Origin of the sequence: Pseudocolwellia antarctica, from assembly GCF_049933045.1 — a bacterium.
Lineage (GTDB): Bacteria > Pseudomonadota > Gammaproteobacteria > Enterobacterales > Alteromonadaceae > Pseudocolwellia.
This window is the reverse complement of sequence record NZ_CP187926.1, coordinates 173,015-230,685: the sequence shown is the minus strand read 5'-3', so window position 1 is coordinate 230,685 and position 57,671 is coordinate 173,015. Positions and strand designations below refer to the sequence as shown.

The window sequence follows — 57,671 nt, the reverse complement described above, 5'->3', positions numbered from 1 at the left end:
CTCGAAAACCTTCATAAGGTTTTAACTCTGCCCATTTATCGCCTTCTTCTACACGAATTGTTTTAGTAATTCGGATAAAACGTTTAGCTACTTTTGAAGTTTCGATACCTACTGATTGGATCAAATATACGAATGGAAGCGCACTCCCATCCATAATTGGTACTTCAGCTGAATCTACATCAATAATCAGATTATCGATACCAAGTGAAGCAATGGCAGCAAGAATATGTTCGACGGTGGAAATCTTCACATTATCTTTATTGACTAAACACGTACATAAAGTTGTTTCGCCCACAGCTTCAGGCGACGCTTTAATGTCTACAATAGGGTTTAAATCTACACGACGGAATATAATTCCCGTATTAGCAGGTGCAGGACGGAGAGTTAACCGCACCTTTTCGCCTTTGTGTAACCCTACACCAACAGCTGAAACACTGTCTTTTAGAGTACGTTGTTTTATCATAAATAGCCTTTAACCATTTGCTTGTAAATTTTTAATATAAAAAGATAACGAATCGCTAAATTTAGCGGTCGCGTAGTATATCAAAATCACTCGATATAATCAAAATCTGCTGTTTTATAATGCATTCAGTTAATTATTTAGTCTGCTTGTTTACGTAAGAAAGCAGGGATATCTAAATAGTTATCTAAATCAGTAGCAGCAACCTTTTGTATTTGTGCATTGCTTTCTGGCATTGCAACACTCGCTGAGTTCAAATCAATTTGTGGGCTTGGTACATAATCACCACCAACAACTTGTTGTTCAACTTGTGGAGCAGGATTAACAAGCGTGATATCAGGCTTACGTTCTGCGCCAATACCTGTAGCAACTACAGTTACACGAAGTTCATCTGTCATTTCAGGGTCAATAACCGCACCAACAACAACTGTTGCATTTTCAGATGCAAATGCTTTAACAGCGTTACCCACTGTTTCGAACTCATCTATGCTGATATCCATGCCTGCTGTGATGTTAACTAAAATACCACGAGCACCAGCTAAATCTACGTCTTCTAAAAGCGGGCTTGAAATTGCAGCTTCTGCAGCTTCTTCAGCACGATCTGGACCTGATGCAGTACCAGACCCCATCATTGCCGTTCCCATTTCAGACATTACCGTTCTAACATCGGCGAAATCCACGTTTATGAGTCCTGGACGTGTAATAAGTTCCGCAATACCTTGAACTGCGCCAAGTAAAACATTGTTTGCTGCTTTAAAAGCGTCAAGTAAACTTGTCCCTGGACCTAATACTTTCAATAATTTTTCATTTGGAATAGTAATCAATGAATCAACATTTTTAGTTAAAAACTCGATACCTTGATCTGCGTAATTCATACGCTTTTTACCTTCAAACGGGAAAGGTTTAGTTACTACAGCAACGGTTAAAATTCCCATTTCTTTAGCAATTTCTGCAACAACAGGAGCTGCACCAGTACCTGTACCACCGCCCATACCAGCAGCGATAAAGATCATGTCAGCACCTTTTAAGGTTTCTTTGATAGTTTCTCTATCTTCTTCAGCACTTCTACGACCTATTTCAGGATTCGCACCAGCACCTAAGCCTTTAGTAACATCGCCACCTAACTGTAAAGTTACGTTAGCCGATGAATTACGAAGTGCTTGTGAATCTGTGTTTGCTGTTATAAATTCTACACCTTCAATAGTTTGGCATACCATATGCTCAACAGCGTTGCCGCCACCGCCACCAACACCTATTACTTTTATAACCGCTTCTGAGTTGTGATCTTCCATTAATTCAAACATTTTTTATTCTCCGATTTATATAATGTTTTGTTCCACCAAAACGATATTTTATTTAGATTTATTAAATACATAAAGCTAAATTTTGTTTTATTACAATTTTCTTACACTTTATTTACATTTCACACTGTTTTTCTAAAACTCACCTTTAAACCAAGCGACAAGTCGAGCTCCTAATTTACTTAAAGATCTAACACCATCACTTGTTTTAATTTCACTACTTTGTTGCTCGCTTGCTTTCATCCCATAATGTAATAAGCCAACAACTGTTGCATAAGTTGGATCATTAACATATTGATGTAAGCCAGATACGTCTTGAGGTGTAGCCACTCTTACTGGCATTTGAAACACTTCTTCTGCAAACTCAACAACACCTTCCATTTTGGAAGTTCCGCCCGTTAATACATAACCAGCAGCAATTTGATCTTCTAATCCTGCTTCTCGAACTTCTTCTTGAATCAGTTCAAATAGCTCTTGATACCTAGGTTCTACTACTTCAGCCAATGTATGTCTTGACATCGAACGCGCAGCTCTACCACCCACACTAGGTACTTCAATATTCTCTTCCATGCTAACCATTTGTCTTAAAGCACAAGCGTATTGCACTTTAATGTCTTCAGCATGGCTTAATGGTGTTCTAAATATTTTTGCAATATCACTTGTTACTTGATTACCCGCTACTGGAATTACCGCTGTATGACGTAAAGCACCACCAGTAAAGATTGCTATATCGATAGTGCCTGCACCGATATCCACTACGCATATGCCTAGCTCTTTTTCATCTTCGGTAAGTACTGAATAACTTGATGCCAATGCAGAGAAAATAAGTTGGTCTGCTTTTAAATCACAACGTTCAACACACTTAACTATGTTTTTAGCCATGTCGTTGGCGCAGGTCACAATATGAACTTTTGCTTCCATTCTTACGCCAGACATACCAATAGGGCTTTTTATACCGTCTTGGCAATCAATACTGTATTCTTGTGGCAATACATGCAGCATTCTTCGTTCTGCTGAAATAGGTACAGAACGCGCTGTATGAATTACGTTATCAACATCTTCTTGAATCACTTCGTTATCAGTGATTGGTACCATACCTTGCTCATTCTGACAGCTGATATGCTTACCAGATATACCCAAGTAAACGGAGGTAATGTTGCAGTCAGCCATTAATTCAGCTTCATTAACTGCACGCTGAATAGATTGAATTACAAGGTTTAAATCGTTAACGCCACCTTTGTCCATACCACGAGCAGGTTGATTACCAACACCTATAATGCTTAACTTTTTGTCAGGTGTTATTTCACCCACAGCCACAGATATTTTTGAAGTACCTATGTCTAGTCCTACTACTAAATTTCGATCAATTATTTTAGACATCTAAAGTTAAACTCTTTCATTCGTATCAATGGATTTAAACCCAACTGCAAAGCCGGTGTCGTATCTAAGATCTACATAATTAATTTGTACATCTTCTTTTAATTCAATATGTGGGTAAGCATCCATAAAACGTTGTATGCGCTCTACCCTATTTTCTCTACCTAAATTCAACATCACGCCATTTTTCAATGTTAGTTGCCATGCGTATCGCTCGGTTAGTACAAGTTCTGAGATATTAAAACCACCAAAATCAAGTAACTCATTTAAGTTAGTGTAGTTTTTAAGTGCTATATCTTCGGTACCTTCAGGTCCAAAAAACTCAGGTAAACCTGTCGTTAAGTTATCTGTACCTGTTTGAAAAACATCACCATATACATTGATGTAAGCATCTCCATTCCACTGAGCAATCGGAGATTGATCTACAACATAGATTTTTAATTCATTCGGCCACTGTTTTCTTACCGATACTGAATAAACCCAAGGTAATGTTTTCACCATTTTTTGTACGTTATTCACATCAACTTTAAAAAAATTACCAAAGTTAATATGTTCAATCGCTGCTTCAATATCATTTTTAGTGGTGTAAGCCATTTCACCACTGATCACTAAAGATGTTACAGGTGCTGATTCATCTTCAGATAACTTGTCATTTAAGAACATGCCAAATGCAGCTATTGAGCCGATAACTACAGCAAAAAATATAACACCCGCCCAAAAGCTCAGGTTTATTTTTAATTTAGTTTCTGTAGTCGTTGTTGCCATATGCTTGTTTTATCTTTTAATCAATTATCAATGGCTACATGCCATATATTCAGCCTTAAAGGCTTATCTCTAATACTTTAGATACAAGCTCATTAAAACTTAAGCCATATTCTTTTGCTGCTTTTGGTACTAAAGATGTTTCTGTCATTCCTGGTACGGTATTAACTTCTAATACTTGCCAGCCATTCACTTCACTACGCATAACATCAACACGACCCCAACCTTTTGCACCTGTAGCTTTAAACGCACTTAATGCTATCGCTTGAAGTTGCTGTTCATTCTCTGCAGGTAAACCACACGGACAATGATATTGGGTTGTTGTAGATTGATATTTAGCTTGGTAATCGTAGAACTCATTTGGCGTTTCCATGTGTATAGCTGGAAGCGCTTCGTTACCTAAAATAGCTACGGTATATTCTGGACCTGTGATCCAAGCTTCTACTAATACATCTTCGTCATATTCAAACGCACTTGTTAAGGCATCATGTAACTGTTCAGCATTACTCGCCATAGCCATACCTATGCTTGAACCTTCGTTAGCAGGTTTAACCATAACTTTATGACCAAGCTCACTCATCATTTTTGTAGCATCTGCTGCTTCATAAGTACTTTTAACGGCTATACAAAATGGAGCTGTTGGAATATTTACTGCTTGAAATACTTGCTTGCTTCTAATTTTATCCATTGAAAGCGCTGAGCCTAAAACATCAGAGCCTGTGTAAGGAATATTCATATATTCCAAAGCGCCTTGTAGGCAACCGTCTTCGCCGCCACGGCCATGTAATGCGATAAATACTCTGTCGATATTCTTACTGGTAAGCTCGCTTAAGCAAAAACCTTTAGTATCGATTAATTCAGCATTGAAACCTGAAGATACAAGTGCATTAAAAATCGCATGACCTGATCGTAACGACACTTCTCTTTCTGCTGAATTACCACCGTATAACACGGCAATTTTTTGTTCTTTTAACGCTTTACTCATTTGTTAGATGCTCCTAACAAAACACTTGAAGCTAAACTTTTAGCTACAGCACCAATGTTACCTGCGCCTTGCGTAATAACCATGTCGCCATCTTGCAGTTGACTTTGTAATAATTCGTCTAATTTACTTACATCGCTTACATAAATAGGTTCAACTTGGCCACGTTGTCTAATACTTCTTGCTAAGCTTTTACTGTCTGCACTTGGAACGGGAGCTTCACCTGCTGCGTAAACATCAAGTAAATACAAACAGTCAACTTCTGATAACACTTCAACAAAATCTTCGTATAAATCACGAGTTCTAGAATATCTATGTGGTTGAAACACCATAACTAAACGTTTTTCAGGCCAGCCATTACGCATAGCTTTAATAGTTACTTGTACTTCTCTAGGATGATGTCCGTAGTCATCGACTAAGACCATCTCGCCTTTATCTGTTTTTAACTCAGCAAGTTGTTCAAAACGTCTACCAATGCCAGCAAATTTTTCCAATGCTGATTTAATCGCAGCATCTTCAACATTTTCATCTGTTGCCACAGCAATACTTGCTAATGCATTTAATACATTGTGTTCGCCAGGTAGATTAACGCTTAGCTGCATTAATTCTTTACCTTCACGTTTCACGCTAAAGTAGCTTTTTCCATTGATTTGCTTAAAGTCAGTTGCTTGTACATCTGCATCTTCTGAAAAACCATAAGTGATCACTTGGCGACCAATTCTTGGTAAAAGCTCACGAACAACTGGATTGTCAATACACACAACAGCAAGACCATAAAAAGGTAAGTTATGAAGAAACTCAATGTAGGTGTCTTTAAGTTTTTCAAAGTCACCTTGATAAGTTTCCATATGATCTTCATCAATATTGGTGATCACAGCAACCATAGGCTGCAAATGTAAAAATGAAGCATCACTTTCATCAGCTTCAGCAATTAAATAACGACTGCTTCCTAATTGTGCATTAGTACCTGCACTATTTAACAAACCACCGATAACAAATGTAGGGTCAAGCTTAGCTTCACCAAATACACTTGCAATTAAACTTGTTGTTGTGGTTTTTCCATGAGTACCCGCAATAGCAATACCATGTCTAAAACGCATAAGCTCAGCTAACATTTCAGCACGACGTACAACAGGAATACGTAAAGCTAATGCATGCTCAATCTCTGGATTAGTTGCATCAATAGCCGTTGAAACCACGATAACGCTAGCGTCTTTAATATTGTCTTTGTGATGACCTATAACAATTTTTGCGCCTAAATTAGTTAAACGCTTAACCACTTGGTTTTCACCAATATCAGAACCTGTTATTTCATAGCCTTCATTAAGTAATACTTCTGCTATGCCACCCATACCAGCGCCGCCGATACCAACAAAATGAATACGTTTCACTCGTCTCATTTCAGGTGTTCTCATACCGACAGTATTTGAAGGTTGGTTTGATTGATTATTTGTCATTTTCTTACTCATTTTTTCGCCAACTCTATACAGATCCCAGCTACGTTTCCTGTAGCATCAGCATGTGCCGCATCGTGTGCAGCTTTTGCCATTTTTTGTACTACGGTATCTGATATAAAAAGTGTATTTAACATTTGTGCTAATGTTGTTCCGTTGAATTCAGCTTGTGGGATCAGCTTTGCTGCTCCACGTTCCACGAGATACATAGCATTTTTAGTTTGATGATCATCAACAGCATGAGGTAATGGAACAAATACCGCAGGTTTAGCAGCCATCGCTAATTCAGAAACAGTAAGTGCGCCTGCTCGACAAATAACGACATCAGCCCATTTATATGCTTCTGCCATATCATCAATAAATTCGGTAACTTTTACTTTCTCTTCAGGTAAGCCATATTCTTGATAGCTTTCTAAAACAGCTTCTTGATTGCCCTTACCTGTTTGATGCCATACATCAATACTTTGAAGCTTTATTTGCTTCATCGCTTGCGGTACAGTCACATTCAATATTTGCGCACCTAAGCTACCGCCAACAACCAATACTTTTTTACTGCTTGCAGGTTGTTCTGGTACTACATTTTCAATCGCAATAATGTCGCTTCTTAACGGGTTACCAATCACCTGATGTTCAATGCTTGCATCAAAAGCACCAGGAAAAGCACTTAATACGCGCGTCGCTATTTTTGATAAAAATCTATTACTCATTCCAGCTACAGCATTTTGCTCATGCAAGACTAATGGTTTTCCCATAATCCAAGCAGCAACGCCACCTGGTGCACTTGCATAACCGCCCATGCCCAACACAACGTCTGGCTGAACTTTACGAATAACTTGAGCTGACTGATAAACAGATAACATCAATTTAAAAGGGGTTTTTAACCACTCTTTCCAATTTTTATTTCGTAGGCCCGCAATGTTAATAAAAGATATATCGTAGCCGTGTGCTGGAACTATGGTCGCTTCCATGCGTTTAGCTGTGCCTAACCAATGGACATTCCACCCAACTGATTTTAATTTGTCTGCAACCGCAATACCTGGGAATATATGTCCACCAGTACCACCCGCCATCACGAGAATGGTTGGTTTTTTACTGTTACTTTGTTCTGTAGTGCTTGCTTCTGTGCTATTTTGCTCAGCATTAGTGTTTTCGTTATTTAAAATCTTACTATCACTCATTTCTTTCGACCTCCATTACTGGTTGCTTGAATACTCTGCAACCTAATTTCATGGTCGATTCTTAATAATACAACTAGTGCAATGGTCATAATAATCATTGAACTACCGCCATAACTGATCAGCGGCATAGTTAAACCTTTTGTAGGAACGATCCCTGCGCTTGCTCCAACATTAACGGCAGCTTGAAAGCTAAACCAAATGCCAATAGCGTAAGCAAAAAAACCTTCAAAATACTTTTCTTTATTGACTGCATTTCTACCTAATAGCAATGCTTTGACAACCAAGGTCATGCTAAGTAATAAAATTGCCGCAATACCAACAAATCCAAACTCTTCAGCTAAAACAGCCATTACAAAATCTGTGTGTGCTTCAGGTAAATATTCAAGCTTTTGAATACTATTACCTAAACCTTCACCAAATATTTCACCTCGGCCATATGCCATCAGCGATTGAGTTAGCTGATAACCAGATCCAAATGGGTCTTTCCATGGGTCTAAAAAACCAGTAACTCGCGCCCATCGATAAGGAGAAAGATAAGCCAGAGCTGATATGGAGACTAATCCCATTAACGCAATAGAGATGAACTGCCATAATTTAGCGCCTGCTAAAAATAACAAACCAAAAGTCGTTACAAACATTACAATCACTGTTCCTAAATCTGGTTGGAACAACAACAAAGTAGCAAGTAAACCAAAAACAACTAATGGCTTAATAAAGCCTTTAACGTTTTCCATCACTTCGTTACGTCGACGTACTAAATAAGCCGATAAATAACAAAAGAAAAACAGTTTTGCAGGCTCAGCAGCCTGTATGGTAATTGGACCTAGCATTATCCAACGTTGTGAACCGTTTACTGTGCGACCGATAATCAGTACAGCAACCAGTAAAACAATGCCAAAAATAAGTAAATTAGTACTGTGTTTATGCCATATAGCTAAAGGGATCTGCATAACAATTCCCGCAACAACAAGACTTAAACCGATATATATAGAATGACGAATAATGAAATGGAATGGATTTCCAAACATGCGTTCAGCAACGGGCATCGACGAACTTGCTACCATCACTAAACCGATCATATACATAGCAAAAGCTAAAATAATATAAGTACGATCAAAGGTTTCAACGTTTGAAGACTTAACAGTTAACCACTGTGGAAGCGCAGGAAACTTAAGGTTATCAGTGAAGGTAGTCATTAACTTACCTCCTGTACTGAATGAATCGCTTTAACAAAAGCTTGTCCGCGCTCTATAAAATTCTTAAACATATCAATACTTGCACAAGCTGGAGACAATAAAACCATATCGCCTTGCTTAACTGAAGCACTCGCTAATTTAACGGCTTCTTCTATTGATGAAACTTTAATACTGTTTTCAGCTAATTCAGCAATTTTATCGCCGTCTTTTCCTAACGTATAAAGTACGTTGACATGTTGAGCCATAACGTCTTTTAATGGCGTAAAGTTAGCGCCTTTGCCTTCACCGCCAGCAATTAATATAAGCTTTTGGTTTTTACCTACGACAGCAGATAAACCTTTTATAGCCGCTAAGGTTGCGCCCACATTAGTAGCCTTAGAGTCGTTTATCCATTGAATACCATCTTGGCTTTCAATACGCTCACAACGATGTTCTAAACCTTTAAACCCTGATAGCGCTTCCACCATTAATGGTAACGACCAACCTGCATTTACCCCTAAAGCTAAAGCAGCTAAATAATTCAATGCGTTATGCATTCCCGCTAAAGGTAATGTATTTAATGTAATGAGTTTTTCGTCGCCATACATAAGGTATGCAATGTCATTAAATACTTCGATACCAAAGTGCCCTGTTTCAGGTTTATCAGTACCGAAAGAAATTTGTTCTTTTACTGCATCATTAGGTACTTGAGTAGCAAGATCATCACGATTTACAACAACCACACGACTTTGTGGGTAAATAGCTTGTTTAATTGCAGTATAATTCTCTAGTGTTTTATGACGATCCAAATGGTCATCACTCACATTAAGAATACTGCCAGCCATCGCTTGCATACTTGTTAAGGTCTCAAGCTGAAAACTAGAAAGCTCTAATACAAGACAATCAATCTCTTGTTCATTGTCAGAACCATGAACAGCTAAAAGATCTAAAACAGGTACGCCAATATTACCGCCAAGCTGAGTTTTATAACCTAGCTTGTTACCTAAGTAATGTAGTAAAGACACAACAGTCGATTTACCATTCGAGCCTGTAACAGCCAAAATAGGTGTTTTACTTAATTGACAATAAAGCTCTACATCGCCGATAACTTCACAATCAGAATTTATACTGCTTTGAATAACTTCTTCATTTAGATCAACACCTGGACTAAAAATTAACACTTCAGCATTTTTAATCAGCTCAGCGTTCCATTGTCCCGTGTGTAAAGTCACTTCAGGGAAGTCTTTATTAAAAGCACTTAAATCTGTTGGCTTTTCTCGGCTATCGTTAACAGCACAGGTAATATTATTATTTTGCAAAAAGCGCACGCAAGAAAGTCCTGTTAGGCCAGCGCCCAACACGACAATATTCTTGTTTTTGTAATGTGCTAATTTTTGCATTTAACTAATTTTACCTTTGAGTTATTTATTTCTTATCTCAATCTTTCTAACGTAGTTTTAATGTCGCTAAACCAATTAATACTAAAACCACTGATATGATCCAAAACCTAACGATTACTCTTGGCTCTGGCCAACCTTTTAATTCGTAATGATGATGAATGGGCGCCATTCTGAAAATGCGTTGCCCACGTAATTTATATGAGCCTACTTGTAAAATAACTGACACGGTTTCTACAACAAAAACACCGCCCATAATAAATAACACAAGCTCTTGTCTAACCAGTACCGCAATAACACCTAACGCAGCGCCTAAAGCTAAAGAACCTACATCGCCCATAAATACTTGAGCTGGGTAAGTGTTAAACCATAAGAACCCTAAACCTGCACCAACAATTGCCGTACATACCACCACTAACTCACTGGTTAATGGGATATGAGAAATATTTAAGTACTCGGAGAAGTTTGCATTACCCGTAACGTAAGCAAATAAACCTAAAGCGCCAGCAACCATAACGGTTGGAACAATCGCTAAACCGTCTAAACCATCGGTTAAGTTAACAGCGTTACTCGTACCTACAATCACGAAGTACGTCATTACAATGTAGAAAATACCTAATTGAGGTAATACATCTTTAATAAACGGAATAACTAAGGATGTTTCTTCAGGCGTTTGAGCAAATTGATATAAGAAAATAGCTGTTGCTAAACCTACAACCGTTTGCCAAAAGTACTTCCAACGAGCGATTAAGCCGTTTGAATCTTTTCTAATGACTTTGCGGTAATCATCAACAAAACCAATGATACCGAAGCTCACCACTACAAATAAAACAACTTGTACGTAAGTGTTTGATAAGTCAGCCCATAACAAAACACTAAATACAATTGAGGCTAAAATTAATATGCCGCCCATTGTTGGTGTGCCTGATTTAGATAAATGACTTTGAGGTCCATCGTCACGTACTGTTTGACCTATTTGCATATCTTGTAAATATTTGATCAATTTAGGACCAAAATATAAAGAAACAATTAAGGCTGTTAAGGTGCTAACAATGGCTCTAAAAGTTAAATATGAAAAAACATTAAAGGCACTAAAATATTGTGTTAAGTATTCTGCTAACCAAAGTAACATTATGCTATTACCTCTTTAGAAGATTGATATTGGGTAATAATTTCTTTTACAACGTGTTCCATATGAGCGCTTCTTGAACCTTTAATTAATATTGATATTTGTTGTTCTTCATTTTTTAATAACGGGTGAAGAGCTTCGATTAGCGCTTCTTTCGAACTAAAATGACAGCTTGTTTCTTTTGATTGATTAAAAGCATCAGCAGTTACCTGACTTAAAACACCTACCGTTAGTAAATGTTCAATTTTACAATCACGAGCATATTCACCCACTTCTTGGTGATAACTTCTCGCCTCAGCACCTAACTCACCCATGTCACCTAAAATTAAAATGCGCTTTCCTGGGTAACTCGCCAGTAAATCAGTTGCTGCTTTTATAGATTCCACATTAGCGTTGTAGGTATCATCAATCAGTCTAATACTTTCAGTTATCTGATGAATATTTGAACGCCCTTGCACTGGCTGCATTTCAGCTAAACCTAAACGTATATCATCTAAACTTACGCCAAACTCTATCGCGATAAGTGCAGCTGCAACGGCGTTACATACATTATGTTTACCAGGTACAGTTAACTCGATAAAGGTATTACCGATATGAGTATTTAAGGTAAAACTTGCGCAACCTCTATCGTCTAAAACAACATTGGCGCTGTAACAATCAGACTCGCTTACACAAGAAAAACGACGTACGGTTTTGTTTTCTAAACGCCATTGCCATTTATCTGCAAACTTGCAATCTTGATTGTATAAAGCAACACCATTTTCAGATAAGCCTTCAAATATCTCGCCTTTTGCACGTGCAACACCACATAAACTACCAAAACCTTCTAAATGAGCAGCAGCAATGTTATTAATTACGGCAACATCAGGTTGAGTTAATTCAGTTGTATAAGCAATTTCGCCAATATGATTTGCTCCTAGCTCCACTACTGCATAATCGTGATTATGTTCGAGCCTTAATAGCGTTAATGGCACACCAATATCGTTATTGAAATTACCTTTAGTAGCTAAAACATTGCCCACACGAGATAGAATAGCTGAAGTCATTTCTTTAACTGTTGTCTTGCCACTACTTCCAGTTATAGCAACAGCTTTAGGAGCTACAGTTTTCTTAACAAAGGCAGCAATTTGACCTAATGCTTTGTGAGTATCTTTTACAATAATCTGTGCTAATTGAGAATCAACTTGATGATCAACAATAAGCGCTGAACAACCTGACTTTTCAGCCTGTTCAATAAATTTGTGGCCATCAAAATTAGGGCCTTTAAAGGCTAAAAACAAATCGCCTTTATTTATCGCACGTGTATCGGTAGTAATATTATCGATAGATAAATCAGCACCCACTAATTGCCCATCAACGGCGCTAGCAATACTTGAAAGTGCTAATAAAATCATAGCATTGCCTTTTTAGCATAAATTGATTGAACAAATTCACGCTCGTTGTAGGCAAGTTTTTCATTACCTATTACGATGTAATTTTCGTGCCCTTTACCCGCAAACAAAATCATATCGCTTGCTGTAGCTGTGTTTATTGTATTTTCTACAGCTTCACTGCGCGTTAAGATAACCTTAGCTTTTTCAGGAAACTTAAAGCCTTGTAGTATTTCATCAGCAATATCCGTTGGAGATTCATTACGAGGGTTATCGTTAGTAATAACCACATGATCTGCATATTGCTCAGCAACCGCTCCCATTAAAGAACGTTTACCGTTGTCGCGATCACCGCCGCAACCAAACACTACATATAAATCACCTTGGCAATGTAATCGACATGCTTTAAGTGCACTTTCTAGCGCATCAGGAGTATGAGCATAATCAATAACTGAAGCAGGTAAGTTAGCTGATGAAATCACTTCCATTCGACCAATAATAGGTTTTAATTCTTTAATGGCTTTGGATATTTTTTCTAAGCTGTAACCTTGGCTTAATAACACAGCAATAGACGCTAAAAGGTTACTTACATTAAAGTCGCCCATTAAGACGCAAGTAATTTTTATATGACCTGCATACGTTTCTAAACTAAATTCAACACCTTGCGCTGTATGCTTAATGTTGTTTGCGTATACAAAACACTTATGTTCTTTTACTGCTTCTTTTAAACCATAAACAAAAATAGTTGAATCTGTTGTCCAGCTTTTTAACCAAGCTTGAGCACAAGTATCGTCACCATTTAGTACAGCAATTTGTGCTGTATCTTTGGTGAAAATTTGTTCTTTAGCTGACGCGTAATTTTCCATCGTTTTATGGTAATCAAGATGGTCTCTGCTTAAGTTTGTAAACACAGCAACATCAAGAATTGATGGTGAAACACGATTTTGATCTAATGCATGCGACGATATTTCCATAGCTACGTGGCTAATATTGTCATTAACAAAGTCATTCAATAATTTATTAAGTTCTGTAGGACCTGGCGTTGTATTTACTAATGGCGTTAAAGCATCTAATTTACCTGCGCCAACGGTGCCAATAACAGCACACGATTTACCACAACCTTCAAATAATTGAGCAATAATTTGGCTCGTTGTAGTTTTACCATTTGTGCCAGTAATACCTACCGTGGTTAGCTTATTGTGTGCTTGTAAATAATATAAACTTGCCAGTCTTGATAAATGTTTATGCAGCTCAAAGAAGTGAACAAGTGTTACCGTTCTTTGAGACTTTTTAGTCTCTGAATCTGTCGCTGTTTGTTGAGCTTTTTCAACTTTTCTTAGCTCAATTTTTCCATGCAGACTTATGTCATCACATTGAATTAAAATAAGCTCAGCGCCAGACTTTATAGCTTGATCAATATAATCGCGACCGTCACTTAGATGACCTAAAGTCGCAGCAAAAATATCGCCCGCTTTAACTTGTCTGCTGTCGTTTACTAGATCACGTTCTTCTTGCTCTGACAATTCTATATTCAACGGAATGTTAAAAGCGTTTAATGCTAGATGTATTGAAAAGCGAGGTGTATTAGACATTGTCTTTATCCTCTACTTTTTTAACAGGCTTAGCTTTAACATGGCTAACTTTTACTGCGTTAGCGCCTTCTAATTTATCAGGTGCGATATTTAACAAATGCAATGCACCTTTCATAACGCGAGAAAATACAGGAGCTGCAACTTCACCACCGTGATACATATCACCGCTTGGTTCGTTAATCACAACAACAACTGACAATTCAGGATTAGTTATAGGTGCTATACCTGCAAATAAACCGACATAATCGTTTCCGTAACTACCTGCCATCGCTTTAAATGCTGTACCTGTTTTACCGCCTACGCGATAACCATCAACAATAGCGGCTTCAACATGCTCGTTAACAACTTGCTCAAGCATGTTTACAACTTCTTGCGTATGTTCTTCAGAAAAAATACGCTCTGACTTATTAAACTGATTATTTTCAGGTGTTGCTTTTAAAATAGTTAAGGTACGTTTAACACCGCCATTAGCTATCGTAGAATAAAAACGCGCCATTTGAAGTGGCGTAGCTGCTACACCCATACCATAAGATAAAGTCGCTAGCTCGATTTGAGACCAACGTTGACGATCATGCATGATGCCTGAGCTTTCGCCCATTAAGCCGGTGCCTGTATCTTCACCAAAACCAGCTTCAAAAAACTTATCTAGGTAATATTCTTTTGGTAACGACAAGGCTAATTTGGTTGTTCCCATATTTGATGAGTTAACCAAAATATCTGTAAGGCTTTGCTTACCATAATTGCGCGGGTCACTTACACGGCGTCCGCCTAATCTCATATAACCAGGCGAGGTATTGATAATGGTATCTTTATCAACTGAGCCGAATTCTAAAGCACTGATCACCGTTAATGGCTTCATGGTAGAGCCTGGCTCGTAAAAGTCAGTAATTGCTCTATTGCGAAAGCGATGAATCGCTGTATTTCGTCTATTATTTGGGTTGTACGACGGACTATTTACCATAGCCAAAATTTCACCTGTGTGAACGTTAGTTACCACAACTGAACCTGATGTCGCTTTAAAGGCTTTTACTGCACCTTTTAATTCTTTATAAGCAAGTGCTTGAATACGTTGATCAATACTTAATTGAACATTTTTTGGTGGTGTTGCATCTTCCACTTTCAAAATTTCAATTTTACGTCCTTTCGCATCTTTTCTGTATTGGCGTGTTCCATCAGTACCTGTAAGTAACTGGTCGTAAACACGTTCAACACCTTCAATACCTTTATCATCAACATTGGTAAAACCAACAATATGAGCACTGATCTCGCCAGCAGGATAAAAGCGTTTTGATTCTTTTCTTAAATGAATACCTGGGATTTTTAACTGACGAACATAATTCGCCATAGCTGGAGATACTTGACGTTCGATATAAACAAAACGTTTAGTAGGATGGCGTAATACACGGCTGGTTAGTGTATTAACGTCTTGATCTAAAACATCAGCTAATGCTTGCCAATGCTCTTTCATGTCTAATGCTTTATTCTGCATAACTATTTTCGGGTCTGCCCAAATAGTTTCTACAGGAACACTTACCGCTAACTCGTCACCATTACGATCAACAATAGAGCCACGCTGTACCGTTTTAGCTGCTGTGCGAAGTGAGCGCATGTCGCCTTGCTCTTTCAACATATCAGGTTCGATAATTTGAATGTAAGCACTGCGAGCCACTAAACCTGAATAAACGAACAAGATCACACCTAGCACAACGTAAAAACGCCATGCTACAGTGGTAGGCTTGTATTTTTCATTTCGTTTAGTCATTTTTTTGCTCATGGCAAAGTAATAATCACTTCTGATTTAGCGTCTGGACGCTTCATGTTTAATTGTTTAGCTGCTTTACTTTCTATCGCGCTATGCTCAGCTAAGCTGTTTTGTTCTAATAATAAGTTACGATATTCAATATCTAACTCGTCACGCTCAACTAATAAGTTCTCAAAAGAACTGGTGGTTTGACGATGCATATGAGTGAAATAAATCACATAAAATGCTGAAACCAGAACCGACATAAGTAAAATAAGTACTAAAATATTACGCTTTAGGTCTTTCCATATTTCAAATGCTAGAACGATCTTTTTAGATGCCATAATCTATTGCATCTCGTTTATCGTGTAAGTCTCTGAGCGATACGCAATACAGAGCTTCTTGCTCTGTTATTCACTTCTAATTCATCTTTACTTGGCTTCAATCTTCTACCCACTAACGATAACTTTTTACCTTTTTGTAACTCAGCTTCGCTAATAGGTAATCCACGTGGTACTTGCTTACCTTGCGAATGTTTCTTCATAAACTGTTTAACAAGTCTATCTTCTAAAGAATGAAAGCTAATAACCACTAAACGTCCGTCTTCTGCTAATACAGATAATGAAGACGCTAGTACTTTTTCAATTTGTTCAAGTTCGCTATTAATATAAATACGAATAGCTTGAAAACTACGTGTTGCTGGATGCTTTTTAATTTCTCTTTGCGGTGCCACCGTTTTAATTAACTTGGCAAGCTCAGAGGTACGGGTAAAAGGTGTTTCTTCACGAGCATCAACAATCGCATTCGCAATTTTCCATGCGTGCTTTTCTTCACCAAAAGTTCTTAGCACCCAAGTAATATCTTCAACATCAGCTACGGCAATCCATTCTGCTGCTGTTTGACCTTTACTGGTGTCCATTCTCATATCTAATGGACCATCTTTCATAAAACTAAAGCCACGGTCTGCATCATCTAATTGAGGTGATGAAACACCTAAATCTAATAAAATACCGTCGACTTTTTCTAATAAGTTGTGTTTGTTAGCAATAGCTTCTAATTCTGCAAAGCCGTTATGTTCAATAAGAAAACGAGGATCATCAGCAAACTTTTCAGCAGCGGCAATAGCCGTTAAATCACGATCAATCGCAATTAATCGTCCTGAGTCTGAAAGTTGAGAAAGGATAAGGCTAGAGTGTCCGCCACGACCAAAGGTGCAGTCGATATAAACACCGTCTGGGTTGATAGCTAGTCCGTCTACTGCTTCATTGAGCAATACTGAAATGTGTGAATTATCTATTTGCATTTTTTTATTAAATAACCGTATCGTTAATTGTTATATCTACCGAATGACTCGATTGATACTATAAAGACAAATCGAGTAATCTTTCTGTAAGCTGGATATCGCTGGCTTGCATTTCACTAATATCTTGTTGCATTTGTGTTTGCCAAGCTTGTTCGCTCCAAATTTCAAATTTTTTCAACTGGCCAACTAAAATAATATTTTTTTCTAAACTTGCGTGTTGTCTTAATGGCCCATTGATAAGTAATCTTCCACTTTTATCAATTTCACAATCAGAGGCATTACCTAATAATTTTTGTTGAGCAAGACGTTCTTGAGGATTCATGCTCGACAATTCACACAACTTTAATTCTATTTCTTCCCATTCGTGGATCGGGTAAAGCAATAAACAAGGATGTTGAATATCAACTGTGCACACCATTTTTCCTTGGCAATCAGCAAATAGCTCCTCGCGATACTTCGTAGGTACCGTGATTCTATTCTTGCTATCTAATGTGATTGAGCTGGTGCCTCTAAACATAACCCTGTCTTTTTGTTGGGTGGATCAGTTTTGATCCACTTTTTCCCACTTTTATCCACATTGGACAGTTTAGATAGGAAAGCAAGGTTCTGTCAAGCAAAGAATCATGAAATTGATCTCGCTAGATCTCAATAAAATAAAGGCTTTAGGGGAAGTTTATGAAAATGTGGGCTTTTGTGGATTTACAGCCCTTATTTTTACTGGATATTAAATTTTTTGTTACTATTTTATACAATATTTGAGAGACTGAATTAAAAATGAGGGATAAATTCCCATTTATAACTTTAATATATTTTATGCAATTCCCACGTTAATAACGGCCTAAACCGCATCTCGTTGAAATGTTAAATAATGGTGGGATTTTATACAAATAGATAGCTTCTGACCTAATTCGAAGACTTGTTCATGATGAAAACTGAGTCTGTTGATGTTCAATTCTTCTGAATTTTCGATACTATTTACAATGTAATGATAACCTTGTTCAGTGATCCCTATGTGATTAACGACAACATTAGGTTTATTATCAAAAACAACGTCAACATCTTTAGGTTTAATCAGCATAACTTGTTTGTTCTTACTTTCGGCAAGCGTGCTTTCATCAGAACGACTATCACTACTTTCATTAGTACTTTGTATATGATTGCTGAGCTGAGTCGTTGAATCTAATTCGATAATACCTAAAGCTGTTTCAATCAGGTTTTCTGTTTTTTTGAACGGTAACCAACTCCCCAGCTGAAGAAAGTCTGCAACTTGCCAACTATTAGGATGCTGACTCACGTATATTGGCGAGCCTATTTGTAATAACTGACCTTCATACATCACCGCTATTTTATCCGCAAATGTAAAAACTTCGTCTTTATTGTGAGTAACAAAGATAGCCGTCATGTTTAACGATTTGAGTAATTGACGAATCTCTATCATCAATTCATTACGTAAACGTGCATCAATATTAGAAAAGGGTTCATCAAGTAATAATACTTGTGGCTGAGGCGCTAAAGCACGAGCAATAGCAACACGCTGCTGTTGACCTCCTGATAATTGATGAGGATAGCGCTGACCAAGATCTTTTAATTCTAATAAACTCAGTAATTCGTTAATTCTTGCTGATCTACTGGCTTTGTCTAGCTTATCAATTCCAAAGCCAACATTTTTCTCAACCGTTAGATGGGGAAATAAGGCATAGTCTTGAAATATCATCCCGATGTTACGTTGCTCTGGCGGTAATAAATTTTGTTTCGTGATTAACGCTGAATCACCAATAGAAATACTACCATCTTCTTGCTCAATAAATCCTGCTAAGGTGTTTAGTAATGTCGTTTTACCACAGCCACTTGGACCGACTAAACCTAATATATCACCTGCTTCAAGGGCAAAGCTGATATCCGACAAAATAGTTTTTTGTTGTAGTTTCACCTGTAATTGATGAATTTCTATAATGTGGGTCACGCCTTATCCTCGTTTTTATTTAACCAAATAATGGGAATTAATCCAAATGCTACAATCAAAATAGCGCCAATTGCACCTTGCTCAAGTCGTTCGTCTGAAATGAGTTGATATATTTGCGTGCTTAAGGTGTCGAAATTAAATGGACGCAATAGTAACACGGCAGGCAATTCTTTCATGGCTTCAACAAAAACTAACAACCAAGCAATAAAGATTGATGATTTAAGCAGAGGGATATGTACCGTTAAAATACCTTTTAAGCGCCCCACTCCTAAACTTGGCGGAGCTAAATCAATAGACGCAGATATTTGTTCTACGCCACCTGAAATGGTGCCATTAGCAATGGCTGAAAACCGAACAACAAAGGCAAATACAATCGCAAAAATAGTGCCTGATAAAATAAGCCCTGGTTCTTCCAATCCCATATATGCAGCTAGGTCATTTATATAATTATCTAACGGGCCAAATGTCGCTAACATTGCCATTGCTAATACAGTGCCAGGGATAGCATAACCAAAGCCAGATGCATTAACAGGCAATGTTTTCAGTTTGTCTTTATGTAAGCGTTTATAAAGGACTAAAACAAGCGCAATACATGTCGCAATAGTGGCAGTATAAACAGCTAATTCAATACTATTAAATCCTGTTGAAATCAGTTCATCTATTTGTTCAAAGCTCGCATATTCTAATGCCATGATGACCAGCAGTGCTAAAGGCAATAAAAAACCTAATACAGCTAAACCCCAACAAAATAAACTGGCGAGTATTTGCTGTGGCGCCGTTAATAAAATTTCATGGCTAGAAGTTATCGGGCGATTAGATTGATGCCTTTTGTTCATTCGCACTTTTTGTTCAAATAACACCACTAAAAACACCATCAGCATAAGTAAGCTGGCTAAAGCATTAGCAGTTGATAAGTCGCCATAACCTAACCAAGTATCGTATACCGCAGTAGTTAAGGTATTTACAGCAAAGTATTGCACGGTAGCAAAGTCAGCTAAGGTTTCCATAAGCACTAAACTGATCGCGATAGCAATTGCAGGTCGAGCTAAAGGCAGCCCTATTTTATAGAAACTTTGAAAAGTAGTTAAACCTAATAATCGGCTGGCTCGATGAAGATTTTGATCTTGTTGCTCAAACGCTGTCCGAGTCAACATATAAACATAAGGAAATAACACCAAAGAAATAACAACGCCAGCACCGAGCAAAGTTCTTATATCAAAAAACCAATAATCACTAGGCGAACTCCAATTAAATGTCGTTCTGAGAAAACGTTGCACAGGCCCAGCGTAATCAAACAAATCTGTATACAAATAAGCAACTAAATAGGCAGGCATAGCTAATGGCAACATGAGTAACCATCTAAGAGTATTTTTGGCTTTGATATTAGTTTGAGTAATTAATGCCGCACAAGTCACACCAAAAAGGCTTGATAGAATGCCAACAATTAAAGCTAAATATAAGGTGTTTACAATGTAGGTGGGTAATACGGTGCCCCATAAATGGGAGAATAATTCGGTCGTGGCACTTAAGCCACTTCCTAACATAATAAAAATAGGTAGTATTAATACACTTGCGATAACCCAGCTAATAATGCGCCAAGCTTTACTGCGGTTACCTGATATCAAGATACTACACTGCCATTTTTATTATGAATTGATGAGTTTACACAGATCAATTCATAAATCGAACTGGCATCAGGCTTAAAGTTTATCAGATTAATGCTAATAAAATCATCAACATTAATCTGTGTTTATTATTTATTCAAAAAAACTTAGCAGCCAATAATGAAGTGTTATAAATCAAATTGTACTTTATCTAACAACATTAACGCTGTTTTTCTGTGTTGAGCTAGCGCTTCTAATGGAAGTTTATCTGTTGAGAATTTGCCCCAAGATGCAACAAGTTCAGATACTTTAACGCCTTCTCTTACTGGATATTCTAAATTCGTTTCTGCATAAAGCTCTTGTGCTGGTACTGAAACTAAAAATTCCATTAAAGCTTTAGCATTATCACTATTAGGAGCATGTTTTGCCATTCCCATTCCTGAAACATTAACATGTGCGCCACGGTTACTTTGATTAGGAAAGTTAATATTTACACTTTCAGCCCAAACCTTCTGTTTCTCGTCTTGTAACATGTTACCAAAATAATAACTATTACCTAAAGACACATCACATAAACCTTGATTAATCGCTTGTACTTGGCTGCGATCATTACCTTGAGGTTTACGTGCTAAGTTACTTTTAACACCTTCTAACCAAGTAAGAGTTTCCGCTTCACCATGCTCAGCAATCATTGAAGCGATCAAAGCAACGTTATATATATGCTTGCCACTGCGCGTACAAATACGTCCTTTCCATTCTGGTTTAGCTAAATCTTCGTAATTAAAATCAATATCACCTAAACGCTTAGCAGAATATATATTTCTTACACGAGTTGTTAAAGCAAACCACTGATTATCTGCTGAACGATATTGTGTAGGGATAGCTTGTTCGATATTAGTTGAGGTTACTGTTTGTAATAACTCACTGTTATGTAAATCAACAAGGCGACTAATATCATTAGTTAATAAAATATCGGCAGGGCTATGTTTACCTTCACGCTTTAAACGTTCAACCATGCCATTTTTAGCAAAAACAACATTAACTTTAACACCTGTTTTGTCAGTAAACTTTTTAAATAAAGGCTCAACTAAAAATGGTTGTCTATATGAATATACGTTAACTTCTTCTTTTGCATTTGCAGCAAAACAAGCCATAAATACCATTACACTAACTATTTTTTTTAACATTAATTTACCTAAATTATTTATAGTAACTAAATTGAAACTAAGTGAAGATTAAAATTGATTATACCTTACCCATTAAAATTTACGAATAATTCTCATTTGTGATTTGTAATATATCTGTAACCAAATATATGCGGGTTATTATTAAAAATAATAGTTCAGCGCTAATAATTAATTACGTTTCTTTAGATTTTTTTGCTACTAACTCAGCTTGGTATTCTTCAAATAAGGCAATAGCTTCAGATGACAAACAAGTATTTGAAATATAGTTGTTTCCGAACTCATGACTAATAACCCAACCTAAATCAGTTTTTTTAAAGGCTGAGATATTTTGCCAAAGCACCATGTTCTTTATGTAAAAAGAATTTGTTGCTATACCTTTATCATCAACAATAAGCGTAACATCACCTTTTGCAGACTTTCCTAAAAGCTGACGCATTACCCACCACGGTTGGCGATAATAAATACTAATAGCCTCTAAAATACCTAAAGCAAAAACAAACCAAGCGGCGTAAGGATTCACATCACTAAACAACACAAGAAGAATACCAAATACGCTTAAAATAATGGCTTTAAAATAGGCTTTTATCGATTGGTCATTTACAACAGATTGGCTGTAGCACTCATTAAAATGATCTTTGTCTAATGTAAATGTATGAGAATATGAGAATGGTGTGGTCATGGCTCGTTTAATAATAGAGTTATATTAACCATTATTTTATCGTTAAGTGCTATCAGATGATAGGAATAATCAGGAATTTAAAACAAGTGAGAGATTAGATAATAAAATGAAATATAGAAGCAAATCCTTTGCTCATATTTTTAAGATGGTATAAGTGGTGTAATTACTGAACTTTACTAACGGGTGTTGTACTAGTTGCAATATGTTTATTGAGCAACTTTTATTCTTTCCTCAAATACATTCTGCTCACTATAATTGTCGAACTTAACTTTAGTAATTCCAAGTTTTTCACATAGCGCCATAAAAGTTAAATAATCTTCTTCTTTTAAGTCTTTCTGATCACGAGTCATTACCCCATCAAGATAAGCATTGTCATTATTAATACATAAGTTTGCTGTGGCACTGTAAGGTTCGCCGTACGTATCAACTCTAATAGCCTTAATACTTTTTATCTCGAAGATCCAATTATTTAATTCAATATAACGTGTAAGGTCAGGTTGCATTACAAGGTTTCTCTGTAGTTTGTGTTAGTGCTTTGTATACTTTGAAGCTGATAAACTTATAGGTAATTTGCTATTGAAATAAGCTCAACAGCTTCAAACGTATGGAATAAAAAAAAGCCGGCTGAAAAGTAGAAATATAGCCGGCATAAATGGATTAATAGTAAATCCAAAGGAATACTCAGATAGCATAAAATTTGAATGCTTTTACCTATCAAGTAAGGGTCAACTTTTACAAAAAAGTCATTCAGAACTGAGTTATCAATTAACTCAGTTTTAAACTAAAAAGCATTAAATTCATCTAAACTAAGATCAGCATCTTCATTTAAATCTAAATTCTTAAACACCATTTTAAGCGCTTCGTTATCGCTAGTTGATAACTCAACTTCACTTAAAGCACCATTTTTGTTGGTATCAAACTTTGTTAAAAGCTTAGCAAAAGATTTTTGCTGTACAGTAGAACCTTCTACCTCGACAATATCTTGAACGTCTGCAAAAACGATAGTGTCTTGTAGGTCGGTTTCCATAGGAGAAATTACATTCGCATTTACAATGAATGTTGCGATTGTTGCAAGGGCAACGGCTAATGTAATTTTAACTAAGCTTATGTTGTTCATTTTCTTTCCTGTTTTTAAAATTTAAACGTATTTTTAGTCCGTTAAATTATGATTTTGCTGAAATGCTAATTATCAAAGGAGTCGGATAAATAACATTCAGCAATGCTAAATTAAGTGCTATAAATTGCTGAATTCATTCGCACTAATATGTAAATCTTCATTCACATCCAGATTTTTAAAAGCCATTTTAAGGGCTTCGTTATCACTGGTTTCTAATTCTTTTTCACTTAAAGCACCATTTTGATCTGCATCGAAATCTGATAAAAGTTGTGAAAAGTCTTTCTCTTGTAATGAAATAACTGACTCTACTGGTTCAATTACTTGCAATTCTTTTACTTCAGTTATGCTAGCTTCAGTAGTAGTTATTGCTTCACTCACTTTTGAAGTGATGTCATTTGCATTTACAACAAAAGTAGCAACAGTTGCTAATGCTACGCCAAGAGTCATTTTCACTAAGTTTGAGTTATTCATGATAATTCCTTAATTGTTAATGATTAAAATTAAATGATTGAATACTAATACGATTTTTTTTCATCAAAAGCGCTAAACTCTTCAGCACTAATGCTTGCATCTTTATTTGAATCTAAACTTTTAAACACGGTTCTAAGTGCTACGTTATCGCTTGTAGCTAACTCTGCTTCACTTAAAAAACCATTTTTATCAATATCAAACACCGTTAAAAGTTGTGTGAAATCGAATTGTTTTAAAGAAAAAGAGCTCGTTACTTCACCAGTATCTTCAACTGCAGTAATAGTTGGAGTAACTTCATTCGCATATACTGTGGAGCCAGTTACAGCAACGAGTATTAAGCTTAAAGTTATTTTAGCTAAACTTACGTTTTTCATAATGAGCCCTTCTTTATTCAAATAATTAAACAGTGTTACTACTAAAAATATATATGTGCTAATTAAGGGGGATAACCTACTTAGCAACATTCCATCTACAAGCAAAAGGAGAAAGAAATATAAAACATATCAAATAACACTGTAACCAACCTAGGTATAGCACAAGGCGTGCCACATCATAACCAACTGTTTTAAAAGGAATTTAAAACAAAAGCACATTAACTTTGTCTCTAGATGGAGACACATAAATAATTTAACAATATTTAAATGGTATAAGTAACAAACAATAAAAAACTAAATCCTTTAAAAACAATAAATTAAGTACGTAAAAAAGGAAAATAAATAGTGTATCCAAATAGAGACACTATTGCGTTTACCCTGTATTTCACTTAAAAAGGAGGGATTACTCTACTTATAAAGCAGGCTGTTACTACGGTGGGCAATTCATCTCTCTCAAACCTTTACAAGATCTACCAAATAACAGGCTTAGACACCCTTTCGATTAAGAAGCTAACACTATTAGGTTTTTCGCTTGTAGCCTTACCTCTTGTTCTTGCATTGTTATACAGTGCAGCCCAAATAAATAAATTATCTAATCAAAGTGAAGATGCTATTTTTAATGCTGCTGAGTTTACTGAAACCAGTAAACAGCTAAGTGAGTTGCTTGTAAAAATGGAAAGATACGCTAGCCAATCAATTGTTCTTAAGAACAAAGAGCTAACGAATAATTATTTTATTGAAGAAGAACGATTACTGACAATAACCAACCAACATTTAATTGATCATCCTGATAAAAACCTGAAAGAGCTTAGCAACCAGTTTCTGAATGAAATAATGTTTATCAATCAATTACTCTCGCCTGAAAATGATCAAACCTTGTATTTAACTCAACTGCAAGACCAGTTTAAGTTATTGGCTAAAACGTATAATCGTATTAACCAGCGTAGTAACGAAGTTATATACAACCAAGCAAAAGAAGTAAAAACGTCAGCAAACTTACTCAGACAAACTATGCTAAACAGCTTGTTAATCATCCCGATTACCATTTTAATTGCTGTGTTTTTTATCATCATAATTACCAAACCTTTAAAGAAGTTGATTGCGGAAATACAACAACTTGAGCAAGGAAATTTTGAACATCAAATAGCCTTGAAAAGCTCACCAGAAATAAATGAAATTGTTGATGCGCTAGAAGTAATGAGAACTAGGCTGCATGCTTTAGAATTACAGAAATCTAGCTTTATTAGACATATATCTCATGAATTAAAAACACCACTTGCAGCTATCAGGGAAGGAACGGAATTACTGTATGATAATAGCGTAGGTGCTTTGAATCCTGATCAACAGGAAATCAGTGATATTATTAGAACCAGCGTAACCCGTTTACAACGTTTAATTGAAGACCTTTTAGACTTTAACATTGTATTAGATTCTACCAGTTTACAAGACTCTGAAAAACTTCACGTGACGCCATTAATTGGCAGTGTAATTAACGAAAGAAAGTTAGATATAAAACGTAAACACATAGATTTACACACAACTTTCGAAAATATCACCATATACAGTAACGCTAAACAACTTGCCGTTATTTTAGATAACTTACTGTCGAATGCGATAAAATATTCACCCGAAAATAGTAGGATTTCTCTTAGCACGTCATTAGTAGCTGAGCAGTTGAAAATAACAATAACGGATGAAGGTATGGGGCTAAACGAAGAAGTGATGAATAAAGTTTTCGATGCTTTTTATCAGGGTCCAGCTCCACAAGGAAACGAGATAAAAGGTAGCGGTTTAGGCTTAACCATAGTTAAAGAATTATTAATGCGTATTAATGGAAACATTAGCGTTACCAGTAAAACACAAGAACCAAGTGGTACTACATTTACCTTAATATTACCTCGAGCATTTTTAGTAGGAACACCATAATGAATCTCTTTTCAAAAACAAAATCAATTGTAAAATCACTTGCCGCAGTAGGCTTGATGATAAGCATTAGCGCTTGTCAATTAACTCCAGTAAAAGAAACAATTCGCATCCCAACTTATGGTGATTATTATCTTTGGCTAAAAAGTTTAGATAACAATCAATTATTACAAGAAATAGCCCAACAAAACATAAACAAAAAAACACAGAGCCCAGATGCAGACATTTATTTAATACTGCTACACAGTCTCCCCAAATCACCAATATACAATCCTTATACGGCTAAATCGTTATTAAACGAGCTGCAACTTCAATATATTGAGTCGCGTTATAACCCAACTAATTTAGCTTTAATTACTCTGTTAAGAGATTTACTTAATGAACAATTATTGATGATTCAAAAGTACGACAACATTAATGTAGATTTTAGAAACTCTCAAAAGCTCCTTATTGATCAAAAAGAAACCTCAGTTCAACAAGAGCAAAAGCTTAAGCAGAGCGGTAAAACAGTTAAAGAATTAGAACAACAAGTAAAATTACTTAAAGAACAAATCAATCAACTTCATCGTATTGAAGAAAATATTAGCGAGCATGGGAATTAGTTTATGAATCAATCAACCACAACTGCCCCTGTTAATGGAAAAATACTCATCGTTGATGATGATCCTCATCTACTGCGCTTACTCGGTATTCGTCTTTCTGCGGCTAACTATAAAGTTGAGTCGGCTGAAAACGCTAAAGTTGCCTTAGGTAAATTAAAAACTTTTCATCCTCACTTAGTGATCAGTGATTTACGTATGGAAGGTATGGATGGAATGGCATTATTTGAACAAGTTCGTCAACAGCACCCTAGCATGCCCGTTATCATTTTAACGGCACATGGCACGATTCCAGACGCCATAAGTGCAACTAAACAAGGCGTCTTTAGCTTTTTAACTAAGCCATTTGAAAGTAAAGAATTACTTGATACAGTTTCACAAGCAATACGACTTCAACCTATTGATATAGATAACCCAGATCAAGATGAATTATGGCGTAAAAACATTATTAGTCGCAGTACGATAATGAGTTCGTTATTGAATCAAACTCGCCAAGTAGCAAAAAGTGATTTTAGTATTTTGATCCACAGCCAAAGTGGAACAGGTAAAGAATTGCTCGCTAATGCAATACATCAAGCAAGTCATAGGCGCTCTGGAAAATTTACAGCCATTAACTGTGCAGCGATACCTGAACAATTGTTAGAGTCTGAGCTGTTTGGCCATACAAAAGGTGCATTTACTGGCGCAGAAAGAAATCATGTTGGTCTATTTGAGGCGACAAATGGTGGCACATTATTTCTAGATGAAATTGGTGATATGCCAATGAATTTCCAAGTAAAACTATTACGTGCACTGCAAGAAAGAGAGGTTCGCCCTGTCGGCAGCACACAATCAATAAAAGTTGATGTACGTATTATTGCAGCGACTCATAAAAATTTGCAGCAAGCTATTATTGATCAAACGTTCAGAGAAGATCTTTACTACCGACTCAACGTTGTAGAATTAGAGTTACCGCCGTTATCAGAAAGACGAGAAGATATTCCTCTACTTATTCAACACTTCTTAAATAATGTACTCGAAAAAATTGATACGGATATTAAAGGTTTTTCACAAGAAGCTATGGAATTACTTATCAGTGCGCCTTGGCCTGGCAATATCAGACAATTGCAGAATATTGTAGAACAAAGTGTCGCATTATCAACAGAGCCATTAATTAGTGAAACCTTAGTTAAAAATGCACTTCGCGATAAAACCACAATCTTACCCTCGTTTCAGCAAGCGAAAGATAAATTCGAACGTGACTATTTAGCTAAGCTACTACAAATAACTGCAGGTAATGTATCTAAGGCAGCAAAGATAGCGCAACGCAATAGAACCGAGTTTTATAAGTTACTCAATCGCCATCACTTAACCGCTGAGGCTTTTAGGTCTGAAGATTAAATTCAAACCTAAAAGCTAAAAATCTAATGCATAAGTGCAAGATCAGAAGTTAAAAAAGTGCATGTTATAAACAAAAAATCACCCGTAAATTGGGTGATTTTATTTTTCGATAAAAGGAAGGTTACATTAAAACATCAACAAAACTAAAGTAATTATCTTAAGCTTTATAATATTCATTCAAAGTATCAATAAAGTTCGACAGCATAGTTTGTGGTAATAAGTTAATACCTGCTGCACCAGCTCTGCCACCGCCCGTTGGAAACTGAATACACACTTCATCAGCGCCCTGTTTATTGTTTAACGGTGCTCTCACACTTACTGTATATGTTGCTTCTTCATCAGCTTTAACAGCGTTTAACGTAACAACAGCATGAGCTTTATCAGGTGATTGGTTTGCTAAATCATTACCGAATACACCACTGACTCTTCTCGCCCAAGGTGCATCATCTAACTGAACCACTTTGCTGATATGAGTGTCAGCTAATACTTGCGCTGTTAAGGCTTTTTCCATATCGCTTAAATAAGCTTTTTCTAACTGATGAAAGATAGAACCTTGTTCAGCAATCAAATCAAGTGGATCAGCGTAAGCTAATAACGCTTTATAAAGCTCTGCTGGATGAAAATGCAAATCATCAACATCACGACCATAGCCGTTGTAATTAATGTAAATACCTAGGGCTTTAAGTTGGTCTTGCTGTGCTTGAGATAAACCAGCACTTTCAGCTAACGTAATCGCTGATTGAGTCATGTTATCGCCAAAAGCAGCTGCAACAGCCCAATGAACATACGCACCTTTTAAATAGTCATTAACCAATAAGCTAGTGCAAGTATTTGCATCGGTATTAATCAACGTTGTTAAATGTTCAGAACGTGGAATATCGCCAGCACGGTGATGATCAATATAAAAAACAGGCGTTTTATTTTCTAAATGAAGATTCAGTGCATCAATGTTTTTCTCAAGCGAGATATCAAGCACGGTAATCGTGTCTGCAGTTTCAACATCTACTTGCTTAAGTAAGCTTATATCTCTTTTAACACCTGTTATTAAAGTCGATTCTTTAGGCTCAGCAAGTCGTAATTGAACCAGCGCAATAATACCGTCAGCATCACCATTAAACACATCAAAATGCATGTAATTCTTTCCTTTCATTTATTAAGCTTTTTTAAGTAAAGAGCTTACTGAATAAATTGATTATCAATTAGGTGTTGTACTATTTGTTCGGCACATTCTTTAATCGACTTTTCGTCAGTTTTTACATGAATAGCTGGAGCTGTTGGTACATCGTAAGTTGAATCTATACCTGTAAAATCTTTGATTTCGCCAGCACGAGCTTTTTTGTATAAGCCTTTAGGATCGCGTTGCTCACATATGGCTATTGGCGTATCTATGTAAACTTCCATAAATTCACCTTGCTCAAGCATGTCACTTGCCATCGCTCTATCAGTAGCAAAAGGAGAAATGAAAGCGGTAGAAACAATCAAACCTGAATCAACAAATAACTTAGCTACTTGGCTGATACGACGAATATTTTCAATTCTGTCTTCATCACTAAAACCTAAATCACCATTTAAACCATGGCGTACATTATCGCCATCCAATAAGTAACTATGACAGCCACGTTCAAATAATAATGCATCTACCGCATTAGCGACGGTTGATTTACCCGAGCCACTTAATCCTGTGTACCATAATAAACAAGGCTTCTGATTCTTTTGCGCAGAGCGTTGCTCTTTAGTAATATTTTGTTCGTGCCATACGGTATTTTCTGTTTTCATCATTTTTCTCTATTATTTCGGTAGACGGACGGTCAATCTATAATTTTTAGCTTTCCTAAAAAGGAAATACCCAAGGTAACAACGCTAGTACAATCACACTATAAGTGAGTGAAACAGGTAAACCAAACTTCACAAAGTCGGTCAATTTATAATTACCTGCGTTATACACCATAACATTTGTTTGATAGCCATAAGGACTCATAAAACTGCCACTTGCAGCAAATGCTACTGCCATTACAAAAGGTAATGGACTAGCTTCTAATCCCACACTCATACTGTACGCAATAGGAAAAATTAAAGCTGCTGCTGCAGTATTCGTTATAATTTCGGTTAATAGCAAAGTGACTATAAAAATGAGAATAAGTGCGGTGTAGTGACTTTGCCCTTGTAATAAACTTTCTAAACTATTAGCCAACAGATTAACCACTCCGCTACTTTCGAGTGATTTTGCTAAAGTTAACGCACCAAGAACTATCATCCAAATTTCTAAAGGGAAACGACGTTTAATTTCATTTACCGTTAAACAACCTGTAAAAATAAGTAATGAAATATAAAAAATCAAACAGGTGACTAAGGATATAGATGTTAAAGCAGATGCTGCAATAGTCACTAAAAATCCAATGACTGTTAATGAGTCGCGCCAGCCACTCAGCATATTTTCAGGTTGATGACCCGACAATATAAAAAAGTTTTTTGATAAGTTAGTTCGCGAACTAAAGTCGTTACCTACTGCTAAAATCAGAAAATCGCCTGACTGTAAGGTAATTTCACCTAACTTACCCGACAAGGTTGAGCCTTCACGTCGAATCGCCACAACAGCTGCATCAAAGCGCGCTCTAAATCCTGCACTCTTGAGGGTTTTTCCCACAACAGCTGAGTCAGGTTTTATTAAGACTTCCGTTAAATTTTCACGCAATAAACCATCTTGTTCAGCGAATAAGGTTAAACCATCAAATTGTTGTAATGTTAAAACTTTAGAAATATCACCACTGAAAATAAGTTTGTCTTTACCTTGTACCACTTCATCTGGACCTACAGGCGAAAGTAATCTGCCATTGCGAACGAGTTCAACTAAAAACAATGAGTCTAAATTTCTCAGTCCATTTTCTTCAATGCTTTTACCCACAAGCTTTGAGTCAACACCTACAGCTGCTTCAACCAAATATTCATTCGTTGAAAGCTCTTGAAGCTCCATATCAGGCAGTGAATTAATACGTAAAAAAATCACCAATAAGCACACCGATAAAGCACAAACGCCTACTAGAGTGAAATCAAAAAAGCCTAAACCGGTATGACCTTGATCAATCAACATACTATTAACGATCAAGTTAGTGGATGTACCTACTAAGGTTAAGGTACCACCTAAAATAGCAGCGAAAGATAATGGAATTAATAACTTACCAGGATTAACCACTTTATTATTTTTAATGGTAGAAATAAGCGAAGCAACAACCGCCGTATTACTCATTAACGCCGACGAGAACGCCGTACCAATTAATGTTTTTACTGAAGAAGCTAAGGCAGAGCCGCTGATCATAGAGGTAGATAAACGACGTAAAACACTGGTACGCTCAAAAGTAAAAGAGCATAAAACCAGTAAAATAAGGGTAACTAATCCTGGATTAACAGCATTAGTTAAAATATCTTTATAAGAAACAAAAGATACACCTAAACACACAAGCATAGCAGCTGCGAATACGCGTTCAGGTACATGTTGAAACTTAACGAGACCAGCAAAGGTTGCTATAAAAATAGCAACCATAAACCATTGAGATATATCCATTAAGAAGAGCCTTTGCTGTATAAATTAAAGTAATTCATAAAATGTAGCTCTTAAAAAGGGCTAAATAGATCTCAATAAAGAGCTATTTAGCTCTTAAAATATCTCGTGCACCCCAATGTGGGAAGTGTTTGCGAACCAATGTATTAAACTCTATTTCAAACTCTGAATAAGCTTTTTCATCTTTAGCATCAATCGCGTGATTGATCATACCCGCACCTACCGTGATGTTACTTAAACGATCGATAATGATAAATGCGCCAGAAGTTTTGTTGTCGTTGTAAGCATCAAAATGTAATGCTTCTTCCAACTCAAAGTTTACTGAACCAATTTCGTTTAGCGCTAGTTGGTCAACATCAATCTTTTTCATGTTGTTTACATCAATACGATGCTCAACATTAATTGCATGACCTGATGTCATTTTACTACCGTGTTTAATGTAGTAATCTCGACCTGGTTCTAGTTCGTCTTCATGCATCCATACCACTGTGGAATTAATTTCTTTAGAGGTAACAGGCAAGTTATCTTTCTTAACAATTAGCTCACCGCGACTGATATCAATCTCGTTTTCTAAGGTAAGCGTAACTGCCATGCCTTTATCAGCACGATCTATTTCGCCTTCAAAAGTAACAATCGATTTAATCGTACTTTCTTTACCTGAAGGAAGCGTAACAATTGAATCGCCAACACGTATATGACCTGATGCTACCGTACCTGAAAAGCCACGGAAATCTAGGTTAGGACGGTTTACATATTGCACTTGAAATCTGAACTGTGTGAAACTTTCATCACCATCAACTTTGATAGTGTTTAATAGCTTCATCATCGTAGCGCCTGGGTACCAAGGCATGTTGACACTTTCGTCTACTACGTTATCACCATTTAATGCAGAAATAGGTACAAAGCGCACATCTTCAAATGATAAGTCTTCAGCAAATTCACGGTATTCTTTTTTGATTTCTTGATAACGTTCTTGGCTGTAGTCAACCAAATCCATTTTGTTCACAGCAATTAATACATGCTTAATGCCTAACAATGAACAAATGAATGAATGACGACGTGTTTGTACTTGTACACCATGACGCGCATCAATCAATATAATTGCTAAATCACATGTTGAAGCACCTGTTGCCATGTTACGAGTGTATTGCTCGTGACCTGGAGTATCCGCAATAATAAACTTGCGTTTATCTGTAGCAAAGTAACGGTAAGCAACATCAATGGTAATACCTTGTTCACGCTCTGATTGCAGACCGTCAACTAATAAAGCTAAATCAATAGCTTCACCTGTAGTACCTGATTTTTTGCTGTCTTTTTCAATAGCCGCTAATTGATCTTCAAAGATCATTTTTGAATCGTGTAATAGACGACCAATTAAAGTACTTTTACCATCATCAACGCTACCACATGTAAAGAAGCGCACCATTTCTTTGTTTTCATGCTGTTTTAAATAAGCTTCAATATCTGTTTCAAGTAAGCCTGTATCTGGACTCATGATTGTTCCTTTCGAAATTTGTACGATAGCTAATGCTTATCGCCTAATTTACGTTTAATTTTTTACGGTATAACGGGCTTGCTTAATGCTTTTCACCCACTGTACGAATATTTTATTCAATGTTTTTATTTAACAAAAAGACTTAGAAGTAACCTTCCATCTTCTTCTTCTCCATTGACCCAGATGAATCATGGTCAATAACACGCCCTTGGCGTTCAGAAGTTTTTGTTAATAACATTTCTTGAATAATTTCAGGCAAGGTTGTTGCGGTAGACTCAACAGCACCCGTAAGTGGGTAACAACCTAATGTACGAAAACGTACATTTTTCATTTGTATTTCTTCGCCTTCTTCAATCGGCATACGATCATCATCGACCATAATTAACGTGCCATCGCGTTCAACAACAGGACGTTTTTCAGATAGGTATAAAGGTACAATTTTGATGCTTTCTAAATAGATATACTGCCAAATGTCTAATTCAGTCCAGTTAGATAATGGGAAAACACGAATACTTTCACCTTTATTTACTTTACCGTTATAAATGTTCCATAACTCTGGACGTTGGCTTTTTGGATCCCAACGGTGATTTTTATCACGGAAAGAATACACACGTTCTTTAGCACGCGACTTTTCTTCATCACGACGTGCGCCACCAAAAGCAGCATCAAAACCATATTTATCAAGTGCTTGCTTTAAGCCTTGAGTTTTCATGATATCAGTATGTTTAGCACTACCATGAGTAAATGGACCGACGCCTGCATCGATGCCCTCTTGGTTTTTGTGTACTAATAATTCAAAGCCATATTCTTTTGCCATTTCATCACGAAAGGCGATCATTTCTTTGAATTTCCATGTAGTGTCTACATGTAATAATGGAAATGGAATTTTACCTGGCGCAAAAGCTTTGCGAGCAAGGTGTAATAATACAGCTGAATCTTTACCTACGGAATAAAGCATAACAGGGTTATCAAACTCTGCCGCAACTTCGCGCATAATGTGGATTGATTCAGCTTCAAGTTTCTGTAAGTGAGTTAAATTCATCGCTGTGTAATAACTTTTGTCTAATTTAAGTAGTGATATAATGACACAGCTAGGAAAACGCTTCCATATAAGAAACGACTTGTTTAGATGAAATAAGAATAACAAGAAAGGTAATAATTGAAGCCAAAATTATATGAGAGGTATTTGGCTTTGATTTAAGAAACTTTGCTCTAAGTTTAGTTTTATTCTGCTTTTAACTGGGAATTAATTAGGTTTTATAAAATAAAAAAACCTATAACAAAATGCTATAGGTTTTTTTGTAAAACAATAAGAATAAAGGTTAATCATCAATAAAATTGAGTGAATAACTTTATCTTACTAGTAGATAATGCTTTTTAGCCTACTAATTCTTTTATGAAAGCTTTAAAGTCTTCTGCAATTTCAGGATGGCGTAAACCGTATTCTACGTTAGCCTTCATGTAACCTAACTTAGAACCACAATCGTGTGATTTACCCGTCATGTGGAATGCTTCAACTGTTTCAAGTTCCATTAAGCTATCAATAGCATCTGTTAATTGGATTTCATCGCCAGCGCCTGGTGCAGTAGTAGCAAGTAGTTTCCAGATTTTTTCAGAAAGTACATAACGACCAACAACAGCTAAGTTAGACGGAGCATCTTCAACATCAGGTTTTTCAACAACAGCTGTCATTGCTTTAGATTCGCCAGCAACAAGTTCTTGTCCGCCACAATCAACAACACCATAACTACTTACTTGTTCCATAGGTACAGGTTCAACCATGATTTGGCTGTGCCCTACTTCATCATAACGAGTAAGCATTGCTGCTAAGTTTTCAGTTTTTAAGTTTGCTGTCGTTTCATCTAAAATAACGTCAGGTAAAACAACAACAAAAGGTTCGTTACCAATAATTGGTTGAGCCTTTAATACTGCATGACCTAAACCTTTAGCTTCACCTTGTCTTACGTGTAAAATTGTAATGCCTTTAGGACAAATCGCTTGAATTTCTTCTAACAACTGACGTTTAACACGCTTTTCTAAGGTTGTTTCTAACTCAAATGATTTATCAAAATGGTTTTCAATCGCATTTTTTGATGAATGCGTAACTAAAACGATTTCCTTAATACCTGCTGCAATACACTCATTAACAATATATTGAATAAGAGGTTTATCTACAATTGGTAGCATCTCTTTTGGTATTGCTTTAGTAGCGGGTAGCATACGCGTTCCTAGTCCTGCTACTGGTATTACTGCTTTTGTTATTTTATTTGGCATCAAATTCCCTTATGTATTCCGTTTAAGTTTGTGTAAATTTTATTAATAATATTTAATTAAAAGCATGATCAAAGTCTTGCTTCAATCAATACGTCAACCTTATAAGTTGCTAACGTACCAAGTCATGGCTTTTTCAATACCTGACTGAATTTTATATTCAGGATCATAGCCAAGTAAGCTATTAGCTTTACCTATATCGGCTTGAGAATGTCTTACATCGCCTGCTCTAAACTCTCTGTAAACAGGTGATTTATCGTAAGCAATCTCATTCTTACCTAAAGCACTTTTTAAGCTATCGAATAAAATATTTAATGTTGTTCTGTCGCCTACCGCCACATTGTAAACATTGTTTTTAGCTTCGTCGTTTGACGTTGCAGCTAAAATATTAGCTTGTACTGCATTTTCGATAAAACAAAAATCTCGGCTAGTTTCGCCATCACCATTAATAAACACATCTTCATTATTAAACATAGATGATGTCCATTTAGGAATAACTGCTGCGTAAGCGCCTTCTGGATCTTGTCTTTTACCGAACACGTTAAAGTAGCGTAAACCTATAGTATTTAAACCGTATGTTTTAAAAAACACATCAGCATATAATTCATTAACGTATTTAGTTACTGCGTAAGGCGATAAAGGATTACCAATATTTTCTTCTATTTTAGGTAATGCTGGATGATCACCGTAAGTAGAGCTTGAAGCCGCATAGACAAAAGTTTCAACTTTAGCTTCTTTAGCTGCTACTAGCATATTTAAAAAACCAGTAACGTTAGCTGAGTTAGTCATAATAGGATCAACAATAGAACGAGGAACAGAACCTAGTGCAGCTTGATGTAAAATATAGTTAACACCCATTACAGCTTTATGACAGTCATCAACATTTCTGATATCACCTTCAATAAAGGTAAATTTTGCCCATTGTTCTGCTGATACTTGTGACTGAACTTCGTCTAGATTTTTTTGATGACCCGTAGCAAAGTTATCTAACCCAACCACTTCTTGGTTAAGAAGTAATAAGGTTTCAAGTAGGTTCGATCCAATAAAACCTGCACATCCTGTAATTAACCATTTCTTCGAATTATTCTTTAAGTTGCTTTGTACTTCTTGATATCGATTCATTGAGTTTTCCATCTGCCCCGAACTAAATTATTTAATTCATCTACAGAGTATAACATTAATAAGAGAGAGATTTTAAGTAGGAAAGTTATAGCTGAATTAATTTCAGGCTTATTATGCTAATGATAAAAACGTATAGCAAAAGTCTAATAACTTGAAATCATCTTGAAACTAAAAACAAAAAAACCAAATATCTACAATGTAAATATTTGGTTTATTAAAGGCATAGGTTGAACTTTACCTATAAATACAGCTTATAAACGAATATCAGAAAAATCCATATCTAACATATATTTTAAATCATAAATAACATGTTCAGGTTTCATTAAGGCTTTAATTTCACTATTACTTAAAGCTTTAAATTGATGATGAGCAACCGCAAAAATAATCGCATCGTATTTACCTGCTTCTGGCTCAGCAATCAAATCTACATCGTATTCATGTTTAGCATCCGCAGGATTTACCCAAGGGTCATAAACATCAACATTCATTTGATATTCGCTAAGTTCAGATAAAATATCTACAACTTTAGTATTTCGTACATCAGGGCAATTTTCTTTAAACGTTAAGCCCATCACTAATACGTTAGCACCATTAACTTGTAACTTACGTTTGATCATGGTTTTAGTTAGCTGAGAAACCACATATTCAGCCATACCATCATTAATACGACGACCCGCAAGAATAACTTCAGGATTATAACCAATCGCTTGAGCTTTATGCGTTAAGTAGTATGGATCAACTCCAATACAGTGACCACCAACTAAACCAGGACGGAATGGTAAGAAGTTCCACTTAGTACCTGCAGCTTTTAATACTTCTTCAGTATCAATGCCTAATTTGTTAAAAATTACAGCTAATTCATTAATAAGCGCAATGTTTAAATCACGTTGTGTATTTTCAATCACTTTAGCGGCTTCAGCAACTTTAATAGAAGAAGCTTTATAGGTACCTGCTGTAATAATTGAGCCATATAATTGATCAATAAACTCAGCTATCTCTTCAGTAGAGCCAGAAGTCACTTTTAAGATATTAGTAACACGATGTTCTTTATCGCCAGGATTAATTCGCTCAGGGCTGTAGCCAGCAAAGAAGTCTTGATTAAAAACAAAGCTTGAATGCTTTTCTATCTCAGGAATACAAACTTCTTCTGTAGCGCCTGGATAAACTGTTGATTCATATATAACGATATCGTTTTTGGAGAGCACTTTAGCTAACATAGCACTTGCTTTAACCAGCGGCGTTAAATCAGGCTGCTTATGTTTATCTATAGGTGTTGGTACAGTAACAATATAAACATTGCAGCTTTTCAAGTCGTCAACGTTACATGAGTAACTAATATGTGCTGAATCAGCTAACTCTTCTGAAGACACTTCTAGTGTAAAGTCATGCCCTGCTTTTAATTCTGTTATACGTTTCTCATGTATATCAAAACCCACTGTTTGGTATTTTTTGCCAAACTCTACAGCCAAAGGCAAGCCCACATAACCTAAACCAATAATTCCAATTTTTACATCGTTTAATGAATGTGACATATACTTTGTTAACCCGCTTGTTATAACTCTTAATAATTGCCCGTATATTACTATTAAACAATAATCAAAATAAACCTATATCACTGAATTAAACCATATAGATAGGTGTTTAATTAAACATTAGTACTTATAAAACCTAAAAATTGCTGTTAATCCTTCGAATTTGACTTCTAGTTACTATTTTATAACAGATTTTAATGGTACATTTTCGATAACGTTGAAGCTAAAATCTTCAACCTCAACATTTTTTATACAAAGATCAGCTAATAATAAAAGGTAATGTGAATGGAATTATCATCACAAGAAATTAAAGATACAAAGTTTTTCGGACACCCAGTAGGATTAACAACTCTGTTCTTCACAGAGATGTGGGAAAGAATGAGTTACTACGGCATGCGTGCCCTACTTGTTCTTTTTATGACAGCAACCCTGCAAGAAGGTGGATTAGCATTAACGGTTTTATCAGCTTCAGCTATCTATGGTTTATACACAGGTAGTGTTTATTTTATGGGGCTACCTGGTGGCTGGATTGCTGACAGATTAATAGGTGGTCAAAAAGCCATTTGGTATGGTGGTATCATCATCATGCTTGGCCATATTGTTTTAGCTATACCTAACGACAATACATTTTTTATCGGCTTAATATTGGTCATTATAGGTACTGGCTTACTTAAACCTAATATTGGCGCCATGGTAGGTCAATTATATTCACCAAAAGATAGACGCCGCGATGCTGGTTACGCCATTTATTACATGGGTATCAACTTAGGCTCTTTCATTGGTTATATTGTATGTGGTTATCTTGCAACTAATATGGGTTGGCATTGGGCTTTTGGTGCTGCCGCTATAGGTATGGGTGCAGGTTTAATTCAATATAAACTTACTACTCCTAATTTAAATGAAGTAGGCGATGGACCTGTTTCACCTTTATCACCTAAAGGCGCTAAACTATCTTGGATAGCAATAGCAAGCTTCTTAGTACTTGTTGCTGCAGTTACAACCATGGTTTTTCAGGGTGTAATAACGATTGAGCCTGTTGTTTTAGCTCAGTACACAGCGATAGTATTCACACTTATTTTTGTTGTTTATTACGCAGCTATTTATTTTTTAGGTAATTTAACTAAAAGTGAAAGGTTAAGACTAGGAGCATTATTATTAATTTGTATTGCATCAGCATGTTTTTGGTCTGGTTTTGAACAAGCGGGGTCGTCACTAAATTTATTTGCTCGCGATTATACCGACAGAATGATTGGTTCTTTTGAAATTCCTCCTGCATGGTTTCAGTCAACTAACGCTATGTTTATTGTTATTCTTTCACCTTTCTTTGCCGCTTTATGGATGAAGTTAGGTCAAAAGTTAGTTACTCCAGCTTACGGTTTAAAATGTGCTATCGGCTTAATTATCATGGCAACAGGTTTTATTGTTATGTTTTTTGCCGCTCAATATGCAGCATCTGGATTAAAAGTAGCACCTTATTGGTTAGTAGCTACTTATTTCCTACACACAGTAGGTGAATTAATACTTAGCCCAACAGCATTAAGTGCAGTAAGTAAGTTATCGCCTAAGCGTTTTGCAGGTCAAATGATGGGTGTATTTGTATTAACTTATTCTATTGGTAACATCATATCTGGTTTATTAGCAGGTAACTTTGATCCAAATAATCTTGATCAAATTCCAGCGTTATATATGCAAATCAGTGTATTTAGTATTGGTGTTGGTATTGTAGTATTAATACTTGGCTTTAAGACTAGATTTTGGGAATTACTTGCTGAAAGCGAAGAGCAAGAGAAAAAAGAAGTTTCTCAAACAGCTTAAGTTCAAAATCACTTTTGTATAAGTGAATGACTTAAATCCACCTAACAGCAAATTGCTTATTTATTGTTAGGCGGATTAATCTTTATATACTATTTATTACCTTCAACAAAATACATCCAACAGTGAAAATAGGCTTATTGTGGATAACAGAAATCAACTCAGAAAAACCACCAGAGAAAAGCGCTTAGCTCTCAGTAATAATGCACAAACTATGGCAGCTGTTCAGCTATCAGAGCAATTAACCACTCACCCTAAAATACTTTCAGCACAGCATATTGCTATTTACCTAGCCAACGATGGTGAACTGTACACTATACCGTTTATTGAATGGTGTTGGGCTAACAACAAAGACGTTTACTTACCTGTTATTCACCCTTTTAGTAAAGGTCATTTACTCTTTTTAAAATACACACCTGAAACAAAAATGTGTAAAAACCGTTTCGGGATCTCTGAACCTAAATTGAATGTTAACCTTATTCAACACATAGAAAACATTGATATCATTTTTACGCCTCTTGTCGCTTTCGATGAAACTGGCGCACGATTAGGTATGGGCGGAGGCTTTTATGATAGAACACTACAAAGCTGGTTCGAGCAATATCAAAAAAACAAAAATGCGACCCCTTACCCAATAGGTTTAGCGCATAACTGTCAGCTAGTTCAATCTATTCCAACAGAATGTTGGGACATTCCTATCCCAGAGTTAATAACACCAACAAAAAACTATCAATTTTAATTTAATAAATCCCCATCATAATGTTATAAGCCTATCGCTTTTATAATAGTGAATAGTGTATAATTCGCGCACAAAAATTGTCCCACTAGTTACTCATATATAGCGTTTGAAACTTCGCTGAGCCCATTCAGTGTTGATCAAAAATAGTTATATTTGTTCGCACTTATATAAGGCTTAGCATGACACAAGATGAAATGAAAAAATCCGCCGCTATCAAAGCACTAGATTTCATTAAAGATGACACTATTGTTGGAGTAGGTACTGGTTCAACTGTAAACCATTTTATCGATGCGCTAGGCACAATTAAAGATCGCATCATTGGTGCTGTTTCAAGCTCAGAAGATTCAACCAGAAGACTTGAAGCTTTAGGCATTGAAGTATTTGATTTAAATAACGTAGACGGAATTGATGTTTACGTAGATGGTGCAGATGAAATAAATGCTCACATGCACATGATCAAAGGTGGCGGCGCAGCATTAACACGCGAAAAAATAGTTGCCGCTGTAGCCAAAACCTTTGTGTGTATTGCCGATAGTTCTAAACAAGTTAAGCTTTTAGGCGCCTTCCCTCTCCCTGTTGAAGTTATCCCAATGGCAAGAAGCTACGTTGCTAGAGAAATAGTAAAGCTAGGTGGAGATCCTGTTTACCGCACTGGCGTAATTACCGATAACGGCAACGTAATTTTAGACGTACACAACTTTAAAATATTAGATCCTAAAGCACTAGAAAATGATCTGAATGCCTTGGTAGGCGTTGTCACCAATGGATTGTTTGCCAACAGACCTGCAGACACTTTGATCATTGGTACACCTGAAGGTGCAAAAATCATAAATTAACCCTTTAGAGTTTATAAGCTATATGTTAATTTACACACATACTTAGATGGCTAGCCATCTAAAACTTTAAATTTTGTTAGCCACTGGCTAAACCCAATCATTAAGAGAATTTAAATATCATGAGTACTATTTCACTCGCTAAAGAAAAGATTAAAATTTTATTGTTAGAAGGTGTACATGAAAGCGCACTGGAAGAGCTTAAGTCACAAGGCTATAGCAACATCGAATACATAAAAACATCTTTATCGGAAGAAGACTTAATTAAGAAAATTGCTGATGTTCACTTCATTGGTATTCGTTCGCGTACAAACCTTAATGAAAAAGTACTTAGCCATGCTAAAAAACTTGTCGCTATCGGTTGCTTCTGTATTGGCACTAACCAAGTAGATACTAAAGCTGCTCAAAGTTTAGGTATTCCGGTATTTAATGCTCCATTCTCAAATACTCGCTCAGTTGCTGAACTAGTATTAGGTGAAACCTTATTATTACTTCGTGGCATTCCTGAAAAAAGCGCACAAGCACACCGTGGCGAATGGAATAAATCAGCTGCAGGTTCATTTGAAGCACGTGGTAAAAGGTTAGGTATTATTGGTTACGGCCACATTGGTATGCAGTTAGGTGTTTTAGCTGAAACTGTAGGTATGAAAGTTAAGTTTTACGATGTTGAAACTAAGCTGCCATTAGGTAATGCAAGCCAAGCATCATCACTTGAATCATTATTACAAGAGTGTGAAGTTATAAGCTTACACGTTCCTGAAAACCCACAAACTAAGAACATGTTTGGCGCAGAAGAAATCGCTAACATGAAAGATGGTGCAATATTAATTAACGCATCACGCGGTACAGTAGTTGATATAGATGCACTTGCTGATGCATTAGCAAGTAAGAAGCTATCTGGAGCTGCTATCGATGTATTCCCTGTTGAGCCAAAAGGTAATGATGAAGAATTCATGTCTCCATTACGCGCATTCGACAATGTAATTTTAACGCCTCATATTGGCGGTAGTACCAAAGAAGCTCAAGAAAATATTGGTTTAGAAGTAGCAAGTAAATTAGCTAAATATTCAGACAATGGTTCAACTTTATCAGCGGTTAACTTCCCTGAAGTATCATTACCAAGCCATGGTGGTAAAGGTAGAAGCAGACTTTTACATATTCACCAAAACCAACCAGGTATTTTAAATAAAATTAATTTAGCATTTACTAAATTAGATATTAATATTGCCGCTCAGTACTTACAAACTGACGATCAAATTGGTTACGTTGTAATAGATATTGAAACAGAAGATAGTGCTGTTGCTCTTAAAGAGCTTAAGAAAATTGAAGGTACAATGAAAGCTAGAATACTTCACTAAAACCAGTTTAAAAATAAACAGTAAAATCAAAAAAGGTAGACATTATGTCTACCTTTTTTTGTGCTGAATATTGTGTTAAATAACGTGAACTGCATACTGATTACAGGCATTTATAAACTTAAGCTCTAACCTTAAAATCTAACCCTAGAACCTAGCTATTAAATCTAAGCTTCAAAAAATCAAATGCATACAAGCCAACGCCATTAAACCTGCTACAACATCATCAATCATAATACCAAAGCCACCGTGTACATATTTATCTAAATAAGAAATAGGCCAAGGCTTAAAAATATCAAAAATGCGGAATAGTATAAACCCAACTAAAATACTCTGCCAACTAACAGGAACAAGAAACATAGTGATCAAATAACCTGCGATCTCATCCCAAACAATTGCACCATGGTCGTGTACACCAACATCTTCAGCTGTTTTTCCACAAATATAAATGCCCGCAATACACACAACTAAAGTGGCAATGGCATATATTAAAGGAGTAAAAAAAGTGAATAATAAAAATACAGGAATAGCCGCCACAGTACCAAAAGTACCAGGAGCTTTAGGACTTAAACCACTACCAAAACCCAAAGCCAAAAAATGAATAGGATTTGAGAGGGTAAATTTGACCGTTTCTTTTTTTGATTCAGTCATTTTATTCTACAGACTCAGCAAAGTGTTCAAAACCTTGACCATTTAGAATAACCTTTTCGCCATCTAAAACCGTAGTAATAGTTTCTTGGCGATTTAACTGACCAATACACGTGTGAGGAATACCTAAATTAGACAAAGCTGTTTCCATGCCTACTTTATTATCTTCAGATACAGAAAATAGCAATTCGTAATCGTCACCACCACTAACAGCTAATTCAATCGCCTTCTCTCTTCCCAGAGTTTCAAGCATAGCAGCAGAGATAGGAACGTTTTCTAAGATAACTTTAGCGCCCACTTCAGATGCTTTACATATATGCGCTAAATCAGCTAGTAACCCGTCTGAAATATCAATAGCAGAAGTAGCGTAATCTCTTAATGCCTGCCCTGCTAATACTCTAGGTTTAGGGTAATCTAATTGCTGTAAAACTTGCCCTTTAACAGACTCAGCTAAACCAACCTTGCCTTGAATATTTTGTAATGCTAATGCTGCATCACCTAATTCACCGGTCACATAAAGCCAATCACCCGCTTTAGCTGTTGAACGACGAATAAACTTACTTTTAGGTACAATACCTTGGGCAGTAATAGTAATACTCAGTGGGCCTTGGGTAGTATCGCCCCCCACCAATTGAACATTATAGTATTCACATAGCTCAAAAACACCAATGGAAAATTCTGATATCCATTCTTGATCAACATTAGGTAAAGTAAGTGCCAGTGAAATCCAAGTAGGTTCAGCACCTACGGCGGCGAGATCAGATAAGTTAACAGCAACAGCCTTATGACCTATCGCTCGAGGTGATGTATTTTCAGGAAAGTGTACACCCGCAACTAAAGTATCGGTTGTAACGGCAATATGTTGGTTTTCAGCAGGAGCTAATAAAGCACAATCATCACCAATACCTAAAACGACATCTTTACGTTTAGCTGTTTGTTGTGAAAAATAACGGCTAATTAAATCAAATTCTTTCATGGAAATATTCAAATATAATTGTTTAATACATCAGTAAATAAATGTATTAAATAGGTGTAATGCTCAAATACTTTTATAAAAAACTATAGGCAAGAATAGAAAATATAAAGCTAACATAATGTTAGCTTTATAAGATTAAAATCATACAGTGAAGTTCATACTGCAAAGCTTATATATAAGCGATAACAAACAGATAAAGATTAAGCTTCTTTACGAATTAACTTAACCGCTTTATCAAGCACACCATTAACAAATTTATGACTATCATCAGCAGCAAAAGATTTAGCAAGTTCAATCGCTTCGTTGATCACAACTTTGTAAGGTACATCTAGGCACTCTTTCAATTCAAAAATAGCAACTCTGATCACGGCTTTCTCAACGTGATCAATATCTTCAATTGGTCGATCAACATGAGGAGAAATTATTGCGTCTAATTCGCTAACTGATGATGTTACACCACGGAATAATTGTTGAAAAAATGGGATATCAAAACGACGTGCCGCATTATCCACTAAAAAATTAGTTTCAATTTCGTTCACAGCATTTTGACTTAACTGCCAAGAGTAAACAGCTTGAACAGCTAACTCTCTGGCTTTTCTTCTAGGTGATGGCTTCACAGGTATATCCAAATATAAATAAAAATTGACTAACGATTAACATTAAAAATATAAGATAAAACTTATAGTTTCTCTAAAACATTAATCATTTCTAAAGCACTTAATGCAGCTTCTGCACCTTTATTACCGACTTTAAGACCAGCTCTATCAATAGCTTGCTCAATAGTGTCGGTAGTAATAACACCAAAAGCTACAGGTAAGGTATATTCCATAGCAACTTGCGCTAGGCCTTTATTACATTCACCCGCAACAAAATCAAAATGAGGCGTGCCACCACGAATTACCGCTCCAATAGCAATAATAGCGTCAAAGCCACCTTTTTGTGCAACACGTTTAGCGGCAACAGGTAATTCATAGGCACCAGGTACACGAATTACAGTAATATCTTCATCTGCAACATTACCGTGACGCTTAAGTGCATCAACCGCACCTTCTAATAAACTCTCAACAACAAAACTGTTAAAACGAGAAACAACAATGGCAACTTTCTTGCCTTTAGCATCAAAATTAGCTTCGATTACGTTCATGGAAAAATCCTATCGGTAAAAAATTGACGCGATTCTATCAAAAATCAGAAGATTTAGGTACTCGTTTATTATTTAAATGTTCAACAATGGGTAGCAACATAATTCTATAAATTAACCAACCAAGTTGAAAATATAGACAACTAATTGAAACGATACTGATTCAACATGCCGCCACCAAACAAAACTAGTACATCAAATAACCATAAAAATCACGATAATAAAGATAAAAAGAAAGATAAAGCTTCATTTACACTTATTTACTTAAACACAGTTTACAATTTCAAAAGCATTACCTTATAATAGCCAATCTTTTGTGGGCATATGCTCCACAAATCATCTAATAACTGCAAGATTTTCTAATGTTAAACGTTAATTTCCAAAATATAGCGTTTAAGTAAATAGAAAAATAAACATACCAAGGAAAGTACCGCTTCTATGTCTCAAGAATACAACCCCTCTCAAGTAGAAGACGACGAAATTGACCTAGCCGAACTTTGGCGTGCCATTTGGGCAGGTAAGTTTATTATTATAGCCATCACCTTTGTATTCGCTGTAGCCTCAGTATTTTATGCCCTTTCAAAACCCGACGTTTATAAAGCTTCTGTACTACTATCTCCTGTTTCATCGCAGAGCGGAAGTGGTGGGCTTGGCGCACTAGCTGGACAGTTTGGTGGGTTGGCTAGTTTAGCAGGTATCAATTTAGGTGGTGGTGGTGGTGGCGATCAAACATCTATCGCATTAGCTACATTAGAATCACGTTCATTTATAGAGAATTTCATCAAAAAGCATGATCTAATAGTGCCATTAATGGCTTCTAAAAAATGGGACAAAGCAACTAATTCTTTGATATTGAACAATGAGTTATATGACGAAAAACAAAAAAAATGGCTTGACTTATCAAAAACAGCCAATCCTACGCCATGGGATACATACAAGAAATTCTCTAGCCTACTATCCGTGTCACAGGATAAAAAAACATCTTTAATTACTATTAACCTCGAATTTTATTCTCCTTTATTAGCTAAACAATGGTTAGCACTATTAATAAAAGAAATAAATACATTTACTCGGGAACAAGAAAAAGAAGAAACCAAAGCTTCTATAGAATACTTAAAAAATGAATTGAAAAGCATACAAACAAGTAATATGAAAACTGTATTTTATCAACTAATAGAAGAGCAAACAAAAAATATGATGCTCGCACAAGTAAAGAAAGAATACATATTTAAAACAATTGATCCAGTGCAAGTTCCGGATCAAAAAGATAGCCCCAAACGAAGTCTAATAATTTTATTAGGCATTATTTTTGGAGGAATGCTATCAATCTCATTTATCTTGATTCGTTATTTTATAACGCTAAAGCAGTAGTTACCAGTATAATAATGCTTGACTTTTCAATGTTACATACTAACCAATACCTGAATATTGGTAATAACTATCTTAAGTATGGTTAAATTAACATTTATAAAATCCTAACTAAACAAACTAATTGGAACAAAATGAAAACTAAAATTGGTGTTATTACATATCATGCCTCACACAATATTGGCTCAATGCTACAAACATATGCGTTACAATATATACTTACTAACAGATTTAATGCTGATGTCGAGATTATTGATTTTTCTAGTAAAGAGCAACAAAACATGTATTCTATATTTCCTAGAATTGATAATAATAAAATATTAATAAAGAATATTTTAAATTTTATATTTTACCCTCTTATAAAAAGCAGATTTGATGACTTTGAAAAGTTTATTTCAGAACATTTTGTTTTAACTGATAACTCATATGATAGTTGTGATAGTTTATCTGAATTAGATGGTAAATATGATTATGTTATTTGTGGAAGCGATCAGATTTGGAATGTTAACTGTACTGACTTTGATGATGCCTATTTTCTTCCTTTTATTTCTTCTTCAAACTCTAAGAAGATATCATATGCGCCAAGTCTTGGTGGAAAAAATATACTAACAAGCAATATTGATACAAATAAATATAAAGAATATATTAATTCATTTCATAGTTTATCGGTAAGAGAAGTTAATGGTAAAGAGTGGTTAGATAAACTCAGTGGTAAGGATTTTAGTATTGTTGCAGATCCCACTTTATTAGTAGATATTTGTGAATGGGATTCTCTTGCCAGTGAAAAACTTTATAATGAAGATTATATTTTTTTTTATGGTGTTCCTTTCAGTCCAAAAACATATGATATAGTTGTCAAACTATCAAAGAAACTCAATATGCCTGTTATTATGCTAGATGCAAAATCATGGTTATATAAAGGTAATATGTTTAAAGGCATTAAATTATCAAAAAATGGCTCTCCAACTGAATATTTAAGTTTAATAAAACATTCTAAATTAGTAATTACCACTTCGTTTCACGGTTCTATATTTGCTTCCTTATTTAAAAAGAACTTTTGGACTGTAACATACAAAGAAACAAATTTAGATGATGACCGCGTGAAAACGCTTTTAAATCAATTAGGCCTTTCAGAGCGGTTTGTTTACTTAGAAGATCATGAAAAATATAATATTTTAGAGGATATAGACTATACAGATTTTGATGAAAAGTTAAATGAATTTAAAAAGCGTAGTTTAGATTTTCTAAATCACGCAATAAATAAATAATTCATCCGAGTTATGCTCTTTTATTAACTTTGCCATTTAATGAAGTGTTATCTTCAGACTAAATATAAGATATTATCATGCCATTTTTTAGTATTATCATCCCAGCATATAATTCAGAGGAATATTTAGAACGATGTATTAATAGCGTTCTATGCCAAGAATATAATAACTATGAACTCATAATCGTTAATGATGGTTCTACAGATAAAACCAAACAAGTAGCTGAAAAACTTGAAAGCAATAATAGGAACGTAAAATTACTAAACCAAGATAATGCTGGTGTTTCAGTTGCAAGAAATAAGGGATTGCTTTTAGCAACTGGAAAATATGTAATATTTTTAGATAGTGATGACTGGGTTTTACCTGGGTATTTATTATTTTTAAATGATAAATTAAACTTACATTCATATGATGGGGTTGTATTATCGCATTATACCAGTGACGGAAACACATTAGATAAACAGGAAAATCAACTTGTACTACAAGGACTTAATGAAATCAATGGGTATCTTTATGGGCACGCATTTCTTCAACGCTTTATTACAAATAGTCCTTGGGATAAAGTTTTTTTAAGGGAGCTATATATTAAAGAGAAGTTAGAGTTCCCTAAAGGAATGACTGTTGGGGAGGATGCGATCGTAATGTCAACTCTAGGTTTATCAAGTATGAAAGTTGGAGCATACTCTGATGGCTTTTTAGTCTACATGCGAAATACAATGGGAGTGACAAAGTCAAAGGTAAATAGTAAACAGTTAATAGACATAAGTAACTCGGTGAAGTTGATATCGGATAGATATAAAGACGATTATGAACCGGGTTTGATATCATATATGGCATTCAGGCAACTGGTATTTTACATTTTAAACACCCCCCCTAGTAAAGTTCAATTAGTTGAATTCAGTGATCATGTTATAAGATTAAATACTTCATTTTTACCCAATAAAAAATGGAAAATCATACATTTCATACTTAAAAATTCAATAAAATTATCATTATTATCTTTGTTAATAAAAGTAAATGTATTTTTATACGATAAAAAGTCTTAAAAATGCAAATAGCCACCTTTACACTTTTATGTATATTATTTTTATTTACAATTAGTAAACTAAAACACTCATTATTTTACTTGCTACCATTCATATACCTTTCAGTAACTATATATACATTCATAGGTACAGAATTTCTCAGCTACGCAAAAAATGTACCATTTAATTTCTTTGAAGATTTATCAGGAACTGTATATCAGGATATTTATTTATATTATTTGTTAGCCTCCTTTTCATTCATACTAGGGTTACTTACATTTAAGAATGCTGATATTTTGATTTTATTTAGAATAAAAAAGCAAGTAAATTTCAACTCAAAAGTAAAAGGAAAATATGTTATATTTTTGTATGTAGCTACTATTCTATTTCTGCATTTGGGCTATGGTATTGAAAATCTGTATTATAGGGAAGGCTATACTCTTGGTGATAATGGTATTACTGCATTTAGAATACTATATACAATGATATTACCTCTAACTTGCCTTTTAATACCATTAATAAAATCTAATTCTAAACGTTACATATTAATCTTAATCTTATTTATTCTTATCCAAGGGACAAGTAGCCGAAACCTAGTTTTAATACCTGTATGTTATTATATAGGTGCATTTTTACGGGATCAAAAAGTCAGTTTACCCAAAAGTATATTAGCTTTAATTATGATTGTATTATCAGTGAACATAGCAATACAGTATAGAGATAATCAAAGCCAAGGAGTAATACCAAATATAATCTACTTTTATACCTATGGGTTAAATTTTGATGTCACAGAGTATGCAATTAATTATCTAACAAGCTTCTCTATTTACGCTTCTGCGATAACATTACATGAGCATGAATTCAATATCCAGTCATTCTTGGTGTCTATTAACCCTTTACCTTCTCAATATTTAAATATTGAGAATATGGTTGATACACAAAAACTTAATTCATATGCACCATTTCCTGCAATTGGAATGTTAACATTAGGGGGGCCAAGTTTAGTTTTTATTTATTATTACTTATCGGCATTAATCTGGTCTTACTTTGGGCTATTTTTAGCATCTCGATCAAAAATATTGGCTATAGCGACGTTGATGTTATTTATTTTATTTTGTTTTTTAAGCCTACAATATAATTTAAGAAGTGTAACCCGATTACTATACTATTTAATTCTCATTTCTTTTATTTTAAAGTTCATCAGAATTTTGAATTATAACTTTACCCAAAGGTTGATTAAAGCAGGTACTTTAAAAAAATGATGATCTATTTAAAGAATTCATTTTGGATGATGCTAGATAAAGTGTTTATTCTTGGTGGAGGGCTTTTTGTTTATATAATAGTTTCAAACTATCTTGGACCAAGTGAATTTGGAAAAATAGCTTTTGCTGTAGCTATATCATCCTTACCTATAACAATATCACAATGGGGGGCAAATCAAGTAATATATAAAATTGCTGTGATAAAACCTTTGAGGAGTATAAGGTATATTTTTTCAACAGAAAAATTAAGGTTTTTAATATACATTATAGTATGTTGCCCTATTATTTTTTTTTTGGTATACGTCTGAAAAATATACAGATGATATATTTACTTTAACAACGATACTTTTATCACATGTTTTTGTAGGACTAGATATAATTCAATATCATTATAATGGTATTTTGAAGTCTAAAATTAACGCTACATCGAGCATGATATCAAAACTGATCTCTATGATAAACAGACTGTTTTTTGTTTATTTGAAATTAGATGCAAAATGGTTCTTTATACCTTATTTACTAAACAATTTATCATCATATATTTTAAGAAGAAATAAACTTCCTAAAGTCAAATCAAAAATAAGAAAAAATCATACTAAAAGCTTTATAAATACAGGTACTCCATTCTTAATTGTAGGTATATTTACTATTTTTTACACAAAGATAAGTGAAGTTATGCTTGGAAACTTAACAGATTATAGAGAGCTTGCTATATTTAACGTGGCTATAACTCTAGGCTTTGCTTGGACTTTTGTTCCCCATTCACTTGGGCTTACATTTTTAACTAAAGCGTTACAAGCTAAAAAAGAGGAAGAACGCCTATCCAACTATTCTATAATATTATTATTAGTTTGTATTACTTCGCTGCCATTCATATTAATAATTAGTTTTTTTTCACCTTTTATTATTGATGTTCTATTTAATGAGGAATATTCATTAGCGGCAGATTTACTTCCTTTACTTGCTATATCTTCTCTATTAAGTGTATTGAATGTCATCAGTAACAGGATAATAGGTTTTTATGACGGAGGAGGAAAATATCTTTATAAAAAAGTATTTATTTGCAGTTTAGTATCAATTATTTCAAGTTATTTTTTTATTACACACTTTGGAATTATGGGCGCCGCATATTCAGTTGTTACATTAGAGCTGATAAGTTTAACGATTGGAAACTATATTTTCAAAAAAGGGATGATATTCAAACTGCATATAAATATTTTTAATATTAATATGCTTAAACAAGGTTTTAATAAGCTAACTTCAATAACAAAAAAGAGCTAGTTTGAATTATAATAATTCAATAATAGATAAAGAATGTAATGATATTTTTTAAGGATTTTCAATAAGGCTTATATGAAAGTTTTTTTTCTAGTGCAATGCCATAAATTAACCACACCATTAACATACAATATACTGAAACTAAGTAAAATTAAAGATGTTAAAATTTTTATTCATGTAGATAAAAAAAGCGATATTAATCAATTTATTCACTTAGAAGGCCCTAATATCATATTTATAAAAAAAAGAATTGATGTTCACTGGGGAGGACAAGCTCAAATAAATGTTTCTTTAAATTTATTTAAAGAAATTATTCACCTAGATTATGATTATGTTTCATTTATTTCTGGTGATGATCTTTTTTATAGAAGCTTTTCAGATTTCAAATCATTCTTATTAAATAATAATGGGAAAGAATTTATAGGTATTGACTCTTCATCAGAACAGAGTTTTCAGCAACGATTTAAAATGAGATACCCAAGTATTTATTTTGATAGATACTTACCTTTATGGTTAAGAATCTCAAAAAAAGCATACTCGACTTGTTATAAATTTGGTTTTTTTCAGAATAAAACACCTGCGCCATTTACAAGATTTTATAAAGGCTCTAATTGGTTTACATTATCTAAATTATCTATAGATTACATCTTCACAACTATAGAAAAAAATTCAGATATTATGAAGTTTTTTCAGAATTCGTTTTGCTGTGATGAAATTATATTTCAAACTATATTAATGAATAGTGAATTCAAAAACTCAATATATAAAATATTTGATGATGATTATGATGATAATAGGATGTCACTAAGGTATATCGATTGGAAAAGTGGACCAGAATATCCAAAAATACTTCATAAAAAAGAACTTCAAAAAGAATTTCCTTTAGATTCTTTTTTCATAAGAAAAGTAGACAGTCAAATCCCATTAGATTTTATTGTAAACACATTTGATATTGAGTAAGAGATATGAGTCGTAATAAAAAACTGCTTTTTTGGGGGGAACTCCCCCCTGACGTTTACCATGGGATTAGTTTAAGTAATGAACTAATATTATCTACATTATCTGAAGAGTTTGATTTATATAAAGTTAAAGATAATGCTAGCTTTAAGAGCACTCCTCTAAAGCTATTTTCATTATTTATATCTATATTAAAACTAATATACTTTAGCTTCAAAAAGCCAAATATCTATTATTTAAACTTACCAATGTCATACTTGGGTTTACGGAAAACAATATTTTCAATTTACCTCATCAGATTTATATCACCCAAAACGAAAGTGATAACACATTTACATAGAGGCGATTATTTAGAGTTTATAAAAGAAAAAAAACATAAAGAACTTCTTAAAAAAGCATTTAAGCATATTACAGCAATTATAGTACTTTCAGAAATATCATCAACAGAGTTGATTCAGAGTGGGTTGATTCATAAAGATAAAATCATTGTCATCCATAATAGTGTTAAAATCTTAACACCTAAAGAGAGTATTGATGTTTATAGACAAGTTAATGATGATGCTCCTTATCTATATTGCCTCTGTAATTATATCCCATCAAAAAGAATACATTCACTTGTCAGGATTGTTAATAACTCTAACTTTATAAAAGTTAAGTTCAATGGCGCTAAATCAAGTGATGAATATATGGATGAATTATTAAATATAGATCGTAAGACTATTTGTGATTTTGGAGGTGTAATCGAAAATCAAAATAAAGAAAAAAAATTAAATTCAGCTTATGCATTAGTTTTACCATCTTTGAATGAAGGAATGCCTCTAGTAATTCTTGAGAGTTTAGCTCAAGGAACCCCTGTAATTTGTTTTAACGTCGGGTTTATTAGTGATTATTTAGGAATTAACTACCCTGGCTTAGTAAAAGAACTCTCTGATGATGCATTAAAAGAAAAAATAAAATGGTTACAAAACTTAACCTATGATGAATATCATAAGCTACGTAAAACTTCATTCAACATTTTTTGGGAACAATATTCACAGAAGAAATTAAAACGTATCATATTAGATCGATTTGAAAAGATATAAATACAACTGTTTATTATAAAAATTTATTATTTAATAATTCTTATGAGGGCTTATCCATTTCGTTAGACTAGCCCTTAATGTTATAATTTACATATTGATCTAGAAAGACTTAAATTTATGTCTAAGTTTTTAATATAGATTTAGTTCACTGTCCGATAACTTTATAACATAAACACTACTAAAAATTTGAACTTTATGAATTATTAATAAGTGATGAAGTAATCCCTCATACAAACTGGTATTTTAATGAAAGTTAGTATAATTACAGCAACATATAATAGTGCCTCTACTATATTAGACACGATAAAGTCTATAGAGTCTCAATCATATGAGAGCATCGAATATATTATTGTTGATGGTAACTCATCTGATGACACGATTGAATTAATTCAGAAAAATTGTACTAAAGTGAGTACTTTTATTATTGAAAAAGATAAAGGTATCTACGATGCACTCAACAAAGGGTTAGCTGTAGCTACAGGTGATATTGTGGGTTTTTTACATTCTGATGATTTATTTGCATCAGAAAACTCTATTTCCAATTTGGTATCTGCGTTTGAAAATGATTCAGATGCAATATATGCTGATCTCGAATATGTTCAAAAATCAGATACAAATAAAGTGGTTAGGCTATGGAAAAGCGGAGTATTTAATATATCTAAAATCAATAATGGTTGGATGCCTCCACATCCAACATTTTATATGCGAACTTCTTTATACAAGAAATATGGAAGTTTTAATCTTGATTACAAAATTGCGGCCGATTACGACTCATTATTACGGTATTTGTGGGTAAATAAAGTTCAAGTATCTTATTTACCAGAAGTGTTAATTAAAATGAGAGTCGGTGGTGCGAGTAATAGAAGTCTGAAGAATATTTATCAAAAATCGTTAGAAGATATAAAAGCGTTAAAATCAAATAAAGTTCCTGTTTTTAAAGCGTTCATTATTAAAAATATATCTAAAATTCCTCAATTTATTTTTAAGTAAGAAACTTTGAATAAAATTCAAACGCTGTCTTCTTTAAGATTAATTTATTAATAGACTGATTCATGAAATAATAAATCATTAGCGTTTGATTACATTTAAAGTAGAACCATATAAGGTACTAAGATGCATAAAGGAATTATTTTAGCAGGAGGAAGTGGCACTCGCCTTTACCCTCTTACCAAAGTTGTAAGCAAACAGCTTATGCCTGTTTATGATAAACCTATGGTTTACTACCCTCTTGCGACATTAATGCAAGCAGGCATTCAAGATATATTAATTATATCTACGCCTGAAGAAACTCATCGTTTTGAAGATTTATTAGGTGATGGTAGTAACTTCGGAGTTTCTATCTCTTATAAAATCCAGCCTAGTCCGGATGGCTTAGCACAAGCATTTATATTAGCTGAAGAGTTTCTTGACGGTTCTGCTGCTGCACTTGTACTTGGTGATAACATGTTCTACGGTCATGATTTAACTAAATCACTACAAAATGCAAATGCTCAAGAAGTCGGTGGCACTGTTTTTGGTTATCATGTATCTAATCCTCGTTCGTATGGAGTAGTAGAGTTTGATGAAAGTGGCACGGCTATTTCTGTTGAAGAAAAGCCTTTAGAGCCTAAATCAAATTACGCAGTTCCTGGTCTGTATTTTTTTGATAAACGCGTTGTTGAATTTGCTAAAAATGTTAAACCTTCCGCTCGTGGTGAGTTAGAGATTACTGATGTTATTGAGCAGTATTTAAAGGCTGGTGAATTGAAAGTTGAAATTATGGGCCGCGGTACCGCTTGGTTAGATACAGGTACTCATGATGATTTACTCGCTGCTGCTAACTTTATTTCTACTATAGAAAAACGCCAAGGCCTAAAAGTTAACTGCCCTGAAGAAGTTGCCTATAGAAACGGTTGGTTGAGTAAAGAAAAGTTAATCACTATTGCTGAACCACTTCGTAAGAGTGGCTATGGCGAATATTTATTAAAGCTGATTAATGAGCGAGTATTTTAATGAAAGTTGTTGATACGAGTATCCTAGATGTAAAGATTATAGAACCTAAAGTATTTGGTGACGAACGTGGATTTTTTCTTGAAACCTTTCGCGACGATTGGTTTAGAGAAAATGTTGCTGATGTTGTTTTTATACAAGACAATCATAGTAAGTCCTCACAGGGTATCTTGCGTGGTATGCATTACCAACTTGAACAAACTCAAGGCAAGTTAGTACGAGTAACATCGGGTGAGGTTTATGATGTAGCAATTGATATGCGTAAAAGTAGTCCAAGTTTTGGCCAATGGTTTGGTGTGTTGCTTTCTGCTGAAAATAAACGTCAATTATGGGTACCTGCAGGCTTTGCTCATGGCTTCTATGTAACAACTGATTCTGCTGAGTTTGTTTATAAATGTACTGATTATTATTCGCCTCAACATGAAGTTTCAATTAAGTGGGATGATCCTAAGCTAAATATTAATTGGCCTATTTTAGCAAATAGTATACCTTCGCTGTCTGCCAAAGATGAGAACGGGCTGTTATTTGATGATGCACCTACGTTTGATTAATCACCTCTCCCCTTTTAAGAATTTATATAGAGTTAAATATAACTATGAAAAAAACAATTTTTGTAACAGGTGGGGCTGGTTTTATCGGTTCTGCCTTAGTACGCTATTTAATAAACGAAACCGAACATAATGTTATTAATTTTGACAAGTTAACCTATGCTGGAAATTTAGAATCGTTAGCCTCAGTAGATTCAAGTGATCGTTACACTTTTGTTCAAGGTGATATTTGTGATCGTAAAATATTAGATGATGTATTTAAAAAACATCAACCTGATTATATTATGCATCTTGCTGCTGAAAGCCATGTTGATCGTTCTATTGATGGTCCTGGTGAATTTATTCACACAAATATCACAGGTACTTACGAACTATTAGAAGCGGCAAGAAACTACTTTTTATCGTTAGATACAGATAAACAATCAATATTCAGATTTCATCATATTTCTACCGATGAAGTATATGGCGATTTAGGTGAAACAGGATTATTTACAGAAGAAACCCCTTATGAACCAAGTTCACCTTATTCTGCATCTAAAGCCGCATCAGATCATTTAGTACGCGCTTGGTATAGAACCTATGGGTTGCCTGTTGTTGTAACTAATTGTTCGAATAACTATGGTCCTTACCATTTTCCTGAAAAGTTAATACCTCTTATTATTTTAAACGCTCTTGAAGGCAAGTCTTTACCTGTTTATGGTGATGGTAAACAAGTAAGAGATTGGTTGTATGTTGAAGATCATGCGCGCGCTCTTTATAAAGTAGTTTCTGAAGGTACTATTGGTGAAACCTATAATATTGGTGGCTTTAATGAAAAGCAGAATATTGAAGTAGTAACAACTATTTGTAACCATTTAAATGAACTTATTGCAGATAAACCTGTTGGAATTTCAGAC

General features: G+C 35.0%; 55 protein-coding genes (2 of these 55 running past the window's edge). 19 read left to right on the top strand and 36 right to left on the bottom strand.

Going from position 1 to position 57,671, the window contains the following annotated elements; translation table 11 throughout:
* The 24 genes from lpxC to ACPUVN_RS00920 form a co-directional block, all read right to left on the bottom strand.
* Positions 1-463: the 5' portion of a UDP-3-O-acyl-N-acetylglucosamine deacetylase gene (lpxC, locus tag ACPUVN_RS01035; protein WP_426369782.1), read on the bottom strand. 455 nt of this gene lie to the left of the window's left edge; only the first 463 of its 918 coding nucleotides appear in the window; the start codon lies at positions 461-463; its stop codon lies beyond the left edge, outside the window.
* Between the two features lie 137 nt (positions 464-600).
* The gene (gene ftsZ, locus ACPUVN_RS01030; protein WP_426358426.1) at positions 601-1,764 is read right to left on the bottom strand and encodes a cell division protein FtsZ; all 1,164 of its coding nucleotides are present in this window, start codon (positions 1,762-1,764) and stop codon (positions 601-603) included.
* A 132-nt stretch (positions 1,765-1,896) separates the two neighbouring features.
* Positions 1,897-3,141, bottom strand: coding sequence for a cell division protein FtsA (ftsA, locus tag ACPUVN_RS01025; RefSeq protein WP_426369781.1), 1,245 nt, complete (start codon positions 3,139-3,141; stop codon positions 1,897-1,899).
* Between the two features lie 6 nt (positions 3,142-3,147).
* On the bottom strand, positions 3,148-3,903 hold the full coding sequence (locus tag ACPUVN_RS01020; protein ID WP_426358427.1) for a cell division protein FtsQ/DivIB: 756 nt from the start codon (positions 3,901-3,903) through the stop codon (positions 3,148-3,150).
* Between the two features lie 55 nt (positions 3,904-3,958).
* Positions 3,959-4,885: a D-alanine--D-alanine ligase gene (locus tag ACPUVN_RS01015; RefSeq protein ID WP_426358428.1), complete on the bottom strand. Its 927-nt coding sequence runs from the start codon at positions 4,883-4,885 to the stop codon at positions 3,959-3,961.
* Positions 4,882-6,297: a UDP-N-acetylmuramate--L-alanine ligase gene (gene murC / locus ACPUVN_RS01010; RefSeq protein WP_426360589.1), complete on the bottom strand. Its 1,416-nt coding sequence runs from the start codon at positions 6,295-6,297 to the stop codon at positions 4,882-4,884. The genes ACPUVN_RS01015 and murC overlap by 4 nt, the downstream gene beginning before the upstream one ends.
* Positions 6,298-6,347: 50 nt before the next feature.
* Entirely contained in the window at positions 6,348-7,514 is a 1,167-nt protein-coding gene (gene murG / locus ACPUVN_RS01005; protein ID WP_426369780.1) for an undecaprenyldiphospho-muramoylpentapeptide beta-N-acetylglucosaminyltransferase, read from the bottom strand.
* Positions 7,511-8,710, bottom strand: a complete 1,200-nt coding sequence (gene ftsW, locus ACPUVN_RS01000; protein ID WP_426369779.1) for a cell division protein FtsW — start codon at positions 8,708-8,710, stop codon at positions 7,511-7,513. Before ftsW ends, murG begins: the two co-directional genes overlap by 4 nt.
* The gene (gene murD / locus ACPUVN_RS00995) at positions 8,710-10,089 is read right to left on the bottom strand and encodes a UDP-N-acetylmuramoyl-L-alanine--D-glutamate ligase (RefSeq protein ID WP_426369778.1); all 1,380 of its coding nucleotides are present in this window, start codon (positions 10,087-10,089) and stop codon (positions 8,710-8,712) included. Before murD ends, ftsW begins: the two co-directional genes overlap by 1 nt.
* 46 nt (positions 10,090-10,135) lie before the next feature.
* Positions 10,136-11,218, bottom strand: coding sequence for a phospho-N-acetylmuramoyl-pentapeptide-transferase (gene mraY / locus ACPUVN_RS00990; protein ID WP_426358431.1), 1,083 nt, complete (start codon positions 11,216-11,218; stop codon positions 10,136-10,138).
* Positions 11,218-12,609: a UDP-N-acetylmuramoyl-tripeptide--D-alanyl-D-alanine ligase gene (gene murF, locus ACPUVN_RS00985; RefSeq protein WP_426369777.1), complete on the bottom strand. Its 1,392-nt coding sequence runs from the start codon at positions 12,607-12,609 to the stop codon at positions 11,218-11,220. The genes mraY and murF overlap by 1 nt, the downstream gene beginning before the upstream one ends.
* Complete coding sequence (locus ACPUVN_RS00980; RefSeq protein ID WP_426369776.1) at positions 12,606-14,177, bottom strand: UDP-N-acetylmuramoyl-L-alanyl-D-glutamate--2,6-diaminopimelate ligase; 1,572 nt, start codon at positions 14,175-14,177, stop codon at positions 12,606-12,608. The genes murF and ACPUVN_RS00980 overlap by 4 nt, the downstream gene beginning before the upstream one ends.
* Entirely contained in the window at positions 14,170-15,951 is a 1,782-nt protein-coding gene (locus ACPUVN_RS00975) for a peptidoglycan D,D-transpeptidase FtsI family protein (protein WP_426358434.1), read from the bottom strand. Before ACPUVN_RS00975 ends, ACPUVN_RS00980 begins: the two co-directional genes overlap by 8 nt.
* Positions 15,948-16,262, bottom strand: a complete 315-nt coding sequence (ftsL, locus tag ACPUVN_RS00970; RefSeq protein WP_426358435.1) for a cell division protein FtsL — start codon at positions 16,260-16,262, stop codon at positions 15,948-15,950. The genes ACPUVN_RS00975 and ftsL overlap by 4 nt, the downstream gene beginning before the upstream one ends.
* Positions 16,263-16,279: 17 nt before the next feature.
* Complete coding sequence (gene rsmH, locus ACPUVN_RS00965) at positions 16,280-17,221, bottom strand: 16S rRNA (cytosine(1402)-N(4))-methyltransferase RsmH (protein WP_426369775.1); 942 nt, start codon at positions 17,219-17,221, stop codon at positions 16,280-16,282.
* Positions 17,222-17,279: 58 nt separating this feature from the next.
* Positions 17,280-17,738 carry a division/cell wall cluster transcriptional repressor MraZ gene (mraZ, locus tag ACPUVN_RS00960; protein ID WP_426358436.1) on the bottom strand — a complete coding sequence of 153 codons (459 nt, stop codon included), beginning with the start codon at positions 17,736-17,738 and terminating at the stop codon, positions 17,280-17,282.
* A 321-nt stretch (positions 17,739-18,059) separates the two neighbouring features.
* Positions 18,060-19,184 carry an ABC transporter ATP-binding protein gene (locus ACPUVN_RS00955; RefSeq protein ID WP_426369774.1) on the bottom strand — a complete coding sequence of 375 codons (1,125 nt, stop codon included), beginning with the start codon at positions 19,182-19,184 and terminating at the stop codon, positions 18,060-18,062.
* On the bottom strand, positions 19,181-20,809 hold the full coding sequence (locus tag ACPUVN_RS00950) for an ABC transporter permease (protein ID WP_426358438.1): 1,629 nt from the start codon (positions 20,807-20,809) through the stop codon (positions 19,181-19,183). Before ACPUVN_RS00950 ends, ACPUVN_RS00955 begins: the two co-directional genes overlap by 4 nt.
* A gap of 167 nt (positions 20,810-20,976) precedes the next feature.
* Positions 20,977-21,975, bottom strand: a complete 999-nt coding sequence (locus ACPUVN_RS00945) for a Fe(3+) ABC transporter substrate-binding protein (protein WP_426358439.1) — start codon at positions 21,973-21,975, stop codon at positions 20,977-20,979.
* A gap of 172 nt (positions 21,976-22,147) precedes the next feature.
* On the bottom strand, positions 22,148-22,654 hold the full coding sequence (locus tag ACPUVN_RS00940) for a YcxB family protein (RefSeq protein WP_426369773.1): 507 nt from the start codon (positions 22,652-22,654) through the stop codon (positions 22,148-22,150).
* A gap of 206 nt (positions 22,655-22,860) precedes the next feature.
* On the bottom strand, positions 22,861-23,157 hold the full coding sequence (locus tag ACPUVN_RS00935; protein ID WP_426358441.1) for a hypothetical protein: 297 nt from the start codon (positions 23,155-23,157) through the stop codon (positions 22,861-22,863).
* Positions 23,158-23,435: 278 nt separating this feature from the next.
* The gene (locus tag ACPUVN_RS00930; protein ID WP_426358442.1) at positions 23,436-23,771 is read right to left on the bottom strand and encodes a hypothetical protein; all 336 of its coding nucleotides are present in this window, start codon (positions 23,769-23,771) and stop codon (positions 23,436-23,438) included.
* A gap of 117 nt (positions 23,772-23,888) precedes the next feature.
* The gene (locus ACPUVN_RS00925; protein ID WP_426369771.1) at positions 23,889-24,242 is read right to left on the bottom strand and encodes a hypothetical protein; all 354 of its coding nucleotides are present in this window, start codon (positions 24,240-24,242) and stop codon (positions 23,889-23,891) included.
* Positions 24,243-24,286: 44 nt separating this feature from the next.
* Positions 24,287-24,616, bottom strand: coding sequence for a hypothetical protein (locus tag ACPUVN_RS00920; RefSeq protein ID WP_426358444.1), 330 nt, complete (start codon positions 24,614-24,616; stop codon positions 24,287-24,289).
* Positions 24,617-25,051: 435 nt separating this feature from the next.
* Between ACPUVN_RS00920 and ACPUVN_RS00915 the strand changes: the two genes are divergently transcribed.
* From ACPUVN_RS00915 to ACPUVN_RS00905, 3 genes are read left to right on the top strand one after another with little or no spacing between them, the layout of a single operon-like run.
* Positions 25,052-26,542, top strand: coding sequence for a HAMP domain-containing sensor histidine kinase (locus ACPUVN_RS00915; RefSeq protein WP_426358445.1), 1,491 nt, complete (start codon positions 25,052-25,054; stop codon positions 26,540-26,542).
* Complete coding sequence (locus tag ACPUVN_RS00910) at positions 26,542-27,141, top strand: hypothetical protein (RefSeq protein WP_426358446.1); 600 nt, start codon at positions 26,542-26,544, stop codon at positions 27,139-27,141. The genes ACPUVN_RS00915 and ACPUVN_RS00910 overlap by 1 nt, the downstream gene beginning before the upstream one ends.
* A gap of 3 nt (positions 27,142-27,144) precedes the next feature.
* Positions 27,145-28,518: a sigma 54-interacting transcriptional regulator gene (locus ACPUVN_RS00905; protein ID WP_426358447.1), complete on the top strand. Its 1,374-nt coding sequence runs from the start codon at positions 27,145-27,147 to the stop codon at positions 28,516-28,518.
* Positions 28,519-28,675: 157 nt separating this feature from the next.
* Here the strand turns inward: ACPUVN_RS00905 and ACPUVN_RS00900 are convergent, their stop codons facing one another.
* The 8 genes from ACPUVN_RS00900 to tviB all read right to left on the bottom strand — a co-directional run bounded on the left by ACPUVN_RS00900 (position 28,676) and on the right by tviB (position 38,494).
* Positions 28,676-29,650 carry a DHH family phosphoesterase gene (locus ACPUVN_RS00900; RefSeq protein ID WP_426360592.1) on the bottom strand — a complete coding sequence of 325 codons (975 nt, stop codon included), beginning with the start codon at positions 29,648-29,650 and terminating at the stop codon, positions 28,676-28,678.
* Between the two features lie 44 nt (positions 29,651-29,694).
* The gene (cysC, locus tag ACPUVN_RS00895; protein WP_426358448.1) at positions 29,695-30,297 is read right to left on the bottom strand and encodes an adenylyl-sulfate kinase; all 603 of its coding nucleotides are present in this window, start codon (positions 30,295-30,297) and stop codon (positions 29,695-29,697) included.
* A 52-nt stretch (positions 30,298-30,349) separates the two neighbouring features.
* Positions 30,350-32,077, bottom strand: a complete 1,728-nt coding sequence (locus tag ACPUVN_RS00890) for an SLC13 family permease (RefSeq protein ID WP_426358449.1) — start codon at positions 32,075-32,077, stop codon at positions 30,350-30,352.
* 82 nt (positions 32,078-32,159) lie between these two features.
* Positions 32,160-33,569: a sulfate adenylyltransferase subunit CysN gene (gene cysN / locus ACPUVN_RS00885; RefSeq protein ID WP_426358450.1), complete on the bottom strand. Its 1,410-nt coding sequence runs from the start codon at positions 33,567-33,569 to the stop codon at positions 32,160-32,162.
* Positions 33,570-33,711: 142 nt separating this feature from the next.
* Complete coding sequence (cysD, locus tag ACPUVN_RS00880; protein WP_426358451.1) at positions 33,712-34,611, bottom strand: sulfate adenylyltransferase subunit CysD; 900 nt, start codon at positions 34,609-34,611, stop codon at positions 33,712-33,714.
* Between the two features lie 335 nt (positions 34,612-34,946).
* The gene (gene galU, locus ACPUVN_RS00875; protein ID WP_426369770.1) at positions 34,947-35,843 is read right to left on the bottom strand and encodes a UTP--glucose-1-phosphate uridylyltransferase GalU; all 897 of its coding nucleotides are present in this window, start codon (positions 35,841-35,843) and stop codon (positions 34,947-34,949) included.
* Between the two features lie 99 nt (positions 35,844-35,942).
* Positions 35,943-36,962 carry an NAD-dependent epimerase/dehydratase family protein gene (locus ACPUVN_RS00870; RefSeq protein WP_426369769.1) on the bottom strand — a complete coding sequence of 340 codons (1,020 nt, stop codon included), beginning with the start codon at positions 36,960-36,962 and terminating at the stop codon, positions 35,943-35,945.
* A 251-nt stretch (positions 36,963-37,213) separates the two neighbouring features.
* The gene (tviB, locus tag ACPUVN_RS00865) at positions 37,214-38,494 is read right to left on the bottom strand and encodes a Vi polysaccharide biosynthesis UDP-N-acetylglucosamine C-6 dehydrogenase TviB (protein ID WP_426369768.1); all 1,281 of its coding nucleotides are present in this window, start codon (positions 38,492-38,494) and stop codon (positions 37,214-37,216) included.
* Positions 38,495-38,779: 285 nt separating this feature from the next.
* Here tviB and ACPUVN_RS00860 point away from each other — a divergent pair, with 285 nt between their 5' ends.
* The 4 genes from ACPUVN_RS00860 (at position 38,780) to serA (ending at position 43,236) form a co-directional block, all read left to right on the top strand.
* Complete coding sequence (locus ACPUVN_RS00860) at positions 38,780-40,309, top strand: peptide MFS transporter (RefSeq protein WP_426358455.1); 1,530 nt, start codon at positions 38,780-38,782, stop codon at positions 40,307-40,309.
* Between the two features lie 139 nt (positions 40,310-40,448).
* Positions 40,449-41,045: a 5-formyltetrahydrofolate cyclo-ligase gene (locus ACPUVN_RS00855; protein ID WP_426369767.1), complete on the top strand. Its 597-nt coding sequence runs from the start codon at positions 40,449-40,451 to the stop codon at positions 41,043-41,045.
* Between the two features lie 179 nt (positions 41,046-41,224).
* Positions 41,225-41,881 carry a ribose-5-phosphate isomerase RpiA gene (rpiA, locus tag ACPUVN_RS00850; RefSeq protein WP_426369766.1) on the top strand — a complete coding sequence of 219 codons (657 nt, stop codon included), beginning with the start codon at positions 41,225-41,227 and terminating at the stop codon, positions 41,879-41,881.
* A 119-nt stretch (positions 41,882-42,000) separates the two neighbouring features.
* On the top strand, positions 42,001-43,236 hold the full coding sequence (serA, locus tag ACPUVN_RS00845) for a phosphoglycerate dehydrogenase (RefSeq protein ID WP_426369765.1): 1,236 nt from the start codon (positions 42,001-42,003) through the stop codon (positions 43,234-43,236).
* Positions 43,237-43,407: 171 nt separating this feature from the next.
* Here serA and ACPUVN_RS00840 read toward each other — a convergent pair whose 3' ends face one another.
* The 4 genes from ACPUVN_RS00840 to ribH form a co-directional block, all read right to left on the bottom strand.
* The gene (locus ACPUVN_RS00840; RefSeq protein ID WP_426369764.1) at positions 43,408-43,884 is read right to left on the bottom strand and encodes a phosphatidylglycerophosphatase A family protein; all 477 of its coding nucleotides are present in this window, start codon (positions 43,882-43,884) and stop codon (positions 43,408-43,410) included.
* A 1-nt stretch (position 43,885) separates the two neighbouring features.
* Positions 43,886-44,857 carry a thiamine-phosphate kinase gene (gene thiL / locus ACPUVN_RS00835; RefSeq protein WP_426369763.1) on the bottom strand — a complete coding sequence of 324 codons (972 nt, stop codon included), beginning with the start codon at positions 44,855-44,857 and terminating at the stop codon, positions 43,886-43,888.
* Between the two features lie 200 nt (positions 44,858-45,057).
* The gene (gene nusB / locus ACPUVN_RS00830) at positions 45,058-45,474 is read right to left on the bottom strand and encodes a transcription antitermination factor NusB (RefSeq protein WP_426369762.1); all 417 of its coding nucleotides are present in this window, start codon (positions 45,472-45,474) and stop codon (positions 45,058-45,060) included.
* A 62-nt stretch (positions 45,475-45,536) separates the two neighbouring features.
* Positions 45,537-46,001 carry a 6,7-dimethyl-8-ribityllumazine synthase gene (gene ribH / locus ACPUVN_RS00825; protein WP_304368567.1) on the bottom strand — a complete coding sequence of 155 codons (465 nt, stop codon included), beginning with the start codon at positions 45,999-46,001 and terminating at the stop codon, positions 45,537-45,539.
* Between the two features lie 435 nt (positions 46,002-46,436).
* Between ribH and ACPUVN_RS00820 the strand changes: the two genes are divergently transcribed.
* The 12 genes from ACPUVN_RS00820 to rfbB form a co-directional block, all read left to right on the top strand.
* Entirely contained in the window at positions 46,437-47,369 is a 933-nt protein-coding gene (locus ACPUVN_RS00820; RefSeq protein ID WP_426369761.1) for a Wzz/FepE/Etk N-terminal domain-containing protein, read from the top strand.
* Positions 47,370-47,500: 131 nt separating this feature from the next.
* The gene (locus ACPUVN_RS00815) at positions 47,501-48,634 is read left to right on the top strand and encodes a polysaccharide pyruvyl transferase family protein (RefSeq protein ID WP_426369760.1); all 1,134 of its coding nucleotides are present in this window, start codon (positions 47,501-47,503) and stop codon (positions 48,632-48,634) included.
* A gap of 77 nt (positions 48,635-48,711) precedes the next feature.
* Positions 48,712-49,680 (top strand): glycosyltransferase family 2 protein, encoded by a 969-nt coding sequence (locus ACPUVN_RS00810; protein ID WP_426369759.1) that lies wholly within the window; start codon positions 48,712-48,714, stop codon positions 49,678-49,680.
* A 2-nt stretch (positions 49,681-49,682) separates the two neighbouring features.
* Positions 49,683-50,921, top strand: coding sequence for a hypothetical protein (locus tag ACPUVN_RS00805; protein ID WP_426369758.1), 1,239 nt, complete (start codon positions 49,683-49,685; stop codon positions 50,919-50,921).
* Positions 50,918-51,229, top strand: a complete 312-nt coding sequence (locus tag ACPUVN_RS00800) for an oligosaccharide flippase family protein (protein ID WP_426369757.1) — start codon at positions 50,918-50,920, stop codon at positions 51,227-51,229. Before ACPUVN_RS00805 ends, ACPUVN_RS00800 begins: the two co-directional genes overlap by 4 nt.
* A gap of 172 nt (positions 51,230-51,401) precedes the next feature.
* Positions 51,402-52,202, top strand: a complete 801-nt coding sequence (locus ACPUVN_RS00795; protein WP_426369756.1) for a hypothetical protein — start codon at positions 51,402-51,404, stop codon at positions 52,200-52,202.
* Between the two features lie 72 nt (positions 52,203-52,274).
* Complete coding sequence (locus ACPUVN_RS00790) at positions 52,275-53,159, top strand: beta-1,6-N-acetylglucosaminyltransferase (protein ID WP_426369755.1); 885 nt, start codon at positions 52,275-52,277, stop codon at positions 53,157-53,159.
* A gap of 5 nt (positions 53,160-53,164) precedes the next feature.
* On the top strand, positions 53,165-54,238 hold the full coding sequence (locus ACPUVN_RS00785; RefSeq protein ID WP_426369754.1) for a glycosyltransferase family 4 protein: 1,074 nt from the start codon (positions 53,165-53,167) through the stop codon (positions 54,236-54,238).
* Positions 54,239-54,484: 246 nt separating this feature from the next.
* Positions 54,485-55,228 carry a glycosyltransferase family 2 protein gene (locus ACPUVN_RS00780; RefSeq protein WP_426369753.1) on the top strand — a complete coding sequence of 248 codons (744 nt, stop codon included), beginning with the start codon at positions 54,485-54,487 and terminating at the stop codon, positions 55,226-55,228.
* Between the two features lie 123 nt (positions 55,229-55,351).
* Positions 55,352-56,230 carry a glucose-1-phosphate thymidylyltransferase RfbA gene (gene rfbA, locus ACPUVN_RS00775; protein ID WP_426369752.1) on the top strand — a complete coding sequence of 293 codons (879 nt, stop codon included), beginning with the start codon at positions 55,352-55,354 and terminating at the stop codon, positions 56,228-56,230.
* Positions 56,230-56,778 carry a dTDP-4-dehydrorhamnose 3,5-epimerase gene (rfbC, locus tag ACPUVN_RS00770; protein WP_426369751.1) on the top strand — a complete coding sequence of 183 codons (549 nt, stop codon included), beginning with the start codon at positions 56,230-56,232 and terminating at the stop codon, positions 56,776-56,778. The genes rfbA and rfbC overlap by 1 nt, the downstream gene beginning before the upstream one ends.
* 44 nt (positions 56,779-56,822) lie before the next feature.
* Positions 56,823-57,671, top strand: partial view of a dTDP-glucose 4,6-dehydratase gene (gene rfbB / locus ACPUVN_RS00765; RefSeq protein ID WP_426369750.1) — the 5' portion only. Its footprint extends 213 nt past the window's final position; 849 of the gene's 1,062 nt are visible here — the first part of the coding sequence; the start codon lies at positions 56,823-56,825; the stop codon falls past the right edge of the window.

What these genes read in the sequence shown, in the direction of transcription:
- ACPUVN_RS00945 (WP_426358439.1), bottom strand. Translation starts at nt 21,975, where the DNA reads ATGTTAAAAAAAATAGTTAGTGTAATGGTATTTATGGCTTGTTTTGCT.
- ACPUVN_RS00975 (WP_426358434.1), bottom strand. Translation starts at nt 15,951, where the DNA reads ATGAGCAAAAAAATGACTAAACGAAATGAAAAATACAAGCCTACCACT.
- ACPUVN_RS00800 (WP_426369757.1), top strand. Translation starts at nt 50,918, where the DNA reads ATGATGATCTATTTAAAGAATTCATTTTGGATGATGCTAGATAAAGTG.
- ACPUVN_RS00920 (WP_426358444.1), bottom strand. Translation starts at nt 24,616, where the DNA reads ATGAAAAACGTAAGTTTAGCTAAAATAACTTTAAGCTTAATACTCGTT.
- ACPUVN_RS00785 (WP_426369754.1), top strand. Translation starts at nt 53,165, where the DNA reads ATGAGTCGTAATAAAAAACTGCTTTTTTGGGGGGAACTCCCCCCTGAC.
- ACPUVN_RS00940 (WP_426369773.1), bottom strand. Translation starts at nt 22,654, where the DNA reads ATGACCACACCATTCTCATATTCTCATACATTTACATTAGACAAAGAT.
- ACPUVN_RS01020 (WP_426358427.1), bottom strand. Translation starts at nt 3,903, where the DNA reads ATGGCAACAACGACTACAGAAACTAAATTAAAAATAAACCTGAGCTTT.
- ACPUVN_RS00790 (WP_426369755.1), top strand. Translation starts at nt 52,275, where the DNA reads ATGAAAGTTTTTTTTCTAGTGCAATGCCATAAATTAACCACACCATTA.
- ACPUVN_RS00815 (WP_426369760.1), top strand. Translation starts at nt 47,501, where the DNA reads ATGAAAACTAAAATTGGTGTTATTACATATCATGCCTCACACAATATT.
- ACPUVN_RS00820 (WP_426369761.1), top strand. Translation starts at nt 46,437, where the DNA reads ATGTCTCAAGAATACAACCCCTCTCAAGTAGAAGACGACGAAATTGAC.
- galU (WP_426369770.1), bottom strand. Translation starts at nt 35,843, where the DNA reads ATGCCAAATAAAATAACAAAAGCAGTAATACCAGTAGCAGGACTAGGA.
- ACPUVN_RS00935 (WP_426358441.1), bottom strand. Translation starts at nt 23,157, where the DNA reads ATGCAACCTGACCTTACACGTTATATTGAATTAAATAATTGGATCTTC.
- rfbA (WP_426369752.1), top strand. Translation starts at nt 55,352, where the DNA reads ATGCATAAAGGAATTATTTTAGCAGGAGGAAGTGGCACTCGCCTTTAC.
- ACPUVN_RS00870 (WP_426369769.1), bottom strand. Translation starts at nt 36,962, where the DNA reads ATGAATCGATATCAAGAAGTACAAAGCAACTTAAAGAATAATTCGAAG.
- rfbC (WP_426369751.1), top strand. Translation starts at nt 56,230, where the DNA reads ATGAAAGTTGTTGATACGAGTATCCTAGATGTAAAGATTATAGAACCT.
- rsmH (WP_426369775.1), bottom strand. Translation starts at nt 17,221, where the DNA reads ATGCAAATAGATAATTCACACATTTCAGTATTGCTCAATGAAGCAGTA.
- ACPUVN_RS01015 (WP_426358428.1), bottom strand. Translation starts at nt 4,885, where the DNA reads ATGAGTAAAGCGTTAAAAGAACAAAAAATTGCCGTGTTATACGGTGGT.
- ACPUVN_RS00900 (WP_426360592.1), bottom strand. Translation starts at nt 29,650, where the DNA reads ATGCATTTTGATGTGTTTAATGGTGATGCTGACGGTATTATTGCGCTG.
- murF (WP_426369777.1), bottom strand. Translation starts at nt 12,609, where the DNA reads ATGATTTTATTAGCACTTTCAAGTATTGCTAGCGCCGTTGATGGGCAA.
- ACPUVN_RS00930 (WP_426358442.1), bottom strand. Translation starts at nt 23,771, where the DNA reads ATGAACAACATAAGCTTAGTTAAAATTACATTAGCCGTTGCCCTTGCA.
- ACPUVN_RS00780 (WP_426369753.1), top strand. Translation starts at nt 54,485, where the DNA reads ATGAAAGTTAGTATAATTACAGCAACATATAATAGTGCCTCTACTATA.
- ftsZ (WP_426358426.1), bottom strand. Translation starts at nt 1,764, where the DNA reads ATGTTTGAATTAATGGAAGATCACAACTCAGAAGCGGTTATAAAAGTA.
- murD (WP_426369778.1), bottom strand. Translation starts at nt 10,089, where the DNA reads ATGCAAAAATTAGCACATTACAAAAACAAGAATATTGTCGTGTTGGGC.
- ACPUVN_RS00925 (WP_426369771.1), bottom strand. Translation starts at nt 24,242, where the DNA reads ATGAATAACTCAAACTTAGTGAAAATGACTCTTGGCGTAGCATTAGCA.
- cysN (WP_426358450.1), bottom strand. Translation starts at nt 33,569, where the DNA reads ATGAGTCCAGATACAGGCTTACTTGAAACAGATATTGAAGCTTATTTA.
- mraZ (WP_426358436.1), bottom strand. Translation starts at nt 17,738, where the DNA reads ATGTTTAGAGGCACCAGCTCAATCACATTAGATAGCAAGAATAGAATC.
- serA (WP_426369765.1), top strand. Translation starts at nt 42,001, where the DNA reads ATGAGTACTATTTCACTCGCTAAAGAAAAGATTAAAATTTTATTGTTA.
- ACPUVN_RS00805 (WP_426369758.1), top strand. Translation starts at nt 49,683, where the DNA reads ATGCAAATAGCCACCTTTACACTTTTATGTATATTATTTTTATTTACA.
- mraY (WP_426358431.1), bottom strand. Translation starts at nt 11,218, where the DNA reads ATGTTACTTTGGTTAGCAGAATACTTAACACAATATTTTAGTGCCTTT.
- cysD (WP_426358451.1), bottom strand. Translation starts at nt 34,611, where the DNA reads ATGAATTTAACTCACTTACAGAAACTTGAAGCTGAATCAATCCACATT.
- ACPUVN_RS00980 (WP_426369776.1), bottom strand. Translation starts at nt 14,177, where the DNA reads ATGTCTAATACACCTCGCTTTTCAATACATCTAGCATTAAACGCTTTT.
- ACPUVN_RS00810 (WP_426369759.1), top strand. Translation starts at nt 48,712, where the DNA reads ATGCCATTTTTTAGTATTATCATCCCAGCATATAATTCAGAGGAATAT.
- ACPUVN_RS00905 (WP_426358447.1), top strand. Translation starts at nt 27,145, where the DNA reads ATGAATCAATCAACCACAACTGCCCCTGTTAATGGAAAAATACTCATC.
- thiL (WP_426369763.1), bottom strand. Translation starts at nt 44,857, where the DNA reads ATGAAAGAATTTGATTTAATTAGCCGTTATTTTTCACAACAAACAGCT.
- murC (WP_426360589.1), bottom strand. Translation starts at nt 6,297, where the DNA reads ATGAGAACACCTGAAATGAGACGAGTGAAACGTATTCATTTTGTTGGT.
- ftsA (WP_426369781.1), bottom strand. Translation starts at nt 3,141, where the DNA reads ATGTCTAAAATAATTGATCGAAATTTAGTAGTAGGACTAGACATAGGT.
- ACPUVN_RS00910 (WP_426358446.1), top strand. Translation starts at nt 26,542, where the DNA reads ATGAATCTCTTTTCAAAAACAAAATCAATTGTAAAATCACTTGCCGCA.
- tviB (WP_426369768.1), bottom strand. Translation starts at nt 38,494, where the DNA reads ATGTCACATTCATTAAACGATGTAAAAATTGGAATTATTGGTTTAGGT.
- ribH (WP_304368567.1), bottom strand. Translation starts at nt 46,001, where the DNA reads ATGAACGTAATCGAAGCTAATTTTGATGCTAAAGGCAAGAAAGTTGCC.
- murG (WP_426369780.1), bottom strand. Translation starts at nt 7,514, where the DNA reads ATGAGTGATAGTAAGATTTTAAATAACGAAAACACTAATGCTGAGCAA.
- ftsW (WP_426369779.1), bottom strand. Translation starts at nt 8,710, where the DNA reads ATGACTACCTTCACTGATAACCTTAAGTTTCCTGCGCTTCCACAGTGG.
- rpiA (WP_426369766.1), top strand. Translation starts at nt 41,225, where the DNA reads ATGACACAAGATGAAATGAAAAAATCCGCCGCTATCAAAGCACTAGAT.
- ftsL (WP_426358435.1), bottom strand. Translation starts at nt 16,262, where the DNA reads ATGGCATCTAAAAAGATCGTTCTAGCATTTGAAATATGGAAAGACCTA.
- ACPUVN_RS00890 (WP_426358449.1), bottom strand. Translation starts at nt 32,077, where the DNA reads ATGGATATATCTCAATGGTTTATGGTTGCTATTTTTATAGCAACCTTT.
- ACPUVN_RS00860 (WP_426358455.1), top strand. Translation starts at nt 38,780, where the DNA reads ATGGAATTATCATCACAAGAAATTAAAGATACAAAGTTTTTCGGACAC.
- cysC (WP_426358448.1), bottom strand. Translation starts at nt 30,297, where the DNA reads ATGATGAAAACAGAAAATACCGTATGGCACGAACAAAATATTACTAAA.
- ACPUVN_RS00840 (WP_426369764.1), bottom strand. Translation starts at nt 43,884, where the DNA reads ATGACTGAATCAAAAAAAGAAACGGTCAAATTTACCCTCTCAAATCCT.